This is a genomic window from Micromonospora endolithica, assembly GCF_003626595.1.
In the GTDB taxonomy this organism is placed as follows: domain Bacteria; phylum Actinomycetota; class Actinomycetes; order Mycobacteriales; family Micromonosporaceae; genus Micromonospora; species Micromonospora endolithica.
Map to the genome: position 1 here is coordinate 1 of NZ_RBAK01000024.1, position 46,648 is coordinate 46,648.

Sequence of the window (46,648 nt, forward strand, 5' to 3'; positions counted from 1 at the left end):
CATAGAGTTACGGCGGTCATGGCGGAGGGGAAACGCCCGGTCACATTCCGAACCCGGAAGCTAAGCCCTCCAGCGCCGATGGTACTGCACCCGGGAGGGTGTGGGAGAGTAGGACACCGCCGGACAATCTTCCAGTCGAGGGCCGCCCCATGAGGGTCGGCCCTCGACTGCGTAGCGCCATAGGTGGCGCAATGAGGAAGGATGTACCTGTGAGTTCAGGACCGCAGGGCGGGGACCGTCCGCGCCGTTACGAAGACCGTTCCAGCGACCGCGAGGGCGGGGCGCGCCGGGACGACCGTTCGCAGTCCCGCAACGAGCGGGACGGCCAGCGCGGCGGGGAGCGGGGCGGCCGGGACGGCGGTTTCCGCGGTGGTGACCGCCGCGAGGGTGGTTTCCGCTCCGGCCCGCGTGACGGCGACTCGCGCTCCGGCGGCTTCCGCCGGGACGGCGGCGACCGTCCGGGTTTCCGTGGCGGTGACCGCGAGGGTGGCTTCCGCAGCAGTGGCGACCGTCAGGGTGGTTTCCGCGGTGGCGACCGTCGTGAGGGTGGCGACCGTCAGGGTGGCTTCCGCGGTGGTGACCGCCGCGAAGGTGGTTTCCGGTCCGGCCCGCGTGACGGCGACTCGCGCTCCGGCGGCTTCCGCCGGGACGGCGGCGACCGTCCGGGTTTCCGTGGTGGCGACCGCGATGGTGGTTTCCGTGGTGGCGACCGTCGTGAGGGTGGCGACCGTCAGGGTGGTTTCCGGGGCGGCGACCGCGACGGTGGCGCCCGTGGTGGTGACCGTCGTGAGGGCGGTTTCCGCAGCAGCGGCGACCGTCAGGGTGGTTTCCGCGGCGGTGACCGCGAGGGTGGCTTCCGGGGCGCTGACCGCGACAGCGGTCCCCGCCGTGAGGGTGGCTTCCGGGGCGGTGACCGGGACAGCGGCCCTCGCCGCGAGGGCGGCTTCCGCGGTGGTGACCGCGAGGGCGGCTTCCGCGGTGGTGACCGCGAGGGTGGTTTCCGTGGTGGTGACCGTCGTGAGGGCGGGTTCCGGTCGGGGCCGCCGCGTGAGGGTGGCTTCCGGGGCGGTGACCGCGACGGCGGTCCCCGCCGTGAGGGTGGATTCCGTGGTGGTGACCGGGACAGCGGCCCTCGCCGCGAGGGCGGCTTCCGCGGTGGTGACCGCGAGGGCGGCTTCCGCGGCGGTGACCGCGAGGGTGGTTTCCGTGGTGGTGACCGTCGTGAGGGCGGGTTCCGGTCGGGGCCGCCGCGTGAGGGTGGCTTCCGGGGCGGCGACCGCGACAGCGGCCCCCGCCGTGAGGGTGGCTTCCGTGGGGGCGACCGCGAGGGTGGTTTCCGTGGCGGTGACCGGGACAGTGGCCCCCGCCGTGAGGGTGGTTTCCGTGGCGGTGACCGCGACAGTGGCCCCCGCCGTGAGGGTGGCTTCCGCGGCGGCGACCGCGAGGGTGGTTTCCGGGGCGGTGACCGTCGTGAGGGTGGCGACCGCTCGGGTGGTTTCCGGGGCGGTGACCGGGACGGCGGCCCCCGCCGTGAGGGCGGCTTCCGCGACCGCGACCGCGACGGCGGCGAGCGGGCCGGCGGCTACCGCGGTGACCGCGGGAGTTTCCAGGACGGCGAGCGCCGCGAGGGCGGCTTCCGGGGCGGGGACCGCCGCGACGAGCGTCGGGACGGTCCCGAGACCGGCGAGGGCAGCTCGGCTCCCGTACTCTCCGACGACATCGTCCCCACCGACCTGGACAAGGACGTCCGCGCCGAACTGCTCTCGCTGGCCAAGCCGGTCGCGGACACGGTCGCGCGGCACCTGGTCGCCACCGGGCAGCTGATCGACGAGGATCCGGCGGAGGCGCTGGCGCACGCGCTGGCCGCCCGTCGGCTCGCGTCCCGGATCGCCGCCGTGCGGGAGGCGGTCGGGCTGGCCGCGTACCACGCGGGCGAGTGGCAGTCGGCGATCGCCGAGCTACGCACGTACCACCGGATGACCGGCCTCCAGAGTCACCTCGCGGTGCTCGCCGACTGCGAGCGGGCGCTGGGCCGGCCGGAGCGGGCGATCGACCTGTTCCGTGGCGCGGACCGGGAGAAGCTGGACCAGGCGGTCGCCATCGAGCTGCTCATCGTCGCCGCCGGTGCACGGGGGGACCTGGGCCAGAAGGACGCCGCGGTGGCGATGCTCCAGGTCCGTGAGCTGACCACCGACGCGACCGAGCCGTGGACGGCACGGCTGCGTTACGCCTACGCCGATGCCCTGCTCGCGGTGGGCCGTCGCGAGGAGGCCCGCGAGTGGTTCTCTCGGGCCTCCGACGTGGACACCGAGGGCGAGACCGACGCCGCCGAGCGGCTTCTGGAACTCGACGGCGTGGTCATCGAGGGCGACGAGGAGGACGAGGGCGAGGAGATCGCGGCCGGTCCGGGTACGCCCGGCGCGGTACCGGCGAGCCCCGACGCCGACCTCACCGGTGCCGACACCGACGACCGCGACGACGAGGTCGACGGAGACGAGGACGACCGCGACGAGGACGACCGCGACGAGGACGACCGCGACGACGACGGGACGACAGAGGTCCCGGCCGCCGTCCGCGATCGGGTCACGGACGACCTCGCCGACGACGAGCTGACCGACGCCCGGGCGGGCGAGCTGGCCGAGGCGGACGACGCGACCGACGGCGAGCGCACCGGGTCCGGCGGGGACCCGGTCGGCGACGACGAGTCCGGCGCCACCGGCAAGGACGTCGAGCAGCGATGACGCGCGACGCCGGGGAGCGGCTGGTCGACGGGTACGCCCTGGTCGTCTTCGACCTGGACGGAGTGATCTACCTGATCGACCGGCCGATCCCCGGCGCGGTCGAGGCGGTGGGCCGGCTGCACGCCGACGGGCGGGCGGTGGCGTACGCGACGAACAACGCCTCCCGCCGCTCCAGCGAGGTCGCCGACCTGCTCACCGGCATGGGCGTCGCGGCGAAGCCGGAGGAGGTGCTGACCTCCGCGGCGGCGGCCGCCGAGCTGCTGGCCGACCGGCTGCCCGCCGGCTCGCCGGTGCTGGTCGTGGGCGCGGAGGCGCTGCGCGCCGAGATCCGCGCCGCCGGCCTCACCCCGGTCGCCCGGGCCGAGGAGGCGCCGGTCGCGGTGGTGCAGGGGTACGGGCCGCAGGTCGGTTGGGCCGAGCTGGCCGAGGCATCGGTGGCCGTACGCGCGGGGGCGACCTGGATCGCCACCAACACCGACCGGACGCTGCCCAGCGGGCGTGGTCCGCTACCCGGCAACGGTTCCCTGGTCGCCGCCCTGCGCACCGCGCTGGACCGGGACCCCGACGTCGTCGTCGGCAAGCCCGAACCGGCGCTGTTCGCCACCGCGGCCCGGCGTGCCGGCGAGGGCCGCACGCTGGTGGTCGGCGACCGGCTGGACACCGACATCGAGGGCGCCGTCCGGGCCGGACTGGACAGCCTGCTGGTTCTCACCGGCGTCAGCGACGTCGCCGAGTTGCTGGCGGCCCCGCCGGAGCGCCGCCCGACGTACGTCGCGAAGGACCTGGCGGGACTCTTCGACCCGGCGGCCGTGGTGCGGGTGCCCGGGCCGGCGGAGGCCGGCGGATGGTCGGCGACGGTACGCGACGGGCGGGTGGAGCTGGCCGGAGCCGGGCGCGCGCTGGACGCGCTGGCGGTGCTCTGCGGGGCCGCCTGGTCGACGCCGGAGCCGCCCCGGGCGCACGCCGCCTCCGCGCCGGCCCGGCAGGCCCTCACCGAGCTGGGCCTGCCGACCTGACCGAGGGTCGTCCCGGCCTCCGACGGCGTTGCCTCAGAGGAGTTTGCGCAGCTTCATCAGGTCGAACGGGTTGGCCTTGATGGACACCCGACGGGCCGCGACGGCCTTGGTGACATCCAGCTCGCCGCGCACCAGGGCGAGCAGGTCGTCGCTGCTGGAGCTGAGCACGATCTTGGCCTTGGGATCGTCGCCGTCGGCGAGGTCGACCAGCCGGCCGCCGGTGATCCGGCCGTGGAAGGCGGCGTCCAGGTCGGTGATCCGGCAGGCCAGCGTCCGATCCAGGTCGATCTTGTCCCGTACCGTCTCCGCGTTGCGCTCCATCCGGGCGGCGAGGTCGTGCAACGCCTGCCGGCACTCGTCCACGCTGGCCACCCGGAGCCTCCTCGCCGCTCGAAACGCCGTCGCAGGCACCGTACCGCACGGGGTGGCTCCGGGCGCCCGGTAGCGTGAGGACCGCACATCCCGCTCCGCGGAAGGACTCAGGCATGCAGGACGCGTGGCGCGCCTACCTTGAGCTGGCCATGGGCCTCACCGAGGCGCCCCGGAAGAAGGCCCAGGACGCGGTACGCCGCGTCGTCGGCCAGGGCGGCGTGACCGCCGGCCAGATCCAGGCGCTCGCCGAGGAACTGGTCTCCACCGGCGCGGCGAACCGGGAGGCGCTGACCAAGCTGGTGCGGTTCGAGGTGGACCGGGCCCTCGCCGCGGTCGGCCTCGCCACCGCGGACGAGGTGGCCGAGCTGACCCGGCGGGTGCACGAGCTGGAGCGGCAGCTGCGCGAGGCCAAGACGTTGGGCAGCGGACCGGCCACGCCGCCCGCGGCCGGGCCGTCGGTGACCACCCCGACCGCCGCCGCGTCGGTGGTGCCCGGCGGGGCCGAGCCGGCCGCGCCGACCACGGACGCGGCGCCCATCGTGCCCGGCACCCCGTCCACCACCACGGCGGTCGCGAAGAAGGCCGTCGCGAAGAAGGCGGTGGCGAAGAAGGCGGTGGCCAAGAAGGCGGTGGCCAAGAAGGCCGTCGCCCTCCGGCCGCCGGCCGACGTCGCCTCGACCGGGCCGGCCGACGTCACCCCGGCCGGCCCGAACGACGGCACGGCGGCCGCGCGGCCGGCGGAGCCGGTGCGACCGGTGAAGAAGGCACCGGCCCGCAAGCGGCAGCCGGGCGGTCCGGCATGAGGAGTCGGGCCGCGTACCGGAGCGGATCGTGACCGGGCCACGGCCTGGGCCGCCGCCCGGGCCGAGACCCGGTCCGACCGGCGCTGGCCCCGGTGGTCCGCGCCCCGGGCCGCCGCCGGGTGGGTTCCGCCCCGGGCCGCCGGGCCCCGTCGCGGACGACGACCTCGACGAGGTACGGCATCCGGCCGTCGACGCCGCCGTGCAGGCCATGGCGAACGCGGCCGGACTGGCCCCGGCCGACCAGATCGCCCAGTACGAGGCGGCCTACCAGACGCTGCGGGAGACCCTCGCCACCATCGACCAGTCCTGAGGAGCCGAGAACCACCCATGGCACGTCGTAATCGGCTGGACGCCGAACTCGTCCGCCGTGGCCTGGCCCGGTCCCGCGAGCAGGCCGCCGCGCTGGTGGAGGCCGGCCGGGTCCAGCTGCGCGGGGTACCGGCCCGCAAGGCCGCCGCGATGGTCGACCCGGCCGACCCGCTGCTGGTCACCGGCAGTGACCCGACCGCGGAGTACGTCTCCCGGGGCGGGCACAAGCTGGCCGGCGCGCTGGCCGCGTTCGCGCCCGGCGGGCTCACCGTGGCCGGCCGGCGCTGCCTGGACGCCGGCGCCTCCACCGGCGGCTTCACCGACGTGCTGCTGCGCGCCGAGGCGGCCGAGGTGGTGGCCGTGGACGTCGGTTACGGGCAGCTGGCGTGGCCGCTGCGCACCGATGGCCGGGTCCGGGTCTTCGAGCGGACCAACGTCCGTACGCTGACGCCGGAGACGATCGGTGGCCCGGTCGACCTCACCGTGGCCGACCTGTCGTTCATCTCACTGCGCCTGGTGCTGCCCGCGCTGGCCGGCTGCACCCGGGCCGACGGTGACCTGGCGTTGATGGTCAAGCCGCAGTTCGAGGTGGGCAAGGAACGGGTCGGCGCCGGCGGGGTGGTACGGGACCCGGCGCTGCGCGCCGAGGCGGTGCTGGACGTCGCCGCCGCGGCGGCGCGGCTCGACCTGGGTCTGGCGGACGTGGCCGCGAGCCCGCTGCCGGGGCCGAGCGGCAACGTCGAGTTCTTCGTATGGTTACGGCGGGGCGCGCCGCCCGCCGACGAGGGTCGGGTACGTGCCGTGGTGACGGCCGGGCCGCGGGATCCGGTGCGGTCCGGCGGGCAGCCGGAGGGGGCGACGGAGGAGGTGGCCGGGTGAGCGCGAGGAGTGAGCGGGTCGCGCGGGGCGGTACGGCCCGGTGAGCCGGACCGCCCTGCTGGTGACGCACACCGGCCGCCGGCGCAGCACGGAACACGCCCGGGCGGTGGCCGCCGACCTGATCGCGGCCGGGTTCGAGGTGCGGGTCGTCGCCGAGGAGGCCGACGACCTCGACCTGCCCGGTGCGGTACCGGTGGCCGGGCCGGAGGCGGCCGACGGCGCGGAGATCGTTTTCGCGCTCGGCGGGGACGGCACGTTCCTGCGCGCGGCCGAGCTGGCCCGGCCGGCCAAGGTTCCGCTGCTGGGCATCAACCTCGGCAAGGTCGGCTTCCTCGCCGAGGCCGAGATCGACGACCTGGACACCGCCGTGCGTGACGTGGTGAGCCGCAACTACACGGTGGACGAGCGCCTCACCCTCGACGTGACCGCCGAGTTCGACGGCGGACCGACCGTCGAGTCCTGGGCGCTCAACGAGATCAGCGTCGAGAAGGGCGAGCGGGCGCAGATGCTCGAACTCCTGGTCGACGTCGACGGTCGCCCGCTGTCCCGGTACGGGTGCGACGGCGTGGTGTGCGCGACCCCGACCGGCTCGACGGCGTACGCGTTCTCCGGCGGCGGCCCGGTGGTCTGGCCCGAGGTGGAGGCGCTGCTGCTGGTGCCGATCAGTGCCCACGCGTTGTTCAGCCGTCCACTGGTGACCGCGCCGACCTCCACGTTCGTCATCACCGTCGACCCGTTCACCACCCTGGCGGTGCTGTCCTGTGACGGGCGTCGCGTCTACGACCTTCCGCCCGGGGCGCGGGTCACGGTCCGCCGGGGCGCGCTGCCGGTCCGCGTGGTCCGGCTGCGGGACCGGCCGTTCACCGACCGGCTGGTGGCCAAGTTCGATCTGCCGGTACAGGGCTGGCGCGGCGGCCGCCGCTGATCCGTCCGGTCCGGCCACCCCGCCGGCCCGCTCGGCTGGTCAACTGTCGGGCCACGCGTCTACTGTCGGTGGCTGTGCTGGACGAGCTGCGCATCACCGGACTGGGCGTCATCGAGGACACCACGCTGCCGCTTGCCGGCGGCATGAACGTCATCACCGGGGAGACCGGTGCGGGCAAGACGATGGTGGTCACCGGCCTCGGGCTGCTCTTCGGTGGCCGGGCCGACGCCGGGCGGGTACGCGCGCAGCCCGGGCGGGCGGTGGTCGAGGGTCGGCTGCGGCTCACCGGCCGGGTGGCGGCGACCGTGCACGCGCGGATCACCGACGCCGGTGGCGAGCCCGACGAGGACGGCTCGCTCCTGCTGAGCCGCACGGTGACCGTCGAGGGCCGGTCCCGGGCCCACCTGGGCGGCCGGAGCATGCCGGTGTCGATGCTCGGCGAGGTCGGCGAGCAGGTCGTGGCCGTGCACGGCCAGTCCGACCAGCTGCGGCTGCTGCGTCCCGCCGAGCAGCGCGCCGCGCTGGACCGGTTCGCCGGCCCGGAGCACGAGAAGCTGCTGGAGTCGCTGCGCGAGGCTTACACGCGCTGGCGCGCGGTGGTCGACGACCTGGCCGACCGGCGGCGCAACGCCCGCGAGCGTCACCAGGAGGCCGACCTGCTGCGGCTGGGCCTGGACGAGATCACCCGGGTCGACCCGCAGCCCGGCGAGGACGACGAGCTGAAGACCGAGGCGCAGCGCTTGGAGCACGCCGAGGGGCTGCGCACCGCCGCGCAGCTCGCCCAGCACTGCGTGGCCGGCGGCGTGGAGGCCACCGACGAGACGCCGGACGCGACCACGCTGCTGGGCACCGCCCGCCGCACGCTGGAGGCGCAGACCGGCACCGACCCGGCCCTCGGTGAGCTGGCGGCGCGGCTGGAGGAGGCGGCGACGCTGGTCGCCGACGTGTCGGCGGAGCTGTCGTCGTACCTGGCCGCGTTGGACGCCGACCCGGCCCGCCTGCAGACGGTCTACGAGCGTCGGGCCGCGCTGCGTGCGCTGACCCGCAAGTACGCCGACGATGTCGACGGTGTGATCGCCTGGGCCGAGCGGGCCCGCACCCGGCTGTCCGAACTGGACACCTCGGACGACCTGCTGGACGAGCTGGGCCGGGAGGCGACGCGCCTGGCCGGTGAGGTGGCCGACCTGGCCGGGCGGGTGTCGACGTCCCGGCGGGAGGCCGCCGAGCGCTTCGCCGCGCAGGTCACCGAGGAGCTGGCCGGGCTGGCCATGCCGCACGCCCGGATCGAGGTGGCGGTGCTGCCCCGCCCGGCGGGGAGGACCGAGCCCAGCCTGCCGGTCAACGGCGCCGAGGTCGGGGTCGGCCCGGACGGCGGTGACGAGGTGGAGCTGCGGCTGCTGGCGCACCCGGGCGCGCCGTCGCTGCCGTTGCAGCGCGGCGCGTCCGGCGGTGAGCTGTCCCGGGTGATGCTCGCCATCGAGGTGGTGTTCGCCGGCTCCGGTGGCCCGCCCACCCTGGTCTTCGACGAGGTGGACGCCGGCGTCGGCGGCCAGGCGGCGGTGGAGATCGGTCGGCGGCTGGCCCGGCTGGCCCGCAGCCACCAGGTGCTGGTGGTCACCCACCTGCCCCAGGTGGCCGCGTTCGCCGACCGGCACCTGGTGGTGGCGAAGGACACCGGTGGCGCGGTGACCACCAGCGGGGTGCGTGTGGTGGAGGACACCGAGCGGGCCCGGGAACTCGCCCGGATGCTCGCCGGTCTGCCCGACTCGGATCTGGGCATCGCCCACGCCGAGGAGCTTCTGGCGGTGGCGGCCCGCGAGAGGCGACCGTAGCGCGGCCATTGTGACCACAGGCACACCGGCCCGCGCCGGAGTGTGCTTCCCTGGGTAGGCGGCACCGCTCAGGGCATGTCGCGCCGGAGAAGCCAGCCTCACATGCCAGGATGGTCACGATGCGTATACCCACGTTGCGCCGGAACCGGGCCGCGGAACCGGGCCGGATCGTCGGCACCGCGCGCCTGGACCGCCGGACCAAACGCCTGGTCGGCCGCCTCCGTCCCGGTGACATCGCGGTGCTCGACCACGTCGACCTGGACCGGGTCGCCGCCGACTCGCTCGTCGCCGTCGGTGTCGGCGCCGTCCTCAACGCCAAGCCGTCGGTGTCCGGCCGCTATCCCAACCTCGGTCCCGAGGTGCTGATCGCCGCCGGCATCCCCCTCCTGGACGACCTCGGGGAGGGCGTCTTCGAGCAGGTCCGTGAGGGCGACACGGTGCGGATCGAGGGCAACACCGTCTTCGTCGGCGACGAGCCGGTGGCGCACGGCAGCCTCCAGGACGCCGAGACGGTGGCCAAGGCCATGGCCGACGCCCGCGAGGGGTTGTCGGTCCAGTTGGAGGCGTTCGCCGCGAACACCATGGACTACCTCAAGCAGGAGCGCGACCTGCTGCTCGACGGTGTCGGCGTACCGGACATCCAGACCCAGATCCAGGGCCGGCACTGCCTGATCGTGGTGCGCGGCTACGACTACAAGGCCGACCTGGACGTGCTGCGCCCGTACATCCGGGAGTTCAAACCGGTGCTGATCGGCGTCGACGGCGGCGCGGACGCCCTGGTCGAGGCGGGCTACACGCCCGACATGATCATCGGCGACATGGACTCGGTCACCGACGACGTGCTGCGCTGCGGCGCCGAGGTGATCGTGCACGCCTACCCGGACGGTCGCGCCCCGGGCCTGCCCCGGGTCAACGGCCTCGGCGTGCCGGCGATCACCTTCCCGGCCGCCGCCACCAGCGAGGACCTGGCCATGCTGCTCGCCGACGAGAAGGGCGCCTCGCTGCTGGTCGCGGTCGGCACCCACGCCACCCTGGTGGAGTTCCTGGACAAGGGGCGGGGCGGCATGGCGTCGACGTTCCTCACCCGGCTGAAGGTCGGTGGGAAGCTGGTCGACGCCAAGGGCGTCAGCCGGCTCTACCGGCAGAACATCTCCGGATCCTCGCTGCTGCTGCTCGTCCTCTCCGCCATCGCCGCGATGGCCTCGGCGGTGGCGGTCTCCACCGTCGGCAAGGCATATTTGGGCGTGGTGTCGGAGTGGTGGAACAATTTCGTGTTCCAGCTGGAACAGCTCTTCTAGCGTCCGACCGATCAAGAGGCTGCAGGTGTGATCAACTTCCGGTACCACGTGGTGTCCCTGACCGCGGTCTTCCTGGCGCTGGCGATCGGTCTGGTCGTCGGCACCGCCGCCCTGAACGGGCCGGTGGCCGACTCCCTCAAGGAGCGGGTCAACGGGCTGAGCAACCAGAACCAGCTGATGCGCCAGCAGGTCAACGACATGCAGGAGGAACTCGCCCGGGAGGAGGAGTTCGCCGCCGAGATCGCCGAGGTGGTCCTGCCGGGCAAGCTCACCGGCAAGCGGGTCCTGGTGGTCAGCCTGCCCACCGGCCGGGCCCACACCGAGAACGTGGTCAAGATGCTCCAGCTGGCCGGCGCCGACGTGACCGGGCGGATCGACCTGCAGGACAAGTTCATCGACCCGGACAACAGCAACGACCTGCTGGAGCTGGCCGTCAACGCGGCCCGCCCGACCAGTGCGCCCACCGGTGACCTGCCCGGCAACGGGCACGGTGTGGAGACCTCCAGCGCTCTGCTGGCCAACGTGCTGCTCGACCGGGCGCCGGGTGCCACCCCGGTCAGCGAGGCCGACCGGCGGGCGGTGCTGGCCGCGTACACCAACGCCAACTACCTCACCACCGAGGACAAGGTCACCGCGGCGGCGGAGGCGGTCGTCGTGGTCAGCGGGCAGCCGTACGTCGACAAGGACGCCGGCCCCAAGGACGAGTCGGTCGTCAAGGTCGCCGAGCAGTTCGACCGGACCGGCGCGATCGTGGTCGCCGGCACCGGCTCGGCCGGCGGCAACCTGGTGGCCGTGGTGCGGGGCGACCCGGTCCTGGCCCAGACCATCTCGACCGTGGACAACGCCAACACCGTCCAGGGGCAGCTGGTCACCAGCCTGGCCCTGGTGCAGCAGGTGAACGACAAGAAGGCCGGCCAGTACGGCGTCGGCGACAACGCCTCCTCGCTGCTGCCTAGACTGCCCCGGTGACCGAAGCATCCACCCCCGTGTCCGATCGCCCGATCGCCGCCCGTGGAGAGGGGACCGCGTGAGCATGCTCGGTCGACTCCTGGTGGCCGGCGCCGGTGCGGCCGTCGCCCGGTACGCGCTGCGCGAGGTGCGTACCGCCCCGGTCGGTCCCGCCCTGGAGCGGACCAACTTCCGCGGCCGGACGGTGACCCTGGCCGCCGGCCCGGCGCTCGCCGCCGGTGCGTCCGCGGCGGCCGCGTTCGGTGCCCCGGGCGCCGCCGCCGGTGCCGCCGCCCTGGTTGCCGGGGCCGGTGCCGGCGCGGTCGGGCTCTACGACGACGTCGTCGGGTCACGGCCCGAGCAGAAGACCGCGAAGGGCTTCGCCGGGCACCTCGCCGCGCTGCGGGAGGGCCGGGTCACCGCCGGCCTGGTCAAGATCGTCGGGGTCGGGGCGGCCGGACTCGGCGCCGCCGCGCTGCTCGCCGCCGACCCCACCGTCGCCGCCCACCGGCGCCGGCAGCGGCACGGCGCCCTGGGTCGTGGCGTGGACGTGCTGCTCGGCGCCGGGGTGATCGCCGGCACCGCCAACCTGGTCAACCTGCTCGACCTGCGGCCCGGTCGGGCGGCCAAGTCGGGCCTGCTGCTCGGCGTCCCGCTGGCCGGCGGTCCGCACGGGGGTATCGCCGCGGGTGCCGTCGGCGCCGCCGCCGGGCTGCTCCCCGCCGACCTCGCCGAGGACGTGATGCTCGGCGACAGCGGCGCCAACGCCCTGGGTGCCCTGCTCGGCGTCGGCCTGGCCGCCCGGACCGGGCCGCTGGGCCGGGCCGGGATCCTCGCCGCGCTCGCCGGGCTCACCGCCGCCAGCGAGAAGGTCAGCTTCACGGCGGTCATCCAGCGGACACCGGGCCTGCGGGAGCTGGACGCGCTGGGCCGACGCGCCGACTGACGTGACGACACCGGCACCCCTCGCCGGCGCCGGCCGCGTCGCCGGCGCCGCCGCGCTCATCGCCGTGCTCACCGTGGTCAGCCGGCTCGCCGGCTTCGGCCGCACCGCCGTGTTCACCTGGGTCGTCGAGAAGAGCGACCTGGGCGGCATGTACGTCGTGGCGAACTACGTGCCGAACATCATCTTCGAGATCGTCGCCGGCGGGGCGCTGGCCAGTCTCGTCGTACCGCTGCTCGCCGGAGGAGTCGCGGCCGGTGACCGGCGGGCGGTGGCCGCCACCACGGGCGCCCTGCTGACCTGGACACTGACCCTGCTGGTGCCGCTCGCGGTGCTGGTGGCGCTGTTCGCCCGACCGGCGGTCGACCTGCTCGGCGACCACCCGACACCGGCCGAGCTCGCCGCCGGTGAGCGGATGCTGCGGGTGTTCGCACCGCAACTGCCGCTGTACGGCATCGGCATCGTGCTGACCGGGGTGCTCCAGGCGCACCGCCGGTTCGCCTGGCCGGTGATCGCGCCGCTGCTGTCCAGCCTCACCGTGATCGTGGTCTACCTCGTCTTCGGCGGCGTCGAGGGGCGCGGCGCGGCGGTGTCCGAGGTCGGCCGGGGCGGCGAGCTGATCCTGTCCGCCGGCACCACCCTCGGTGTGGTGGTGCTGTCGCTGTCGCTGCTGATCCCGCTGCGCCGGCTGGGCCTGCGCCTGCGACCCGGGTACGCGTTCCCCGCCGACGCCCGGGCCCGGATCGGTGGCCTCGCGGTGGCCGGCGCGGTCACCGTCACCGCCCAGCAGATCGCGCTGATGGTGGCCCTCAACCGCGTCTCCGGGGGGCCGACCGGCTCGCCGCAGGTGTTCACCCTGGCCCAGACCATGTATCTGCTGCCCTGGGCGGTGCTGGCGGTGCCGCTGGCCACCGCCGCGTACCCGACCCTGGCCGCCGCGGCGGCCGGCGGCGACGAACGCGGCTACCTGCGGACCCTGGCCGGGACGACCCGGGGGGTCCTGCTGTTCAGCTTCCTGGGCGCGGCGGCACTGGTCGGCACCGCCGGCCCGGTGGCCGCGTTCTTCTATCCGGGCGACCCGGGATCCACCGCCGCCGCGATCGTCGGCTTCGCTCCCGGCCTGCTCGGCTACGGGTTGTTCGCCGTCCTGTCCCGGGCGCTCTACGCCCGCGGCGACGTCCGGCCGGCCACGGTCGCGATCACCGTCGGCTGGCTGGCCGTGCCGCTGGTCGCGGTGCCGCTGGCCGCGCTGCTGCCGGACGCCGACCGGGTTCTCGCGGTCACCCTGGCCAACTCCGCCGGGATGCTCCTGCTCGGCGGCCTGCTGCTGGTCGCCGTCCGACGCGCGGCCGGTCCGGCGGCGCTCACCGGCGCTGCCCGGGCCGGGGCCGCCGGGCTGCTCGGCGGGACGCTGGCCGCCGTCGCCGGGGCCGGCGCCGCCCGGGCGCTGGCGGCGGCCGGCGGCGGCACCCCGACGACACTCGCCGCACTCGCTCAGGGCATGCTGTCCGGTGTCCTGGTCGGCGTCGTGTTCCTCGCCGTGGTGTGGGTGGCCGACCGGCCGGACGTACGACCGCTGCTCGCCGGGGTGCTCCGGCGCCTGAGCCGGACGGGCCGGCGTGCCGGCGCCCGCGACGGCGGGAGCCAGGAGGAGGGAACACCCCCGGAGCGGGGCGACGGGAAGGAGACGGTGTCCCGGTGACGGAGTCCACGTCCACCGCCGGCTGGCGCGGCACGGTGGCCCTGCTGCTCGCCTCCAGCACCGGCGGGGTCGGCCAGCACGTCCGCTCGGTCGCCGCCGGGCTCGCCGCCGCCGGTCGCACCGTGGTCGTCTGCGGCCCGGCCGCGGCCCAGGAACAGTTCGACTTCACCGGGGCCGGCGCGGCGTTCGTGCCGGTGGAGATCCCGGCCAGCCCGACCCCGGCCGACGCCCGCGCGGTCGTCGCGCTCCGCCGGGCCCTGGCCGCCCGACCGGTCGACGTCCTGCACGCCCACGGGCTGCGCGCCGGCCTCGTCGCGGTCCTCGCCCGTCCAGCCGTGCCACTGGTGGTCACCTGGCACAACGCGGTCATCGCCGGCGGGTTGCGCGGCGGCGCGTCCCGGCTCGCCGAGCGCGTGGTCGCCCGTGGCGTCCGGGTGGCCCTCGGCGCCTCCACCGACCTGGTGGAGCGGGCCGCCGCGCTGGGCGCCGCCGACGCCCGGCTCGCCCCGGTGGCCGCCCCGCCGCTGCCCCCGCCGCGCCGCCGCCGCGAGGCCGTCCGCGCCGAGTTCGGCGTCGGCGCCGACCACCCGCTGATCCTCTCGGTGGGCCGGCTGCACCCGCAGAAGCGGTACGACGTGCTGATCGACGCCGCCGCCCGCTGGCGTACCCGGACCCCGGCACCGTCGGTGGTGATCGCCGGCAGCGGGCCGGCGTACCTGCCGCTGGCCGCCCGGATCTCCGCGGCCCGGGCGCCGGTGACCCTGCTCGGGCACCGCACCGACGTGGCCGACCTGCTCACCGGCGCCGACCTGGCCGTGGTGACCAGTGACTGGGAGGCCCGGCAGCTGTTCGCGCAGGAGGCCATGCGGGCCGGCGTACCGCTGGTCGCCACCGCCGTGGGCGGGTTGCCGGAGCTGGTCGGCGACGAAGCCGTACTGGTGCCGCCGGATGACGTGGACGCGGTCGACGCCGCCGTGCGGACCCTGCTCGACGATCCCGCCGCGCGGGCCGACCTGGCGAGGCGCGGCGCGGCCCGGGCCGGCACCTGGCCCACCGACGCGGACACCGTGGCCCAGCTCACCGCGCTCTACGCCGAGCTGGCCCCGGACGCCGCCGGGCCCGGGGCGCCGGGCGCGGACGCCCCGTCGACGGGACACCGGTGATGCTGCGCCGCGTCACCCCGGTCCTGCTGACCCTCGTCGTGGTGGTGCTCGCGGTGGTGGCGCTGACCGCCCGCCCGGAGAGCGACACCCCGCAACGCTCGGCCGACTTCGTCGTCGTGGCCGGGGTGGCGGGGCTGCGCTGGGACGACGTCGACCCGCAGACCACCCCGACGCTGTGGCGGATGGCGTCGCAGGGTTCGATCGGCTCGCTGTCGGTGCGCTCGGCGCACCGTCCCACCTGCCCGGTGGACGGCTGGCTGACCCTCGGCGCGGGCGGCTTCGCCGCCTGGCCCGGCAACCGTCCGGTCGGCAGCTGCCCGCCGGTGGAGATCGAGGTGGAACAGCCGGACGGCATCGGCGCGAACCTGCCCAACCAGGAGAGCGTCGTGCTGCACAACCAGGAGCAGCTGCCGTGGGGCACCGTGCCGGGCGCGCTGTCGGAGTCGGTGCGCTGCTCGGTGGCGGTCGGCCCGGGCGCCGCCGCGGCCGCGGCCCGGCCGTTCGGCCGGGTCGACCGGTACGCGCCGGTGCTGCCGGCCGACCCCGCGCCCCTGCTCGGCTCGTGCGTGCTCAGCATCGTCGACCTCGGTACGGTCGTCGGCACCGAGAAGGCCACCCGCGCCGCCGCCGCCCGCGCCGCCGACGCGCAGCTCGCCCGGGTGCTCGCCGCCCGCCCGCCCCGATCCCTGGTGCTGGTCGCCGGGGTGTCCGACACCGAGGCGCCGACCCGGCTGCACGTCGCCGTCGCCGACGGTCCGGGTTGGGAACGCGGCTGGCTGACCTCGCCCACCACCGGCCGGGAGGGCTACCTGCAACTGGTCGACCTCGCGCCGACCGCGCTGACCGCGCTGGGCCGGCCGCTGCCCGAGCGCCCCTTCCTCGGTCGGCCCGCCGAGTCGTTGCCCGGTCGGCCGACCGATCTGGCGGCGGCGATCGCCGCCCCGGCGAACGCCGACCAGGAGGCCGCCGCCCAGGCCCGGGTGGCCGGCTGGTTCTTCACCCTGCTCGCCGGCGCCCAGGTGCTGCTCGCGCTGGCGGTCCTGCCGATGCTGCGCCGCGCCCGCCGGCACGCCGGCCCGTACGGCCCGGAGCCGGTTTCCGGGCGGATCGTGGCGGTGACCGAGCTGCTGCTGGTCGCCGCCGCGCTGGCGGTGCCGGCCGCGCTGCTGGCCAGCCTGGTCCCGTGGTGGCGCGGCGAGCACGCCGGTGTCTGGTTCGCGCTCACCGCGGTGGGGCTGGTGGTCGGCGGCACCGCGCTGGTCCGGCTCGCGCCCGGCTATCCGAGCACCCTCGGTCCGCTCGGCGCGGTCGCCGGGCTGACCACGTTGACCGTGGGCGTGGACGTGTTCACCGGTGCCCGTCTCCAGCTCAACGGGGTGGCCGGCTACTCCGCCCTGGAGGGCGGGCGGTACGCCGGACTGGGCACCGTCGGGTTGGGCGTGTTCATCGCCGGCGCGCTGCTGGCCGGCGGGTGGCTCGCCCAGCGGGTCCACCGTTCCTGGCGGCCGACGGTGATGGTGCTGGTCGGCGGCGTCGCCGTGGTGGTGGTCGGCAGCCCGTACCTCGGTGCCGACTCGATCGGCGCGATCGCGCTCACCGCCGGGGTCAGCGTCGCGGCGGCGATCAGCGCCGGTGGCTGGCTGACCGTCAGCCGGCTGGCCTGGGCGACGATGGCCGGCCTGGCGGTGACCATCGGTTTCGCGGTGCTGGACGTGCGCCGCCCGGCCGCCGAACAGGGCAGCCTCGGCCGGTTCCTGTCCGCGGTGGGCGACGGCACCGGCGGCCTGACGGTGCACCGGTCCAGCACCGCCAACCTCGAGACGCTGGCCGGTAGCCCGCTGACCGTGCTCGCCCTGGCCGGCGCGCTGCTGGTCTGGTTCGCGCTGCTGCAGCCCTGGGGCGGGCTGATGCGGCTGTTCGGCATCTATCCGGCGATCCGGGCGGCGATGGCCGGGACGGCGGTCGCGGCGGTGCTCGGCGGGGTGCTGGGCGGGGCGGCGCTGGACGTGGCCGGCGCCGCCGCCGCGCTGGTCGTACCGATGGCGGCGCTGGCCTCGCTGCGGGTGCTGGACCACTCCACCGACCGGACGCTTCCCGACCCGGCGAAGCTCCGCGACGGCGGCCCGGCGGGCGACGACCCGGACGGCCCGACGGCACCGGACGGCGACGGCCCGACGGCACCGGACGGCGACGGCCCCACGGCACCCGACGGCGACGGCCCGGACGGTCCCGCCGCCCCGGACGGTCGCGCGGGCGGTGGGGGAGCGTCTGCCGGCGGGGCGGGCGGTCGGGGTGCCGGCTCCGGCGGACCGGCCGTCCGGTCATCGACCGAGGTCACGACCCGCTGAGCCGGCGGCCGCCATCGGGGGGCGGTGGCCGGGTGCGCCCGGTGGGGGAGGTCGGGGAGGTGTTACCGTGGAATCCCGTGGATCGCGTGATCACTGAGCTGATCGGCACGGCGGTCTGCACGACCGCAACGGACGACACGGGAGCAGGCCTTGGCCCCATCAGCACGGACGACCAGGCACATTTTCGTCACCGGGGGCGTTGCCTCCTCGCTGGGTAAGGGCCTCACCGCCTCCAGCCTGGGCAACCTGCTCACCGCGCGCGGCCTGCGCGTGGTCATGCAGAAGCTCGACCCCTACCTCAACGTCGACCCCGGGACGATGAACCCGTTCCAGCACGGCGAGGTCTTCATCACCGAGGACGGCGCCGAGACCGACCTCGACGTCGGGCACTACGAGCGGTTCCTGGACCGCGACCTGTCCGGCAAGGCCAACGTCACCACCGGCCAGATCTACTCCGAGGTGATCGCCAAGGAGCGGCGCGGCGAATACCTCGGCGACACCGTCCAGGTCATCCCGCACATCACCAACGAGATCAAGGCCCGGATCCTCGGCATGGCCGACCCGGACCCCGACGGCCAGCTGCCGGACGTGGTGATCACCGAGGTGGGCGGCACCGTCGGCGACATCGAGTCGCTGCCGTTCCTGGAGGCGATCCGGCAGATCCGCCACGACCTCGGCCGGGACAACTGCTTCTACCTGCACGTCTCGCTGGTGCCCTACCTGGCGCCGTCGGGTGAGCTGAAGACGAAGCCGACCCAGCACTCGGTGGCGCAGCTGCGCAACATCGGCATCCAGCCGGACGCCATCGTGTTGCGCTGCGACCGGGAGATCCCGGAGAAGCTGAAGGAGAAGCTGTCCCTGTACTGCGACGTGGACCGCGAGGCGGTCGTCGCCGCACCGGACGCGCCGAGCATCTACGACATCCCCAAGGTGCTGCACCGCGAGGGCCTCGACGCGTACGTGGTGCGCCGGCTCGGCCTGTCCTTCCGGGACGTGGACTGGACCAGCTGGGACGATCTGCTGGACCGGGTGCACCAGCCCCGGCACACGGTCACCGTCGCCCTGGTCGGCAAGTACGTCGACCTGCCCGACGCGTACCTGTCGGTCAGCGAGGCGATCCGGGCGGCCGGGTTCGGCCACCGGGCCCGGGTGAAGCTGCGCTGGGTGCCCAGCGACGACTGCGTCACCCCGGCCGGCGCGGCCGCGGCCCTGGCCGGGGTGGACGGTGTCGTCATCCCCGGCGGTTTCGGGGTGCGCGGCATCGAGGGCAAGATCGGCACCGCCCGGCACGCCCGGGAGAACGGCATCCCGCTGCTCGGCCTCTGCCTCGGCCTGCAGTGCATGACCATCGAGGTCGCCCGGCACCTGGGTGGCCTCGACGGGGCGAACTCGCTGGAGTTCGACGCCGAGGCGGTGCACCCGGTGATCGCCACCATGGCCGACCAGGAGGACATCGTCGCCGGTCGCGGTGACCTGGGCGGCACCATGCGGCTCGGCGCGTACCCGGCGACGCTCGCCGAGGGCTCGCTGGTCGCCGAGGCGTACGGCAGCACGCAGGTCAGCGAGCGGCACCGGCACCGGTACGAGGTCAACAACGCCTACCGCGACCAGCTCACCAAGGCCGGCCTGCACATCTCCGGCACCTCGCCGGACGGCCGGCTGGTCGAGTTCATCGAGCTGGACCGGGAGCTGCACCCGTTCTTCGTGGCCACCCAGGCCCACCCGGAGCTGAAGAGCCGGCCGACCCGCCCGCACCCGCTGTTCGCGTCGTTCGTGCAGGCGGCCGTCGCGTACTCCGAGGCCGACCAGCTGCCGGTCGACCTGGACGCGGTACCGGTGGCCAAGGCCGGCCGCGACGACGCCGCGCCGAAGGCGACCTCGGCCTCGTGAGCGGCGTCGAGCACTCCTACGAGCTGCGGCACCGCACCGAGCGGTTCCGGGGCCGGGTCTTCGACGTGGTCAGCGACGAGGTGACCATGCCCGGCGGGGGCACCGCGACACGCGACTACGTCCGGCACGTCGGCGCGGTGGCCGTGGTGGCGCTCGACCACGCCGGTCAGGTGGTGCTCATCCGGCAGTACCGGCATCCGGTCGGCCGGCACCTGTGGGAGCTGCCCGCCGGGTTGATCGACGTCGACGGCGAGGACCTGGCCACCACCGCGGCCCGGGAGCTGGCCGAGGAGGTCGACCTGACCGCCGGTCGGTGGGACCTGCTGGTCGACCTGCACACCTCGCCGGGGTTCAGCAACGAGCCGGTGCGGGTCTTCCTGGCCCGTGACCTCGCCGACGTGCCGGCCGAGCGCCGGCACGACCGGCACGACGAGGAGGCCGACCTCCAGGTGGTCCGGATCGACCTGGACGAGGCGGTCGGGATGGTGCTCGCCGGCGAGATCACCAACGGCCCCGCGGTGGCCGGGCTGCTGGCCGCCGCCCGGGCCCGGGACACCGGCTGGTCGGTGCTGCGCCGTCCGGACGCGCCGCCGCCACACTGACCACACCCGGGGGGTACGGAAGAGGGGCCGCGCGGCGCGAACCGCGCGGCCCCCTCGCGTCGGTGCCGCCGACCGGCGATCCACGTCCGCGCTGTCACGGGCGGGACACGCCCGGTGCGGCGATAATGGGGGAGCACTGTCCTGGCGGTGCGGCGGTGGTCGACCGGCGGCGGGCCACACCTGACAGTCCGTCAGGCCGGCCCGGCACCGGGTGTCACTGTGCTGGCCCTCGGCGGCGTCGGGCGCGCCTAGACTGCCGCCGGCGGGACCGGTGGACCGCGGCGGCAATGGGGCCGTCGTGGCACCGAGGCGGTCGGGGGTGAGCGGCCCCGAAGAGAGGTGTCTGCATCGTGAAGGTCGGAATCCCCCGCGAGGTCAAGAACCACGAGTACCGGGTCGCGATCACCCCGGCGGGCGTCAACGAGTTCGTCCGCGCCGGCCACCAGGTCTTCGTCGAGTCCGGCGCCGGGGTCGGCTCCAGCATCGGCGACGACGAGTTCGCCGCCGCCGGCGCCAAGATCCTGGCCACCGCCGACGACGTGTGGGACACCGCGGAACTGGTGCTCAAGGTCAAGGAACCGATCGCCGAGGAGTACCACCGGATGCGCCCGGGGCAGGTGCTCTTCACCTACCTGCACCTGGCCGCCTCGAAGCCGTGCACCGACGCGCTGGTCGACCGGAAGGTCACCGGCATCGCCTACGAGACCGTCGAGATGCCCGACCGGTCACTGCCGCTGCTCGCCCCGATGTCCGAGGTGGCCGGCCGGCTCGCCCCGCAGGTCGGGGCGTACCACCTGCAGCGCCAGGGCGGCGGGCGCGGCATCCTGATGGGCGGCGTCTCCGGCGTGTACGCGGCGAAGACGGTGGTCATCGGCGCCGGTGTCTCCGGCATGAACGCCGCCGCCATCGCGCTGGGCCTGCAGGCCGAGGTGCTGCTGCTGGACAAGAACGTCGCCCGGTTGCGGCAGGCCGACGCCATCTACCGCGGCCACCTGCAGACGGTCGCCTCCAACGCGTACGAGGTCGAGCGCGCCGTGCTGGACGCCGACCTGGTCATCGGCGCGGTGCTGGTGCCCGGCGCGAAGGCCCCGACGCTGATCTCCAACGAGCTGGTGTCGCGGATGAAGCCGGGCAGCGTGCTGGTCGACATCTCCATCGACCAGGGCGGCTGCTTCGAGGACTCCCGGCCGACCACCCACGCCGAGCCGACCTACCAGGTGCACGAGTCCATCTTCTACTGCGTGGCGAACATGCCCGGCGCGGTGCCGCACACCAGCACCTACGCGCTGACCAACGTCACCCTGCCGTACGCCCTGGAACTGGCCAACAACGGCTGGCGCGAGGCGCTGCGCCGCGACCCGGCCCTGGCGCTGGGCCTGAACACCCACGACGGCCAGGTCGTCTACGGCCCGGTCGCCGAGGCGCACGGCATGACGATGCTGCCACTGGCCGAGGCGCTGAGCTGACCACGTCCGTCGACGGGGCCGGTGCGGGCGGGCAGCCCGCACCGGCCCTGCGACGTGCCGTACGCGGCTACCTCGACCACCTCACCGTCGAGCGCGGCCTGTCCGCGAACACCCTCGCCTCGTACCGGCGGGACCTGGACCGCTACCTCGACACGCTCGCGGCGGACGGCGTCGCCGAGCTGGCCGCCGTCGGCCCCGGCATCGTCGAGTCGCACCTGGCGCGACTACGCGCCGGCGACGACCTGCACCCACCGTTGGCCGCCGCGTCCGCCGCCCGCGCCGCCAGCGCGGTGCGCGGCCTGCACCGCTTCGCCCTGCGCGAGGGACTGGCCGGCGCCGACCCCAGCCGGGACGTCCGCCCGCCCACGCCGCCGCGCCGGCTGCCCCGGGCACTGCCGGTCGAGGCCGTGGTCCGGCTGCTGGAGACCGCCGGCCCGGTGACCGCCACCGGCGACGGCGCGCCGCTGGCCCTGCGCGACCGGGCGCTGCTGGAGTTCCTGTACGGCACCGGCGCGCGGATCTCCGAGGCGGTCGGCGCGGCGGTGGACGACGTGGACGTCGCCGACGGCGCGGCCCTGCTGCACGGCAAGGGCGGGCGCAGCCGCCTGGTGCCGATCGGCGGTTACGCGGTCGAGGCGCTGCGCGCGTACCTGGTGCGGGCCCGGCCGGCGCTGGTCGCCGCCGGCCGGGGCACGCCGGCGGTGTTCCTCAACGCCCGCGGCGGGGCGCTGACCCGCCAGGGCGCCTGGACGATCCTGCGCCGGGCCGCGCAGCGCGCCGGACTGCCGGTGGACGGACCGGAGGCGGTCTCCCCGCACACCCTGCGCCACTCCTACGCCACCCACCTGCTCGACGGCGGCGCCGACGTGCGGGTCGTGCAGGAACTGCTCGGCCACGCCTCGGTCACCACCACCCAGGTGTACACGTTGGTCACCGTGGAGCGGCTGCGCGAGGTGTACGCCACCGCGCACCCCCGGGCCCGGGGCTGACAGGCCGTCCGCCGACACGCCGCACCGGTGCCGAACGGCCTGCTGGCCGGTGGCGTACAGTCGGGATCGGCGCGGACCTGGCGGGGCGACGCGGACTGGCTGAAGGACGCGGGCTGGCGGGAACGCGGCGGCGCCGCGAAGGGACGTCGGTCGACTCCGACGCCGGGTGGTCGTCGGGAGGGGGCAACGAGGACATGGCGGGCAACGGTGACCGTGCCGAGACCTGGACGTCGGAGCTCCGCGAGCAGCAGGCCACGCTCGGTGCGGATCTCGGTCCCGCGGATCCGGCGGCCTACACGATGCGCAAGCCGATCCCCGAGCCGATGCCGACCGACCGGCACGGGCCGGCCCGGATCATCGCGATGGCTAACCAGAAGGGCGGGGTGGGCAAGACCACCACGACCATCAACCTGGGCGCGGCCCTGGCCGAGTACGGCCGCAAGGTGCTGCTCGTCGACTTCGACCCGCAGGGTGCCCTCTCGGTCGGCCTGGGTGTCAACCCGCACAACCTCGACCTGTCGGTCTACAACCTGCTGATGCAGGACGACGTCATGGCCGAGGACGTCCTGATCAAGACCGACGTGGCGGGCCTGCACCTGCTGCCGGCCAACATCGACCTGTCGGCGGCGGAGATACAGCTCGTCAACGAGGTCGCCCGGGAGATGGCCCTGGCCCGGGTGCTGCGCAGCGTCCGCAAGGAATACGACTACATTCTGATCGACTGCCAGCCCTCGCTGGGCCTGCTGGCGATCAACGCGCTGACCGTCGCGCACGGCGTGCTCATTCCGCTGGAGTGCGAGTTCTTCTCGCTGCGCGGGGTGGCGCTGCTGCTGGACACCATCGACAAGGTCCGCGAGCGGCTCAACTTCGACCTGGAGCTGGAAGGCATCCTGGCGACCATGTACGACAGCCGCACCACCCACTGCCGGCAGGTCCTCCAGCGGGTCGTCGAGGCGTTCGGCGACAAGGTCTACCAGACGGTGATCACCAAGACGGTGAAGTTCCCCGAGTCCACCGTCGCCGGTGCGCCGATCACCACCCTCGACCCGGCGTCCTCCGGGGCCCGCAACTACCGCCAGTTGGCCCGCGAAGTGATCGCCGCGCAGTCCGAGCGGTAGCCGGAAGGCCGGGTGCCCGCAGCGTGGACTACGGTTCTCCGGTGACCGCGCCACCCCTCGACCCGACCGCGCCGCCGGCCGCCGATCCGCTGGTCGAGGCGGAGCCGGCCGCCGAGGTCGACGGCCCGCAGGTCGGCTTCACCGTACGGCTGGCGAACTTCACCGGCCCGTTCGACCTGCTGCTGCAACTGATCAGCAAACACAAGCTGGACGTCACCGAGGTGGCGCTGCACCGGGTCACCGACGAGTTCATCGCCTACATCCGCGCCATGGGCGACCAGTGGGACCTGGACGAGACCAGCGAGTTCCTGCTCATCGCCGCGACCCTGCTCGACCTGAAGGCGGCCCGGCTGCTGCCCGCCGCGGAGGTGGAGGACGAGGAGGACCTGGCCCTGCTGGAGGCCCGGGACCTGCTGTTCGCGCGGCTGTTGCAGTACAAGGCGTACAAGGAGGCGGCGGCGCACATCGCGGCGTTGGAGGAGGTCGGCGGGCGGCGCTACCCGCGGGCGGTCACCCTGGAGCCCCGGTATGCCGAGGCCCTGCCCGACCTGGTCCTCGGCATCGGCCCGCAGCGGCTGCTGAAACTCGCGATCCGGGCGATGACCCCGAGGCCGGTGCCCGAGGTGTCCATCGCGCACGTGCACATGGTCCGGGTCAGCGTCCGTGAACACGCGGCGATCCTCACCGAACGGCTGCGCCGCGCCGGCACCGCCCCGTTCTCGCTGCTCTGTGCCGACTGCGAGATCACCCTGGAGATCGTGGCCCGGTTCCTCGCGCTGCTCGAGCTGTACCGCGAGGGCCTGGTCGCCTTCGTCCAGGAACAGGCGCTGGAGGAGCTGACCGTACGCTGGACCGGCCCCGCCGACGGCGGACCCGACCTGCACATCGACGAGTACGCCGGCTCGCCCGAGCCGGCGGACGGGGCAATCGGGTCGACCGAGCCGGCTGGTCCGACCGAGCCGGCTGGTCCGGCCGAGCCGGCTGGTTCCGAGGCCGCCCCGGCGGTCGGCGCCGAGCCGGTGGAAGGGCCGGCGGGATCCGTTGACCCGGCCGGGCGGGCGAGCACGGGGAGAACCGAGGAGTGAGCGCGATGAACGACGAGGAGCGCCAGGACTCCCTGGCCGACCAGGCGGCCGCCTGGGTGCCCCCGTGGGACCGGCCCCGACCCGCTGCACCCACCGGCACCGACCCCTCCGAGGTCGCCCCTGCGCCTGCCCAACCGGCCGACGATGCCTCCGTCGACGCCCCCGGCGTTGATCCCGGAGGGAACGGGCCGGAACTTCCTGAGATCTCTGCAGTGTCCGGCGAGCCGATGGACGCGGCGTCGGCTGGCGCGGAGTCGACGGGGGAGGGTGCGGGCGTACCGGAAGGGGCACGTCGACCTCGGCGGCGGGCGGCGGTCGCGCCGGAGCCGGCTCCGGAGTTGGACGACGCGGAGCTGCGCGGCGCGCTGGAGGCGATCCTGCTGGTGGTGGACGAGCCGGTGAGCGAGCTGGTCCTGGCGCAGGTGCTGGAGCAGCCGGCCGAACGGGTCGGGCCGGTACTCGACCAGATCGCCGCCGGCTACACCGCCGCCGGGCACGGTTTCGAGCTGCGCCGGGCCGCCGGTGGCTGGCGTCTCTACACCCGGCCGGAATACGCGACGTACGTGGAGCGGTTCGTGCTGGACGGGCAGTCGGTGCGGCTGACCCAGGCCGCGCTGGAGACCCTGGCGGTGGTCGCCTACCGGCAGCCGGTCACCCGTTCCCGGATCTCCGCCATCCGCGGTGTCAACTGCGACGGGGTCATCCGTACGCTGGTGTCCCGCGGTCTGATCGAGGAGTGCGGCACCGAATCCGACAGCGGTGCCTTTCTGTACCGCACCACCACGATGTTCCTGGAGAAGCTCGGGCTGAACAGCGTCGACGACCTCCCGCCGCTGGCCCCGTTCCTCCCCGACGACGTAGAAGAGCTTGCCGATGCCACGCGATGATCGCGCCCCCAAGTCCGACGCCCCCGTCTACACCGGCACCGAACGCCTGCAGAAGGTGCTCGCCGCCGCCGGCGTGGGCTCCCGACGCGCGTGCGAAGACCTGATCTTCCGCCGCCGGGTGACCGTGAACGGGCGGGTGGCGCAGCTGGGCGACAAGGCGGACCCGACCCGGGACGTCATCGTCGTCGACGGTGAGCGGTTGCAGGCCGACGTGCGACTGGTCTACGTGGCGATGAACAAGCCGCGCGGCGTGGTCACCACCATGGCCGACGAGAAGGGCCGCACCGAGCTGGCCGACTTCATCGGCGCGCGGGTGGAGCAGCGCGTCTACCACGTCGGGCGGCTCGACGCCGACAGCGAGGGCCTGCTGCTGCTGACCAATGACGGCACCCTCGCCCACAAGCTCATGCACCCCTCGTACCAGGTGCTCAAGACCTATCTCGCCGAGGTGGCCGGGCCGATCCCGCGCAACCTGAGCAAGCGGCTGCTGACCGGGGTGGAGCTGGAGGACGGGCCGGTGAAACTCGACTCGTTCAAGCTGGTGGACACCCTGGGCAAGACCGCCCAGGTGGAGCTGAGCCTGCACGAGGGGCGCAAGCACATCGTCCGGCGCCTGATGGCCGAGGTCGGGCACCCGGTGTCCCGGCTGGTGCGTACCTCGATTGGGCCGATCAAGCTTGGCGACCTGCGCACCGGGCGGCTGCGGCGGTTGACCAACGCGGAGGTCGCCGCCCTGTTCAAGGCCGTGGGTGACTGACGCGCGCGGGCCGGGGTACGGCTGCCGGTAGGCTCCGTGCGGCCCACGGAGGGTGGCGGGCGTCGCCTCCGGCGACGGCGCCTGGGTGCCCGGCGCGGCGGCGGGCATGATGGAGAACGTGTGGTTACCGCTCGCGGAACAGGATGTTCCGTGAGGTACGGGCTGAGGAGGACGACGGTGGAGGAAAACGAACGGACCGGGCGCTGCGTGGTCGCCGTGGACGGGCCGTCCGGTTCGGGTAAGTCCACCGTCTCCCGGCGGCTCGCCGTCGGGATCGGTGCCCGCTACCTGGACACCGGCGCGATGTACCGGGCGATCACCTGGGCGGTGCTGCGCTCCGGCGTCGACCGGGCCGACGCCGGCTCGGTGGCCAAGGTCGCCGACGAGGTGGACCTGCGCATCGGCACCGACCCCCAGGGGTACGGCGTGACCGTCGACGGGGTGGGCGTGGACGCGGACATCCGCGGGCCCGAGGTGACCGGGGCGGTGTCCGCGGTGGCCGCCGTGCCGGCGGTCCGCAAGCTGCTGGTCGCCCGGCAGCGGGAGATGATCGTCAACGCGGGCCGGATCGTCGTCGAGGGCCGCGACATCGGCTCGGTGGTGGCCCCGGACGCGGACCTGAAGGTCTACCTGACCGCCTCGGCGGCGGCCCGAGCGGCCCGGCGCAGCGCCGAGGACGCCAGCGACGTCACCGCGACCGCCGCCGACCTGGCCCGGCGGGACCGGCTCGACTCCACCCGCAAGATCGACCCGCTCGCCCAGGCCGCCGACGCGGTCGTGCTGGACACCACCGAGCTGGGCATCGACGAGGTCGTCGCCCGCCTGCGTGACCTGCTGACCGAGCGGGGCGTGGCATGAGCGAGCCCGGCGGGTGGGTGGAGCTGCGTGAGCCGGACCTCGACACCGAGGAACCGACCGGCCCGCAGCCCGTGGTCGCGGTCGTCGGCCGGCCGAACGTGGGCAAGTCGACGCTGGTCAACCGCCTCATCGGCCGCCGGCAGGCGGTCGTCGAGGACGTGCCCGGGGTGACCCGGGACCGGGTGCCGTACGACGCGCAGTGGAACGGCCGGCAGTTCACCGTGGTGGACACCGGCGGATGGGAGCCGGACGCCAAGGACCGGGCCGCGGCGATCGCCGCGCAGGCCGAGGCGGCCATTGTCACCGCCGATGTGGTGATCTTCGTGGTCGACGCGGTGGTCGGCTCCACCGACGTGGACGAGGCCGCGGTGAAGATGCTGCGCCGCAGCGCGAAGCCGGTGATCCTGGTGGCGAACAAGGCGGACAACACCGCCATCGAGATGGAGGCGACCGCACTGTGGTCGCTGGGGCTCGGCGAGCCGATGCCGGTCTCCGCCCTGCACGGCCGGGGCTCCGGCGAACTGCTCGACGCCATCCTCGACGCGATGCCCGAGGCGCCGAAGATCGTGGAGAACCGGCCGCGCGGGCCGCGCCGGGTGGCCCTGGTCGGCCGGCCGAACGTGGGCAAGTCCAGCCTGCTCAACCGGTTCTCCGGCGAGGAGCGGGCGGTCGTCGACGCGGTCGCCGGCACCACCGTCGACCCGGTGGACAGCCTGGTGGAGATCGGCGGCGAGACGTGGCAGCTGGTCGACACGGCCGGGCTGCGCAAGCGGGTCGGCAAGGCCAGCGGCACCGAGTACTACGCCAGCCTGCGTACCGCCTCGGCCATCGAGGCGGCCGAGGTGGCGGTGGTGCTGCTCGACGCCAGCGAGGTCATCAGCGAGCAGGACCAGCGGATCCTGTCCATGGTCACCGAGACCGGACGGGCACTGGTCATCGCGTTCAACAAGTGGGACCTGGTCGACGGCGACCGACGGTACTACCTGGACAAGGAGATCGAGCGGGAACTGCGCCGCATCCCCTGGGCGATCCGCCTCAACCTGTCCGCGATGACCGGTCGCGCGGTGGACAAGCTGGCTCCGGCGCTTCGCAAGGCCCTGGCCAGCTGGGAGACGCGCATCCCGACCGCGCAGCTCAACTCGTGGCTGACCGCGCTGGTGCAGGCGACCCCGCACCCGGTGCGCGGCGGCCGGGCACCGAAGATCCTGTTCGCCACCCAGGCCGGCGTGGCCCCGCCGCGCTTCGTGCTGTTCACCACCGCTCCGCTGGACCCCGGTTACCAGCGGTTCGTCGAGCGCAAGCTGCGCGAGGAGTTCGGCTTCGAGGGCAGCCCGATCGAGATCTCGGTACGGCCCCGCAAGAAGCTCGGTCCCGGCGGCCGGGGCAAGACCCACGGCTGACCGCCGCGCTGGTTCGACAAGGCCGGGTGGGGGGTCCTCCTCCACCCGGCCTCCCCTTTCACCACCCTCCTAGGACGCTTTAGAGGTGGTGACCCGGTCGCCCGGTCGGCCACGCGCCGGGACCGGAGGGGCGGGTGCGAACGGGTGGAAGATCCTGCGCTAAGCTGTACCGGCCGTCGCGGGGGGATCCGCGCGAGGGCATCGGGACGTGGCGCAGCTTGGTAGCGCACTTGACTGGGGGTCAAGGGGTCGTCGGTTCGAATCCGGCCGTCCCGACAGCACGAAAAGAGGCCGTCAACCGGGTTGTTCGCCCTGGTTGACGGCCTCTAATTCATGCTGGAACAGTGGGGATTGCTTGACCTAGACGGCGCGTAGCTGGGGACCACCTGGGGACCGGCGGGCCTTCAAGTGAGCGCTGAGGGCTGTTCCAGCGTCTGTGATTGACTGCCTGTCGGGGTGCAGGTATCGCTGTGTCGTCGTCAGCGACCCGTGACCGGCGATCTTCCGCAGCACATGCACGGGGACCCCGGCGTCGGCCATCCACGTAAGGCCGGTGTGCCGTAGGTCGTGTCTGCGTAGGTGTTCGTATCCGAGTGTGGTGACCACCTCATCCCAATGCGTCGCGTCCCGCAGCACAGCGGTGCTGATCCGACCACCGCGCGGCCCAGTGAACAGCCGGGAATCGGGCTTGGATGCTGCGTCCAGGCGGTGAGCGACGATCGGCCGTACCTCTTCGATCAGCGGCACGGTCCGGGCGCGCTTTCCCTTGGTGCCCTTGTCGATGAGGCCACCCGGACCGGGCGTGGTATGGCGGCGCACGGTCCATATCCACGCTTTCCGGTCGATGTCCTCGGCCCGGACGCCGGAAACCTCGCCGATCCGCGCGGCGGTACAGGCGGCGAATATCACCACGTCGGCCCATCCAGTGAAGTTGTTCGCGGACCGTTTGACCAGCGCATCGGCGAGACCGTTGAGCGTTTCCCAATCGGGCAGTGCGAGCGAGCGAGGGTCGTCCAACTCATCCTCTGCCCGCTGATATTCACGCTGCCACCCGGTCACCTGGGCGGGGTTTCGCTGGATGATGCCGTCACGTACGGCCTGTTCCATCACGCGGACCAGCACGGCGAGAAAGTTCTTCACCGTCGATCGGCTGTATTCGTGGGCAATCCAGGAGTGAACCGCTCGGTCCACCACACCATTGGTAATCATCCGAACAGGAATGTGACCGAGCGTCGGCACTACCCGGTGGCGTAGCCGGGCGGGGCACCCCGCCACCAAAAGGTGGGGATGCCGTACCGCGCCCCGTCCGGATCGAAGTAGGCGGCGCGGATGCGCGACATCAGGCCGCGCGGCGCGGGTCGGTGCGGGCGGTCAGGTCGGCAGCGGCGCGGGTGACGCGGGCCTCAGCCCGGCGCAACCGCCGCCAATCCAGGACGGTCGGGCCGCCGTGGTCCTCGGCGTACAGCATCGTGATCTCGGCGTCCAGGACATCCAGCTCGGCCGCGATCAGCGGTCACTCACGTTCGATGACAGCCAGGTCGGCGGCGGTCGGCTCGGCGGTGACGAGGGCGAGGCGCTTCCTCATGGAAAACCTCCGGTAGTCGATGCAGTGGGGGAGCGCAGTGGCGCGGACCAAGACAGCCCGCGCCCGCCAGCGCCAATGTGGAGATGAGCTGCACGGACCTCAGCCGTGCGCGGTCACCTTTTCCGGGGAGGTGACAGCCCTTGTGTTGTCAATGAACGGGTGCACGGTGGTCCGTAGGCGCGCAGCGTCGAAGCGCTGCCTTCCCCGGCTTCCGCCCGGCTGACGAGCGGCGCAATACAACTCGACGTTGTATTCACTGATGTGGACGCTACAGCTCGACGTTGTATTAGCGCAAGGCGTGAACCCTGATCAGCGCGGCGTGTTGAGTGTCGGGTGGCGTACTCTCGCTGGTGATGTCTGAATCGACGGGTGAGCTACCGACTGACTGGTGGACGACTGCCGACGTACTAGCGTTCCTGAAGGCGGCGGGAGCGCCGGTAAGCCGTGCTACGTGGGCGGCCTACGTGTCCCGAGGGCAGGCTCCCGCCCCCGACCGCATGTTCGGCCGGTCGCCAGTCTGGCGGCCGGCGGCGGTCCGGGAGTGGCAGGCATCCCGCCCTCGCCGAGGTTCGGTCGAAGTCTGAACCTGGGTATCGGCCTCAGGTCCCCTTGGCAGGTCCAGTTCGTTTCCATGGGCTCTAGTCAACGTGAGTAGCCGTCGACTTCCCATGAACTACATGGAACCGGCGATGCATGAACATGGAACTCGTCTGGCGAACCCTGATTGACGTACGCCGCTAGACTCCCCGGAAACACTGCCTGCGGGGGAGGTAGGCGCATGCACGTCGTTGCCACGTGGACGGGGCAGAACGCGCGTGCACTCCGGCTGGCGCTGCGGATGACGTTCGATGACTTCGCCGGGCACCTAGGCGTGTCCACCCGAGGCGTGACGAAGTGGGAGGGGCAGCCGGACGCGGAACTGGCAATGCGTACTCAGCAGCTCCTTGACGTGGCGTGAAGCGCGCGGACGACGACGCGTTGGCACGGTTCGCGCAGTTTGTTCAAGAGCCGGCGCAGCCTGCCCCCGAATCAGCGCCCGAGACGCCGACGTCTCCCGTGCTGCCGCCGAGAACCGTCACGGCCCGCCGAGTGACACCAGACCTGCTCCGGTTCCTTCGCCGTTCGCTACGTGACCACTACACGGCAGACAACTTGCTTGGTCCGCGCGCACTGCTTCCTGCCATCACGGCTCATGCCGACACCATCGAGCAGATGGCGCGAGACGCGTCGGGTCAATCGCTGGACGATCTGTTGCGGGTGGGCGCTGGGTACGCCGAGTTTGCAGGCTGGCTTCATCAAGACGCGGGCGACACAGAGGGCGCTACGGCGTGGTACCGCCGCGCGCTGGAGTGGGCCGCGGCTGGCCAGGATGACCGGATGGCTGCCTTCGTCCTGACCCGCCGTGCCGTTCAATCCATCAGCGCCCGCAACGGCGCCCATGCCGCACGGCTGGCCAGCGCCGCCCAGCGTGATCGGGGACCGGAAACGCTGCGAATACGCGCCATTGCTGCCCAGACCGAAGCACTCGGCTATGCGGTCCATGGTGAAGGGGGAGAGGCGGACCGCGCCTTGGACTTGGCCGAAGGACTGCTTGACGTTGGTGGTGCAGACACGCCGCTGAAGGGCGATCCGTCCGATGGGCGGTACTGCGACCTGCGGCTCTACCTGGCCATCTCCCGGGCGAAGTGCCACCTGGAACTCGGCCGCGCCTCGGCCGCCGTGTCGGCCTTCACGACGGTTCTCGACACGCTTCCACCGGACTACCATCGCGACCGTGGCCAGTACCTCTCCCGCCTTGCTCAGGCATATGTGCTTGCCGGCAGTCCGGAGGAGGCATGTGTGTGCGCTGAAGAGTCCTTCGCTATCGCGGTCACGACCGGATCGTCACGCACCCTCAACGACCTGCGGAATCTGCTCGGCCAGCTACGGCCTTGGGCGTCGTACCCAGCCGTGGCGAAGCTGCGCGACCTGCTGACCACCGCTGCCTGACCAGAGAGGCCATCACCGTTGTTCTCGCTCGCAACCGACGCCGCACCCGGCCGCCCCAACGAGGATTTCGTGATCGCCTCCGCCGACCTGGCGGTGGTCGTGGACGGGGCAGGCATCCCGTTCGGTGGCTGTCACCACGGCGTGGCCTGGTACGCGCGCCAGCTCGGCGTCCGAACGATGGCCGCGTTGGTCGCCTCACCGGATGTGCCTCTAGTGGATGGCTTGGCGGCGGGCATCGCCGCTGTAGCTGCGTTGCATGTCGACACTTGCGATCTGACTAACCCGGGCACGCCGTGTGCGGCCGTCGGCGTTTTGCGGGTGGGGCCTGATCGAGTGGATGCACTGGCGCTGTCCGATGTGAGCGTGGTGGTCGACCTCGACACCGGACCGGAGGTCACGTGCGACCTGTCTATCGAGGAGATCAGCGGCACCGAGCCGGCTGCAGTCGCGGGGATGCGGTTCGGTACCCCTGAACACGCCAACGCCCTAGCCGCGCTGGTGGCGCGGCAGACCGCGACCCGCAACCGCCCCGATGGATGGTGGGTGGCTGCGGCTGACCCGGCCGCAGCCCAGTACGCCCGGACCGCCAGTTACCCGATAGACGCACTCGTCCGAGCAACCGTCTTCTCAGATGGCGCTACCCGCCCGGTGGACCAGATGGAGATCTATCGCTGGCCGGAGTTCCTCGACCTGCTCGAAAAGTTGGGCCCCGCAGGTCTGATCGCGCACGTCCGCTCCCTTGAAGCTGCCGACCCGCACGGGGACAGTTACCCGCGGACCAAGCGCCATGACGATGCCTCGTTGGCCCAGCTCATGCTCGACAAGCCGTTAATAAACCGACGCTCATGACCTAGCTGTCACCCCTGTCACCGTCCAGACTCTCGGCTGCGAGAACACAGCGGGGCCTGGTGACAACCCGTTGACCAGGTGCTGCATGGCGCCGACCGCTACGTCTTCAACAGTCCGGGGAGTAAGCGAATGCGACCGAAGCTTGAGTACAAGACCGCACTGGCGCTGCTCGGTAAGCACGACCACGCGATATTGGAACACCTTGATAAGGTTCTTGGAGGCGCCGTACTTGGCAGTGGGCCCCTGGGATTCGGCGAAATATTTCAGCTTGTTGACCAAAAGAACGAAGGTGTTCGGATTCTGCGCGCTCTTGCCGATAAGGCGGGAGAGGCCCTCATGGGAGTTACAGGCCGTGAACGGCATGAGCTGATTTACGCCGCGAATGCCGTTCTATTGATCAGTTCATTCTTTGAAGCGCTGGGCGAAGAATTGCCACAGTTGTCAAGTATGAAACTGACGGATGGCAATAAACTTTCATTGCTCCCGCATGGGAAGATCGGCAAAACAAAGCTGGTTGAGAGGCTTACCTATATCCAGGTTCCAGAACCATGGAACGGATCAGGTTTCAGGGAAACCTTACGGCTGGAGGTCCGACCGGCGCTAGAAAATATGGCGGTAAACTGTGTCGAGTTTCTAAATGGGCTATCGGCATGGGAGGCGCTAGCGGCTCGCAGGCCAACTTTGGGTAATGAGATAAAGGCAAAAGTCGTTGATAAAGCGCTGGTCAAGTATCGTGACGGCTACCTGAGGCTAGCTGGAGACATTCCAGAGTTTCAAAGCTGGATTGCTGTTGGCGAGAGTGCTGCGACGCGACAGCAGCTCAGGCTATCTGTTGAGGAGATCATTCAATCGCAGTCTAGCGCTTTAGCGAAATTGGAGACACTGTTAGAAAGATCAATCACAAGCAACGTTGGGCAAAAACGTGCCGGGCTCGACGGGGCGGTCAGTGAGGCGCAGAGCAGTTATCTGCGGAGACTTAATGCAGCCGAGCTGGTAAAGCCAATTCTGGCTGCGGACTTCATGACCTACGCTCCCCACCTCCGGCTCCCCGCCCTGGCTGATAGCTACGTCACGCCCAATTTCAAGTATGTCCGGAAGTCGCGGGAGTCTCGCCCCTCAGAGGAGGGTTGGTGGGCGGCGGTGCAGCCACGAAGCGATCTAGACCTCCTGTTGGCAGCGCATCTGGCTGCTCCGATAAGCACAGGGATGCCGTTGCTGGTGCTCGGCCATCCGGGTGCCGGAAAGTCGCTCCTGACAAGAATCATTGCTGCGCGTTTGCCGGCCGAAACACACACTGCGGTATGGGTGCCCTTACGCCGGGTCGATGCCACAACTCCTATCTACGTTCAAATCGAGACTGCCCTTGCCGAGACCTCGCACGGCAGGTTGAGTTGGAGCCGGCTCTCGGAAGAGACCGGAGATAGGACGATCCGGGTTGTGCTGCTGGATGGACTCGATGAACTCGTGCAGGCCAGTGGAGTGTCACAGTCACGATACTTGCACGACGTAATAGCGTTTCAAGAGCGCGAAGAGACCGTATCGGGTCGGCCTGTAGCGGTCATCGTAACTTCGCGCACAGTAGTCGCCGATCGTGTCGACATTCCTCATGACATGCCGATTATTAAGTTGGAGGACTTCGACGCTGGCCAGGTGAGGGACTGGCTGAGAGTATGGAATTCGACCAATCGCTCGGTGGAACTATTCCGTCCTCTGGCGATTGAGATGTTCGACTCGCTCGGGTCTATAGCGAGCCAACCGCTACTTCTTCTCCTGCTCGCTCTATACATGGCCGACCCAGAGGCCAGAGATATTTCTGCACTGAAGTCGAACGCCGACCTCTACTCGGCTCTAATAGACAACTTCGTTAAACGGGATATCGGCAAGGAGATCGAACAGCAGCGCCGTGACCTAGACATGAAGCGAGAGCTGGTGATGCGGCGCCGGCATCTTAGCGTTGCAGCCTTCGCCATGTTTAATCGAGGTCGACAACATGTATCGCATAACGAGCTTCGGGCGGATCTAGATGCCTTGTTCGGCAGGGGACTTGCCGGCCGCACCGACTTTGACCAAGGTTTGGACCGCGCTGCTCTGACGGTGGGACAGTTCTTCTTCGTACACTCACCACGTGGTGATGCGGCACTGGATGAGCGGCTAGGCCAAGAGAGGACGTATGAATTTCTGCACGCGACATTCGGAGAGTACCTAATCGCCCTTGAGGTGATGCAGTTACTGGATCAGTTCGCGGAGCTAGAAGCTACTGCATTCTACAATCCGTCGCCATACCCTAATCGCTTCGACGATAATTTACTCAGGGCGTTGCTTTCTCACGAGCCGTTGAGTAAGCGCCCACCGATCCTCAACTTCGTAAGCGAGCTTTTCGCCGCCCGAGCAGAGGATCTTCAGGTCTGGATTCCAGTTGTGGTTAAGCGGGCGATTCAGCAATTCCGCGACAATTCGACCTGGGGTACAGCCTATTCGGAGAGCATCGATAGGTCCCGTAATCATAGGTTCGGGGCCGACAACTTCGAGCGGGTGGCTCACTATGGGGCCAACCTGGTTGCCATTCTTGCAGCCATCTCGCCGGGAGGAACCGCTATACGCGAGATTGCGCCTCCTAACGTAGATGTCGCCCGTTGGTGGCGCTCGATGGTTCGTTTGTGGCGAGCGAGCCTAGATGATGATGGCTGGATATCGCTAACCAAGTCGCTATATTCGGGGCCCGATAGTAAAACGGAGGAGTCTTGGACCCTCCCTGTCACGCACATCTATGGAGGGCAGCCCCCGGGCTATGCAGAGATGGTGGGCGCGTTCTTCGCTGAGCCGGCACCGTCGGAAGCAGAGGCTTACTTGCTTGGGGACCGGCAGTTGGCCGCGTGGATCACCAGCGGTAGGATTTCCTGGTACGACAATGCGGTAAAGAATGGGCCAGGCACCAGAGCGCATCATCTGCTTGTAGGCATGCATCGGATCTCCAACGACGTTCGCGAGAACAAATATATCCAAATTGTGGATTACGCTGAGCGAGGCATGCTCTCATTATCCACGATGGAATTGTTTGCAGCTTGTCTGGCGCGCGATGCGGCATTTTTGACCGAGGCAACCTCTGTAAGGTGCCTAGAGGTGCTCGGGGCGCGATATGCGTTAACTCCTTCTATCATCGCTAGATGTATAGTGGCACATCCGCCTATCATTGAGAAATATAAGGGAAACCTGTGGCGGTTGATTAGAGAGTCGCAAGCCGAACCGCATGAGCTTCGGGAGGCTAGGGTTATTCTTAGCGGCCTTCTGGTCGACTCCTCCGCTAAATCGCGCCGCTCATCCATTGAGGCCGCGCTCCATGCACTTAAGGGGAGGGCCGGAAAGAAACGATGAAACACGCTGCAGTCCTGCGTTAACGGGCTGACAGCCCCATGTGGCGGGGTGGGCAAAGCTCCGTGGACGGTGGGGACCAGACGGGGACCACACGTAATGCTCGTTAGCGCGCGCACCGTCGTCCACTGCACGGCTTGAACTTTAAAGTTGCTTGCGTGACGTGCGTGGACGAGTAGCGATTCGTCCTGGGGGTCAAGGGGTCGTCGGTTCGAATCCGGCCGTCCCGACGCAGGTCAGAGGGCTGATCCGGAAATCGGGTCGGCCCTTTCGCCGTTCTGGGGACCAAGATCAGTCAAGTTGAAGCGTGCCTAGCGCTGCTTGACCGACGGTCAAGTCTCAAGTGCCCAGCCGGGATGGCTGCCGAATCGTTCGCTTTCTGGATCAAGGCGGCCCGCAAGCGGGCCGCGCCGGCCCGGCCGGCCACGCTGACGGACGACAAGACCCTGAAGACCTCGGGGCTCTGCCCCGAACCCCGGCCCTCCTCAGAGATCCGCTCAGCAGCGTCAGGCCCGCGGGTGTCGGCCGGGAATCGTGGTGGACGGCGCAGAAGATCGCTGGCAGCATCACCGGATGCCACGGAGCCGCACCCTCGGGTCTATCACGGTCACCGCCCTCACCGATGGCGAGGGCCCGTTCTTCCAGCCCCGCGTCGAGGCGTTCCCGGACGCGACGGAGGCGCACTGGCGCGCGGCCGACCGGCGCGATCCCGCGTCGGTGACCGCCGACGGGGAATGGTGGCTGCAGTTCCGTAGCTTCGCCCTGCGCGCCGGCGACGGGCCGGTCACCCTGGTCGACGCCGGGATCGGCTCGGCCGACTCCCCCGCCGCGAGCTGGGCGCCGGTGCCCGGCCGGCTGCCGGAGGAGCTGGCCGCCGCCGGCATCGATCCCGCCGACGTGCGCACCGTGGTCCTCACCCACCTGCACAGCGACCACATCGGCTGGGCGGTGACCGGCACCCCCGGCCGCCCTTACTTCCCGAATGCGGACTACGTGGTGCAACGGGCCGAGTTAGATGTGATGGAGACGATCAACCCGGGCCTGCCGGCCGGCCTGGTCGCGCCGTTGCGCGCCGCCGGTCAGCTCCGGGTGGTCGACGGCGACACCACCCTCACCCCGGAGGTACGCGTGCTGAGCACGCCCGGCCACACCCCCGGCCACCAGTCGGTGCTGGTGGAGGCGAACGGCGAACGCCTGCTGCTCACCGGCGACCTGCTGGTCCACGCCATCCAGCTGATCGACCCCGACCTGGCGTACGCTCACGAGGAGGACCCAGCCACCGCCCGCACCTCGCGCACGACCCTGCTGCGCACCCTCACCGCACACGGCCCCGCCCTCCTCGCCACACCCCACCTGGGCGCCCCCTTCGTCGCCCTCTGACACGTAACTGACGCTCTCTCTGCGCCGCCCCAACAAGCGAGCGGTCCGCATCTAGTCCGCAAGAGGTCAACGGACGACGGGGGAGTGGTGGGAGATGTCGAGAGGCGTTTCCGCTGCTAGATCTCCATCTGCCCCGGTCGACGGGGTGGGCGACTTGATCTCATAATCCTCCGGTCGCGCCGTGCCCGTTGCGTGCCTGTTGGCACGGGTGCCGAGGGTCAACGGCGGTCGGCTCCTGGAGGTGGCCGCCAGCCTGGCAGCGCAGGCCGGACCAGCTCCTTGCCGAGCCGCTTCCGCCCGTGTCCACACTTCCCGACCTGGACACCCTGCGCCAGCAGGCACCCGACGAGGAAGCCCTACCGCCGCTCGTCGTCATCACCGCGGCCCCGCCCGCCGTCGCATCCATGCGGACCAAGACCGCTCTCACCCTCGGCGGCGCCTTGGGCGTGTCCGCCGTGCTGCTCGGCGAATGGCCGCACGGCGTCACCCTCGACATCGCCCCGGACGGCCACGTCACCCACGCCTCCGGGCTGGCGATCGAATCGATCCCCCGACGCCTGCCCGTTCTCGACACCCCCACCGCCATCGGCATTCTCGCCACTCTGCGCGAGGCGCAGACGGGGGAGACCACCACGCTGCCCACCGACGCGGCACCAAGCCCGGTGGTTCCACTGCACGCGAGCCGGACCGACACCGCACCGCCCAATCCGTCTGCACCGGTCACCGCGACCGTCGAGCCCGAAGCTGCCGGCAAGGCGCACCTACGGGTGCTCGGGCAGCCGCGCATCGACAACATCACCCAACCCGGCCGACCACTACGCGCCAAAGCCCTCGAACTCGCCGTTTTCCTGGCCTGCCACCCCGACGGCGTCACCACCCGCGAGATCGGCGAATACCTCGAACTCGACGCCCGCCCCAGCCAAGCCGACCAACGCGTCCACACCAACGCCAGCAACCTGCGACACGTCCTCGCCCGCGCCGGCACCCACGAGGCCAGAAACGCCTACGTCTTCAAGAACGCCGGACGCTACCGGCTCGACCCCGTCGCCGTCGACGTCGACGTCTGGGCCCTGCGCGACCTGCTCCGCACCGCCACCATCGCCGCCGGCCCACGCCGCCGCCAACTGCTCACCGCCGCCTGCGACCTCTACACCGCGCCACTGGCCGACGGCCACGACTACGAATGGCTGCCACCACACCGGGAAACCGTGCGCCGCTGGGCTACCGAAGCCCACCTGCTCCTGGCAGACGACCTCATCGACACCGACCCACAGGCCGCATCCGACCTCCTCGACAAAGCCATCGGACTGGACCGCTACAACGAGGCCCTCTACGCCAAGGCAATGCAGGCCCGCCACGCCCTCGGCGACACCGACGGCATCCGCACCCTCCTACGCGCCCTGACCAAAGCCCTCGCCGACCTCGACGCCGAACCCCAGGAAACGACCGTCACGCTCGCCCACGGGCTTCGAAGCAACCTTGCCGATTGGTGATCACCAGGGGACACCGTCACGTCGCGTAGCACCCCGTTGATCCAGTGCACGCCTGTCATCCGAAGTGTCGACAGTCCGATCCGGATCATGGACGACCGTTCGGCCCGCAGGTTCGCCAGGTTCGTGCTTTCGACGAGGCAGTCGGTGAAGGCCGCCCCGTCGAGCTGCACGCCGCTGAGGTCCGCGCTGGTGAACCGGCACTGCGTGAACTCCACCCCGTCGGCCGCCTGCCCCGACAGGTCGAGGTCGGCGAACGCCAGCGGACGGAACGTCGATTCGGGTTCAAGCCTGTGATCCTCGGCGGTGGCCAGGCCCAGCGCGGCCGGCGGTCGTGGCTTCGCCGGCCGCCGATGGCGGCTGACCCCCGAACCACTACCGTCCGACATCCGAGCAGCCATGCGCGGACTCTAGCCCGGCTGCCCCACCGACGGCGCACACCCGCCCCATCCGCGATGCCGCAGCCTGAAGCTTCGCGTGATCGCCGAGGACGCCCGGCGTCGGAACCTCCGTCCTCGACCACCGCGCTTTGGTTACGGGGCGGCGGTGGCGACGAGGGCGTATCAAGAGCTGCGCGGTGAAACGACTCGTGTATGGGACCGGTTCTACGCGATGTTCGACTTCCGGCCCTTACCCAGGTCATTTAGGCGGGCTTCGCGTCGCTGGTGGGGGAGGGGCCGCTGTTGTGCCTGGACTGGCAGCACCGGTGCTATCGGGTCTGGCCGACACTCATCAGACCTGAGAATCTCGATCCGCCGGGACGGCCGGGCTGGCCGTTGTCGCCGTATCCCGACGGGGACTATCACATCTACCCGTCCGAGGGCTTCCGGTCCGGCTCCTTCGGACACCCGTGGGAGTCGTCGCTGTGCATCTTCGGCCCTGAACTGCTCGACGCGATCGCCGTGGACGTCCACGCGGTGCTTCGACACGTCATCCGCCGGGACGGCCGACCCACCACGGCATGATCAACGAGCATGTCCAGGCGGGTGGCGTGCGGAGATGTCGTCGTCGGGCTCGGTGTAGCCGTGCGCGAGGAGCACGGCCAGGAGCCGCTGCTGCCATGCCCTCTCATCGGCGTCACGCCACCGATGCTGCCGTGGGCACTGCCAGTTCGGTAGCGGCTCTTCGGGGAGGAAACATCCACCGAGCGCGAGCCGGCCGTCGGTGGCAGCAGCTCTCGCTTCTGGGACGGGCCGGCCGAAGAGCAAAGGAACGCCTGCTGTGTGGCACTCGGGGCAGGCTGGGATCACGTCGCTACGGTACCGAGCCTGCGACCTCTGCGGGGCTCCTGTCGTCGGGTCGGGTCGGGAAAGCTGGCTGGAGGAGCGAAGAGGCCGGGTGCCATGTGCGGCTACGGCATCGGCGGCCGCTCCGTCGGGCCCGGCGTGGTCGGGCCGACCTGCGCACGTGCTGAGACCAGCGCGTGACGCTGTCGCGCGCGGAGGCGTGACCAAACTCTGCGGCCCGGGTCTGGTACGGGTACGAGGTGGCGGGCCGGAGCGTTACCGTTGCCGGCGTCCCGACGGTGTGCTCAGCCATTGCTCCGCTCGGCGGCGTTTGTCGTCGTCGCCTGACTCCCTCGCTGCCGCCAGTAGACGCATCCGTAGCTCTGCCGGGACTTTGGCGATGTCCCTCGCCTGGTGCGTGCGTGCCTTCCAGCCGCACAGGTGCCGCACAGCGCCGGCGTCGATGTGAGCGTCGGTGGGGTAGGCCTGCATAGCTCGGATGAGGTGGGCGATCGGTGTTTCGGCGAGCGCTGGCGCCGGCAGTGCTTCGTGTACGGGAAAGCCGGAACAGCGCCCTGTCCCCGAGCCATACCAGGCGAGCGTGACGCCAGCCCGCTCGACCGGATCCGGAATCGCTTCTTCGAGACGGCGGGCGACCAGCCGGTGTATCCCCTCGGGAAGAAGCCCGTCGGTGCTGCCGGCGGCCACCGCCACATCAAGTAGGTCATGTACTGCGGCGGGGGCAGCGGCCCTCCACCGATGTTCGGCGAGCCACCGCTCGTGGCGTTCGCGTTGCCGCTGTTCCTCCCGCACCAACGGACCTTCGACCCCATGCTCAGCGAGCCAGCGCAGCACCGCGCCGCCATCGCGCAGCCTGGCGTCGCCGTCCCAGCCCGACCAGCGCAGGTGGCTGGCGTGATGAAATCCCGCGGCTGCAGTCAGCCGCCCGCTCCGGTCGAAGAACTCGAAGGCGAGGTCGCCGTGACACATGCAGTACCCGTCGGTCGTCTGCGTGACGGCCAAGGCCTGAACCAGCCGGCGAACTGCCACCGGCTCAGTCACCTCCAGCAGCACATCCTCGCCCAGCACCCGGATACCGGACACCTCACCACTGGTCACCCGAACTCGGGCGGCGCTGCGCAGCACCTCGCCGAGGGTGGCTTCCGAAGTCACCCCATTATTCTGCGGTCGCAACGCCCTGCTGACGAGTCCCGCCCCTGGCGATCTCCGTACTGGTGCTGTCCATCATCCGCGGCTGGCCCGACCCCACGAACCTGCTCGTCGCCTCTGGTTCGGTGGCATTCGCGTTCCTGTTACACCACATGGTTGGCTGGACGCTGAACCGGTGAACGGCGTCGGGGTGTGCCTGTTCTACCGGCGAGTCGGGCCTCCGGCGAGAGCCGGCACCTACTGCCGGTCGGCTGGCGAGCTGGGTAGGACGTGATGATGACGGTTGACTGGAGTCGGCTCGGGCACGCGTACGGCCGGGCGACCGACACCCCGGGGCACGTGGCCGCTCTGGACTTCGGTGACGCGGAGGCGCGGGAGGCCGCGCTGGATCACCTCGACATGGCGGTGCTGCATCCGCGTTTCCCGGAGACGGCGACCGCGCCGGCAGTGCGGGCCGTGACCGAACTGCTCGCCGAGGGGCGAGCCCACCCGGACACCGTCGAATCGCTTGTGGAGTTCCTCGGCGACGCCGCTATGAGCGTGACCGACCTCGCCGACGATCGCGACTTCGGGGGGTACTGCCGGACCTCGCCGATGCCGTGGCCCAGGCGTACCCGGTGGTGCTTTCGCTGCTCGCCGCGTCCCCGCCGGACCGGGCGCTGTTCCGCGCGGAGAACCTCGTGGCGATCGCGCGGATGCCGTCCCTGGCTGGCCGGCGGGAGGAACTGGCGGCGCTCCTCCTCGAGTGGTCGGACCGAGGCGCGGGGCCGCAGACGGGATGGCTGTACTGCCTCGGCCAGCTCGGCTTTGACCTTCGCGACCGGCTCATCGATCCGGACCCGGCGGTCCGGCTCCCAGCCGCGCTGGCCCACGAGGACGACCCACGCGCCCGTGAGCTGATCCTGACCGCGCTGGCTGAGCCACCACCTTCGGGACTGCACCAGTTTGCGCTCGTCGCCGCGGCGATCCGCATCGCCACCGACTTCGGCGAGATCGCCACGGCTGCGTGCCGGGTGGCCGGTCGGGACAGTTGGACCGGCTTCGACGACGGCTGGGGAGCGCTGGTGCGGTTCGCCTTACCCAAGCCGCACGGGACGCACCGGCCCCTCACCGAACCGCAGCGCGCACTGGTTCGGGCGCTGGTGAACAATGACGAACTCTGGGACCCGACGAACGGCAGCTGCGGGCTCGTCTTCACGCAGGCCGGACTACCGCACAACCGGAGTGCCTGTCGCCGCCTCGCTCGGTGAGCGCACGAGAAGAGCGCTCAACAGGCAGAGGATCGATGCCTGCGCAGGGTGCAATGATCCACGCGGCGATCTCCGGATGAGCGGAGACAGCACGCAGGGGGATGCGGATGAATCGGCCGTGGCCATTTCGAGGGGTCGTGATGCAGGACGCCTAGGGTGACCCGCCACCCGGCGGGGTCTACGCCGTGGCACGCGGCCACCGCACGATCTTCGATTGTCCTCACGAACCATCGATGATCAACGCGGTGGCCGTCCTCATGCTCACGCCACGCCCAACGCCGAAGCCAAATGACGGGCGAGTACTAATGGCTATCCGGACGCCGGGCGGCCCTCCGGTCGGCGACGGCGATCGCCACCGTGCTGACCATCAACGCCAGGAAGTGCGCCACCATCAGGGCCAGCATGGCTCCCGACCACGATTCGTCCGGGTCCTGCCGCAGCGCGGTGACGGCCAGTCCGGCCGTGGTGAGCGCGAACAGCGCCACCCCGATCACCCTTACCCGGGCCCGCGGGTCGGTACGGAGGACATGCTCGGCGTACCTGCGCGCGCCCGGTGAGAGGGCGCGCCAGGTGCGGGTCGCCCAGAGCAGCCACAGCGCGGGCGGCAGCAACACCAGCACCCACATCCACGGGAGCATGGCGAACACGCCGAGGAAACCGGCCGCCCAGACCGACATCATCGCCCAGCCGGCGAGGCCGCCGACGACCAGCCGGTCCAGTTCGGCGCGGGCGACGTCATTAGTCGGTTCGGCAGTGAGTACCGCGCTGACGTGCCCGGCCGCGGTCGCCAGCCGACCGCGGGTGGCAGCGACCTGACCGAGCCCGGTCAGCGCCGCCCTGTGCTCCGGGTCGAGCGCAAGTGCCCGGCGGTAGGAGCGGTTGGCCAGCGTGTTCCACCTGATCGACTGGTACATCGACGCGCGGATGTAGTGCGGTCCCGCCGACTCAGGGGCCAGACCCACCGCCCGCCTGATCGCCCGGAACGCGCGGCGCGGCTGCCCGAGGCCGAGCGAGGCGAGCGCCAGCGCGGCGTGCCCCCGCCAGTCGTCCGGATCGAGACGGACGGCTTCCACCGCGCTGGCCCGGGCCGCCGCCAGCTCTTCCATGCCGACGTGGGCGAAGGCCAGCAGCAGGTGTCCCTCGTACTGCCCGGGCCCGACCGAGACGGCCCGTGCCGCCGCGTCCCGCATGGCCGGAAAGTCGTCCTCCGCCTGGTGGGTGCGCGCCAGCACATGCAGGGCCTCGACGTGGTGCGGGTCGGCCGCCAGGACCGCCAGGATCTCCCGCCGCGCGGCGTCGGCCCGGCCGACCTCCAGCAGCGCCTCGGCTCGGGCCACCCCGGCGTCGTCGGCCGCCACGTCCTGCGTCACCGGCCCAGCCTAGTCTGGTGCCCTGAGTTGTTAATTCGGCCGCAGTATGTGGCGAGGCCGTTCAGGGTCTCGTCGGCGGTCCTGGTCCACACGAACGGTTTCGGGTCGGTGTCCATGCCTCGATCCAGGTCTATACGTCGGCTCCGTACCCCCGCACGACCTGATTACTGCCGGGATCAGCAGCAACCAGCCGGACCGCGCCAGGCGCCTTCGCGGCGCCCGGCGCGGGTGAGCTGCCGACCCCGCTCAGCGGTTGCCAAGGATGAGATCGGCATGCTCGCCCCGGCCGTCCTGACCATCCTCACCGCCCAGCAGCCAGACGCCGACCCCGAACCGGAGATCATCGCGTTGACCGTCGCCGAGATCCGCCGACTCCTCAACGCCTTCTTCCTGGCCGCAGCACTGCCACCAGAGCACACCCTGCACTGGTCGACCTGGCGGCGAACATCCCAAGCCCGATTCCGACAGTCCCACTACCAGCGCAGACAGGCGAAGTGACGTTGGAGTATTAGGCTCCACATATGGTCCGGGATGAACTGCTGCGGCTGCGCGCGAGGGCGGAGGCTGAGGCGGCGACGCTGGCCCGGGATCTGGAGGCGCTGTTCCTGGCATCGCGGGATTCGAATGCTGACGACGAGCACGATCCGGAGGGTGCCACCATCGGCTTCGAACGCGCCCAGTTGACGGCGCTGTTGGCCGGGGCGCGGGAACGGATCGCCGATGTTGACGACGCGCTGCGTCGGGTGGATGCGGCGACCTACGGCGTTTGCGAACGATGCGGGCGGCCGATCGGCGATGAACGGCTTGCCGCGCGGCCGTTCGCCCGCTTCTGCATGGCATGCGCATAGGGCATGAGGGTTGGCGAACACTGGGGCCGCTCACTAATTCCAGCGAAGCGTTTACGCGGGCTACGACGAGGTGCGCTCAACTGCCGTGGACGCGCGTCACGGAGCGCAGCCGGCCACCCAAGGGCGGCGGCGCACGGACGTGCCAAAGTGAGGTTGCCGAGCTTGATTGCTCGGGTTGGCTGAGAGCCCCAGAATCGGGGCATGCTGCCGACGGAGATGCCGTGTCTCGACGGGCCGCCAGCGCGCTTGCGGGCGTTTCGGTTGGACGACGCCCCGCTCGTCGCTTCGGTCGCCTCGGACCCTCTCATCCCCCTCATCACGTCAGTGCCGCCCTCCGATGCGCACGAGGACATCGCTGCCTACCTTGAACGGCAGCACCAACGACTCGCTGAAGGGTCTGGCTACTCCTTTGCGATCGCGGACGCCGAGACCGACGAAGCTGTGGGGAACATCGGCCTCTGGACCAGCCACATCTCCACCGGGCGGGCATCGACGGGCTACTGGATCGCACCGCAGCACCGGCGCCGCGGATACGTCCGGGCCGCTCTGAGCGCCCTCACCGCTTGGGCCAGCTCACTGGACGACGTCAAGCGGCTGGAGCTGTTCGTCGAACCATGGAACGAGGGCTCGTGGCGCGCCGCAGAAGCCTGCGGCTACCAGCGCGAAGGACTCCTGCGCAGCTGGCAGCAGGTCGGGACCGAGCGCAAAGACATGTACGTCTACAGCCTCATCCCTGGTCCGCGGGAGTGTGTCGATTTCTGTGTTTGGGCCTGTGGTGTGATCGAGGTTGTTAGATGTCGACCCGGTCGCCGTAGGCGAGGATCAGGGCGTTGAGGGCCTTGGCCCAACCGTAGACCCGGCCGGTGATGCTCCCGCCGCCCTTTCGTTTCTGTTGGACGACGAGGTAGAGGACCTTCATCGCGGCCTGCTCGGTCGGGAAGCGCCCCCGTCGGCGGGCGGCTTGCCGGAACCGGGCGTTCAGGCTCTCGATGATGTTGGTGGTGTAGAGGACCTTGCGGACCTCGTGGTCGTAGTCCAAGAAGGGCACGAACTGCGGCCAGGAGGTCCGCCACAGTTTGATGACGGCCGGGTACTGGTCGCCGAACTCGGCGGCGAACGCCTCGAACCGGGCCTCGGCGGCCGCGACAGTCGGGGCGGTATAGATCTCCCGCAACGCCGGGGTGATCTTCTGCCAGTCCTTGCGATTGGTGTAGCGCAGGCTGGCCCGGACGAGGTGGACGACGCACTGTTGGTGCACCGCCTGCGGCCAGACCTGCTCGATGGCGTCGGTCATGCCTTTCAGTCCGTCGGAGCAGACCATGAACACGTCCTCGACACCCCGGTTACGTAGTTCGGTGAGGTAGCCGGCCCACTGCTTGGCGCCTTCCCCGCCGGTGCCGGCCCACATACCGAGGACGTCACGTTCTCCGTCGAGGCTGATGCCGACCACGACGTAGACGGGCCGGTTCGCGACCTGCCCCTGGCGGATCTTCACCACCAGGGCGTCGATGAACACCACCGGATAGACACGGTCGAGAGGCCCTTGCCGCCAGGCTTCCATCTCGTCCAGGACGTTGTCGGCGACCCGGCTGATCAACTCCCGGGACACGTCGGCGTCATACACGTCCGCCAGATGCGCGGAGATCTCCCCGGTGGTCAACCCGTTGGCATAAGCGACAGGATCGTTTCGTTGAACCCGTCTAACCGGCGGGTGTGCTTCGGCACGATCCGTGGCGTGAACGACCCGGCCCGGTCCCGCGGGACCTGGATCCGCACCGGCCCGACCTCGGT

General features: G+C 71.3%; 38 protein-coding genes, 1 tRNA gene, 1 rRNA gene and 4 pseudogenes. 35 read left to right on the forward strand and 9 right to left on the reverse strand.

Going from position 1 to position 46,648, the window contains the following annotated elements:
- The first annotated feature begins 8 nt into the window (after positions 1-8).
- Positions 9-125: ribosomal RNA gene (gene rrf, locus D7223_RS31730) — 5S ribosomal RNA — on the forward strand.
- A gap of 90 nt (positions 126-215) precedes the next feature.
- Here the strand turns inward: rrf and D7223_RS33140 are convergent.
- Positions 216-1,856 (reverse strand): hypothetical protein, encoded by a 1,641-nt coding sequence (locus D7223_RS33140; protein WP_186832452.1) that lies wholly within the window; start codon positions 1,854-1,856, stop codon positions 216-218.
- On the opposite strand from D7223_RS33140, the gene D7223_RS31740 reads away from it, so the two are divergent.
- Together D7223_RS31740 and D7223_RS31745 are read left to right on the forward strand one after the other, a co-directional pair.
- The gene (locus tag D7223_RS31740) at positions 1,758-2,741 is read left to right on the forward strand and encodes a tetratricopeptide repeat protein (protein ID WP_202864730.1); all 984 of its coding nucleotides are present in this window, start codon (positions 1,758-1,760) and stop codon (positions 2,739-2,741) included. The genes D7223_RS33140 and D7223_RS31740 overlap by 99 nt on opposite strands.
- Positions 2,738-3,757: an HAD-IIA family hydrolase gene (locus D7223_RS31745; protein ID WP_120733285.1), complete on the forward strand. Its 1,020-nt coding sequence runs from the start codon at positions 2,738-2,740 to the stop codon at positions 3,755-3,757. Before D7223_RS31740 ends, D7223_RS31745 begins: the two co-directional genes overlap by 4 nt.
- Positions 3,758-3,790: 33 nt before the next feature.
- On the opposite strand, the gene D7223_RS31750 is transcribed toward D7223_RS31745, so the two are convergent.
- Positions 3,791-4,129 (reverse strand): SCP2 sterol-binding domain-containing protein, encoded by a 339-nt coding sequence (locus D7223_RS31750; RefSeq protein WP_120733287.1) that lies wholly within the window; start codon positions 4,127-4,129, stop codon positions 3,791-3,793.
- 113 nt (positions 4,130-4,242) lie between these two features.
- Here D7223_RS31750 and D7223_RS31755 point away from each other — a divergent pair, with 113 nt between their 5' ends.
- The 22 genes from D7223_RS31755 to D7223_RS31860 all read left to right on the forward strand — a co-directional run bounded on the left by D7223_RS31755 (position 4,243) and on the right by D7223_RS31860 (position 28,607).
- Positions 4,243-4,932, forward strand: a complete 690-nt coding sequence (locus D7223_RS31755; protein WP_120733289.1) for a phasin family protein — start codon at positions 4,243-4,245, stop codon at positions 4,930-4,932.
- Positions 4,933-4,960: 28 nt separating this feature from the next.
- A complete protein-coding gene (locus D7223_RS31760) occupies positions 4,961-5,242 on the forward strand; it encodes a hypothetical protein (RefSeq protein ID WP_120733291.1) in 282 nt (93 codons plus the stop codon).
- A gap of 17 nt (positions 5,243-5,259) precedes the next feature.
- Positions 5,260-6,120 carry a TlyA family RNA methyltransferase gene (locus D7223_RS31765; protein WP_120733293.1) on the forward strand — a complete coding sequence of 287 codons (861 nt, stop codon included), beginning with the start codon at positions 5,260-5,262 and terminating at the stop codon, positions 6,118-6,120.
- A 40-nt stretch (positions 6,121-6,160) separates the two neighbouring features.
- A complete protein-coding gene (locus D7223_RS31770) occupies positions 6,161-7,045 on the forward strand; it encodes an NAD kinase (RefSeq protein WP_120733295.1) in 885 nt (294 codons plus the stop codon).
- 74 nt (positions 7,046-7,119) lie between these two features.
- Complete coding sequence (gene recN / locus D7223_RS31775) at positions 7,120-8,877, forward strand: DNA repair protein RecN (RefSeq protein ID WP_120733297.1); 1,758 nt, start codon at positions 7,120-7,122, stop codon at positions 8,875-8,877.
- 119 nt (positions 8,878-8,996) lie between these two features.
- Positions 8,997-10,175 (forward strand): putative cytokinetic ring protein SteA, encoded by a 1,179-nt coding sequence (gene steA, locus D7223_RS31780; protein ID WP_120733299.1) that lies wholly within the window; start codon positions 8,997-8,999, stop codon positions 10,173-10,175.
- A gap of 27 nt (positions 10,176-10,202) precedes the next feature.
- Entirely contained in the window at positions 10,203-11,144 is a 942-nt protein-coding gene (locus D7223_RS31785) for a copper transporter (protein ID WP_120733301.1), read from the forward strand.
- Positions 11,145-11,202: 58 nt separating this feature from the next.
- Positions 11,203-12,069 (forward strand): hypothetical protein, encoded by an 867-nt coding sequence (locus tag D7223_RS31790; protein ID WP_120733303.1) that lies wholly within the window; start codon positions 11,203-11,205, stop codon positions 12,067-12,069.
- A gap of 1 nt (position 12,070) precedes the next feature.
- Complete coding sequence (gene murJ / locus D7223_RS31795) at positions 12,071-13,768, forward strand: murein biosynthesis integral membrane protein MurJ (RefSeq protein ID WP_120733305.1); 1,698 nt, start codon at positions 12,071-12,073, stop codon at positions 13,766-13,768.
- On the forward strand, positions 13,765-14,931 hold the full coding sequence (locus tag D7223_RS31800) for a glycosyltransferase family 4 protein (protein WP_120733307.1): 1,167 nt from the start codon (positions 13,765-13,767) through the stop codon (positions 14,929-14,931). The genes murJ and D7223_RS31800 overlap by 4 nt, the downstream gene beginning before the upstream one ends.
- Entirely contained in the window at positions 14,931-17,279 is a 2,349-nt protein-coding gene (locus D7223_RS31805) for a hypothetical protein (RefSeq protein WP_120733309.1), read from the forward strand. Before D7223_RS31800 ends, D7223_RS31805 begins: the two co-directional genes overlap by 1 nt.
- Before the next feature lie 150 nt (positions 17,280-17,429).
- Entirely contained in the window at positions 17,430-19,169 is a 1,740-nt protein-coding gene (locus D7223_RS31810) for a CTP synthase (RefSeq protein ID WP_120733312.1), read from the forward strand.
- The gene (locus D7223_RS31815) at positions 19,166-19,771 is read left to right on the forward strand and encodes an NUDIX domain-containing protein (protein ID WP_120733314.1); all 606 of its coding nucleotides are present in this window, start codon (positions 19,166-19,168) and stop codon (positions 19,769-19,771) included. The genes D7223_RS31810 and D7223_RS31815 overlap by 4 nt, the downstream gene beginning before the upstream one ends.
- A gap of 350 nt (positions 19,772-20,121) precedes the next feature.
- Complete coding sequence (ald, locus tag D7223_RS31820) at positions 20,122-21,237, forward strand: alanine dehydrogenase (protein WP_120733316.1); 1,116 nt, start codon at positions 20,122-20,124, stop codon at positions 21,235-21,237.
- Entirely contained in the window at positions 21,234-22,226 is a 993-nt protein-coding gene (locus D7223_RS31825) for a site-specific tyrosine recombinase XerD (RefSeq protein WP_120733351.1), read from the forward strand. Before ald ends, D7223_RS31825 begins: the two co-directional genes overlap by 4 nt.
- Positions 22,227-22,420: 194 nt before the next feature.
- Entirely contained in the window at positions 22,421-23,344 is a 924-nt protein-coding gene (locus D7223_RS31830) for a ParA family protein (protein WP_120733318.1), read from the forward strand.
- Positions 23,345-23,385: 41 nt separating this feature from the next.
- Entirely contained in the window at positions 23,386-24,429 is a 1,044-nt protein-coding gene (locus D7223_RS31835; protein WP_120733320.1) for a segregation and condensation protein A, read from the forward strand.
- A gap of 5 nt (positions 24,430-24,434) precedes the next feature.
- Entirely contained in the window at positions 24,435-25,316 is an 882-nt protein-coding gene (scpB, locus tag D7223_RS31840; RefSeq protein WP_120733322.1) for an SMC-Scp complex subunit ScpB, read from the forward strand.
- Complete coding sequence (locus D7223_RS31845; protein WP_120733324.1) at positions 25,303-26,073, forward strand: pseudouridine synthase; 771 nt, start codon at positions 25,303-25,305, stop codon at positions 26,071-26,073. Before scpB ends, D7223_RS31845 begins: the two co-directional genes overlap by 14 nt.
- A gap of 177 nt (positions 26,074-26,250) precedes the next feature.
- On the forward strand, positions 26,251-26,931 hold the full coding sequence (cmk, locus tag D7223_RS31850) for a (d)CMP kinase (protein ID WP_120733326.1): 681 nt from the start codon (positions 26,251-26,253) through the stop codon (positions 26,929-26,931).
- Positions 26,928-28,331, forward strand: coding sequence for a ribosome biogenesis GTPase Der (gene der, locus D7223_RS31855; protein ID WP_120733328.1), 1,404 nt, complete (start codon positions 26,928-26,930; stop codon positions 28,329-28,331). Before cmk ends, der begins: the two co-directional genes overlap by 4 nt.
- Positions 28,332-28,533: 202 nt before the next feature.
- A tRNA-Pro gene (locus D7223_RS31860) sits at positions 28,534-28,607 on the forward strand.
- Between the two features lie 84 nt (positions 28,608-28,691).
- Here the strand turns inward: D7223_RS31860 and D7223_RS31865 are convergent.
- The 3 genes and pseudogenes from D7223_RS31865 to D7223_RS31870 form a co-directional block, all read right to left on the reverse strand.
- Positions 28,692-29,582: pseudogene (locus D7223_RS31865) on the reverse strand (tyrosine-type recombinase/integrase); the annotation flags it as partial.
- Positions 29,576-29,671, reverse strand: a pseudogene (locus D7223_RS34425) (RRQRL motif-containing zinc-binding protein); the annotation flags it as partial. The pseudogenes D7223_RS34425 and D7223_RS31865, both read right to left, overlap by 7 nt.
- Positions 29,671-29,841 carry a DUF6284 family protein gene (locus D7223_RS31870; RefSeq protein ID WP_238162326.1) on the reverse strand — a complete coding sequence of 57 codons (171 nt, stop codon included), beginning with the start codon at positions 29,839-29,841 and terminating at the stop codon, positions 29,671-29,673. The gene D7223_RS31870 and the pseudogene D7223_RS34425, both read right to left, overlap by 1 nt.
- A 1,029-nt stretch (positions 29,842-30,870) precedes the next feature.
- Here D7223_RS31870 and D7223_RS31880 point away from each other — a divergent pair.
- From D7223_RS31880 to D7223_RS33825, 5 genes are all read left to right on the forward strand, one after another.
- Positions 30,871-31,905: an NsdA family TPR-like regulatory protein gene (locus D7223_RS31880; RefSeq protein WP_120733330.1), complete on the forward strand. Its 1,035-nt coding sequence runs from the start codon at positions 30,871-30,873 to the stop codon at positions 31,903-31,905.
- 18 nt (positions 31,906-31,923) lie between these two features.
- Positions 31,924-32,754, forward strand: a complete 831-nt coding sequence (locus D7223_RS31885; RefSeq protein ID WP_147252542.1) for an integrase — start codon at positions 31,924-31,926, stop codon at positions 32,752-32,754.
- A gap of 129 nt (positions 32,755-32,883) precedes the next feature.
- Complete coding sequence (locus D7223_RS32620; RefSeq protein WP_147252541.1) at positions 32,884-36,126, forward strand: NACHT domain-containing protein; 3,243 nt, start codon at positions 32,884-32,886, stop codon at positions 36,124-36,126.
- 570 nt (positions 36,127-36,696) lie between these two features.
- Positions 36,697-37,503 (forward strand): MBL fold metallo-hydrolase, encoded by an 807-nt coding sequence (locus tag D7223_RS31890; protein WP_120733335.1) that lies wholly within the window; start codon positions 36,697-36,699, stop codon positions 37,501-37,503.
- A gap of 299 nt (positions 37,504-37,802) precedes the next feature.
- Positions 37,803-38,996, forward strand: coding sequence for an AfsR/SARP family transcriptional regulator (locus D7223_RS33825; protein ID WP_238162321.1), 1,194 nt, complete (start codon positions 37,803-37,805; stop codon positions 38,994-38,996).
- Between the two features lie 152 nt (positions 38,997-39,148).
- On the opposite strand, the pseudogene D7223_RS34400 reads toward D7223_RS33825, so the two are convergent.
- Positions 39,149-39,394: pseudogene (locus tag D7223_RS34400) on the reverse strand (pentapeptide repeat-containing protein); the annotation flags it as partial.
- Between the two features lie 264 nt (positions 39,395-39,658).
- Between D7223_RS34400 and D7223_RS31900 the strand changes: the two are divergent.
- On the forward strand, positions 39,659-39,958 hold the full coding sequence (locus tag D7223_RS31900) for a DUF2716 domain-containing protein (RefSeq protein WP_238162322.1): 300 nt from the start codon (positions 39,659-39,661) through the stop codon (positions 39,956-39,958).
- A gap of 537 nt (positions 39,959-40,495) precedes the next feature.
- Here D7223_RS31900 and D7223_RS31910 read toward each other — a convergent pair.
- A complete protein-coding gene (locus tag D7223_RS31910; protein ID WP_147252540.1) occupies positions 40,496-41,392 on the reverse strand; it encodes a hypothetical protein in 897 nt (298 codons plus the stop codon).
- A 614-nt stretch (positions 41,393-42,006) separates the two neighbouring features.
- Between D7223_RS31910 and D7223_RS33830 the strand changes: the two genes are divergently transcribed.
- Positions 42,007-42,639 (forward strand): hypothetical protein, encoded by a 633-nt coding sequence (locus D7223_RS33830; protein ID WP_238162323.1) that lies wholly within the window; start codon positions 42,007-42,009, stop codon positions 42,637-42,639.
- A 302-nt stretch (positions 42,640-42,941) separates the two neighbouring features.
- Here D7223_RS33830 and D7223_RS31920 read toward each other — a convergent pair whose 3' ends face one another.
- Positions 42,942-44,009 (reverse strand): tetratricopeptide repeat protein, encoded by a 1,068-nt coding sequence (locus D7223_RS31920; RefSeq protein ID WP_120733343.1) that lies wholly within the window; start codon positions 44,007-44,009, stop codon positions 42,942-42,944.
- A 273-nt stretch (positions 44,010-44,282) separates the two neighbouring features.
- Here D7223_RS31920 and D7223_RS31925 point away from each other — a divergent pair, with 273 nt between their 5' ends.
- From D7223_RS31925 to D7223_RS31935, 3 genes are all read left to right on the forward strand, one after another.
- On the forward strand, positions 44,283-44,507 hold the full coding sequence (locus D7223_RS31925) for a hypothetical protein (protein ID WP_120733345.1): 225 nt from the start codon (positions 44,283-44,285) through the stop codon (positions 44,505-44,507).
- A 23-nt stretch (positions 44,508-44,530) separates the two neighbouring features.
- Positions 44,531-44,857: a TraR/DksA family transcriptional regulator gene (locus D7223_RS31930; RefSeq protein WP_120733347.1), complete on the forward strand. Its 327-nt coding sequence runs from the start codon at positions 44,531-44,533 to the stop codon at positions 44,855-44,857.
- Between the two features lie 201 nt (positions 44,858-45,058).
- Entirely contained in the window at positions 45,059-45,691 is a 633-nt protein-coding gene (locus D7223_RS31935; protein WP_120733349.1) for a GNAT family N-acetyltransferase, read from the forward strand.
- Here the strand turns inward: D7223_RS31935 and D7223_RS31940 are convergent.
- A pseudogene (locus D7223_RS31940) lies at positions 45,648-46,633 on the reverse strand (IS256 family transposase). The gene D7223_RS31935 and the pseudogene D7223_RS31940 overlap by 44 nt on opposite strands.
- Positions 46,634-46,648: the final 15 nt, after the last annotated feature.

Excerpts from the sequence above, each read along its gene's own strand:
- D7223_RS31745 (WP_120733285.1), top strand. The coding sequence starts at position 2,738 with ATGACGCGCGACGCCGGGGAGCGGCTGGTCGACGGGTACGCCCTGGTC.
- D7223_RS31930 (WP_120733347.1), top strand. The coding sequence starts at position 44,531 with ATGGTCCGGGATGAACTGCTGCGGCTGCGCGCGAGGGCGGAGGCTGAG.
- scpB (WP_120733322.1), top strand. The coding sequence starts at position 24,435 with ATGAACGACGAGGAGCGCCAGGACTCCCTGGCCGACCAGGCGGCCGCC.
- D7223_RS31805 (WP_120733309.1), top strand. The coding sequence starts at position 14,931 with ATGCTGCGCCGCGTCACCCCGGTCCTGCTGACCCTCGTCGTGGTGGTG.
- der (WP_120733328.1), top strand. The coding sequence starts at position 26,928 with ATGAGCGAGCCCGGCGGGTGGGTGGAGCTGCGTGAGCCGGACCTCGAC.
- D7223_RS31755 (WP_120733289.1), top strand. The coding sequence starts at position 4,243 with ATGCAGGACGCGTGGCGCGCCTACCTTGAGCTGGCCATGGGCCTCACC.
- D7223_RS32620 (WP_147252541.1), top strand. The coding sequence starts at position 32,884 with ATGCGACCGAAGCTTGAGTACAAGACCGCACTGGCGCTGCTCGGTAAG.
- D7223_RS31935 (WP_120733349.1), top strand. The coding sequence starts at position 45,059 with ATGCTGCCGACGGAGATGCCGTGTCTCGACGGGCCGCCAGCGCGCTTG.
- D7223_RS31845 (WP_120733324.1), top strand. The coding sequence starts at position 25,303 with ATGCCACGCGATGATCGCGCCCCCAAGTCCGACGCCCCCGTCTACACC.
- steA (WP_120733299.1), top strand. The coding sequence starts at position 8,997 with ATGCGTATACCCACGTTGCGCCGGAACCGGGCCGCGGAACCGGGCCGG.
- D7223_RS31925 (WP_120733345.1), top strand. The coding sequence starts at position 44,283 with ATGCTCGCCCCGGCCGTCCTGACCATCCTCACCGCCCAGCAGCCAGAC.
- D7223_RS31830 (WP_120733318.1), top strand. The coding sequence starts at position 22,421 with ATGGCGGGCAACGGTGACCGTGCCGAGACCTGGACGTCGGAGCTCCGC.
- D7223_RS31765 (WP_120733293.1), top strand. The coding sequence starts at position 5,260 with ATGGCACGTCGTAATCGGCTGGACGCCGAACTCGTCCGCCGTGGCCTG.
- D7223_RS31890 (WP_120733335.1), top strand. The coding sequence starts at position 36,697 with ATGCCACGGAGCCGCACCCTCGGGTCTATCACGGTCACCGCCCTCACC.